The organism is Paenibacillus tritici (genome assembly GCF_018207515.1).
GTDB lineage: Bacteria > Bacillota > Bacilli > Paenibacillales > Paenibacillaceae > Paenibacillus_AQ > Paenibacillus_AQ tritici.
In genome coordinates, this window is record NZ_CP073365.1 from 1499135 (window position 1) to 1556805 (window position 57671).

A 57671-nucleotide genomic window follows, 5' to 3' on the forward strand; every position below is an offset into this window, starting at 1 on the left:
CGGTAGCCGAAGGAATCGTACCGGCCCCGGCCGATCCGCATCCGGATGCAAGGGACGGCCGAACGCTGCTGGTCGTCCTGTATCAGCAGGACGAGAGCCAGCGGGCGCAGTATTACGCTTTGTCTTTATAGGGAAGAGTGACCTGATCTCACCAGACACAGGCCACGTGCACGTGTAGATGAAAAACCGAACACATTCGGCGCTGCGGAGGCGTGTGTGCCAAATGTAAGCGAAAAACAGGCATGACAAGACAGAGGCCTTGTCACCCCCAGGAATGAAAATAAGTGGGTGGCATCCGTCGCATCCATTCTAAAAGATGCTGTAGTCGTCAACACTACATATACAAATCAAAGGGCGGACGCGGTTACTGGGATACACCCCGTGCGAAAAACCGTTCTATTGCGCTTTTCGAGCATCGCCTATTGTAACCCCCCAAAAAGTACGTGTATTAAATTACACTCACTCGAGCGCATGATTTGTAAGTTGACGATGGAGGATGGTTGGAATGGATGCTGTACGTATGTGTTGCGCGGGTCTAGACGTGCACCAGGAAACCGTTGTGGCCTGCGTGTTGAAAGGACCGATCGAACAGAAACCACAATCTCACCTGAAAACCTTTGGGACGACAACCAAAGAATTGCTAGGCCTACAAGATTGGCTGAATGAACACGGCTGCCTTGAAGTGGTGATGGAGAGTACCGGCGTGTTTTGGAAACCGGTATGGAACATCTTAGAGGGCAGTTGTGATCTTGTCTTGGCCAACGCCCAGCGGGTAAAGAATATGCCGGGTCGAAAAAGTGACATGCAAGATGCGCGCTGGTTAGCGCAATTGCACCGTTGCGGGCTCATTGAAGGCAGTATGGTGCCAGAACAGGACATCCGGGATTTGCGAGATTTGACCCGTTACCGGAGTAAGATGGTGCAGGCGGTGACGGCGGAGAAAAACCGCATTCACAAAATCCTGCAGGATGCCAACATCAAGCTAACCACCTTTATGTCCGATCTATATGGGGTTTCGGGACGGGGCCTGCTCCAGAAGATCATGGACGGCGAGGTCGTAGACGAAGTGACCGTTAAAAACCTGGTCAAAACCCGTTTAAAAAAGAAAGTTCCGCAGTTGCTAGACGCGCTCAATGGCAAGTTGCGCCGTCATCATCGGGAGATGATTCGAGACCATTGGGACCACTTGGTCTATTTGGAGAAACGGATCACTGAGCTGGAAGCTCGAATCGAGGCGAAGGCAGAACCCTACCTGGAGATGATCGAACAAATTGACTCCATTCCAGGAATTGAGCGGACGTCTGCCGTGACCATCTTTGCAGAAGTGGGGCCGCATGTCGCGGAAATGTTCCCGAGCGATGCGCAGTTTGCTTCATGGGCGGGGGTGTGTCCAGGGAACAACGAAAGCGCTGGAAAGCGAAAAAAGTCAAAAACGATGCAAGGGAACAAGCATTTGAAAGGGGCCTTGTGCCAGGCGGCTTGGGCGAACTCTCACTCATCGAACCGGATCGGCCAATTCTTTCGACGAATACGTAAGAGACGAGGAGATAAAAAAGCAAACGTCGCCACCGCACATTTGTTGATTCGAATCCTCCATGCCCTGATGCGGGAGAAAAGGTTATACCAAGAAATAGACGTCTCACTAGGCGATGAGACGTCCAAGAAAAACCCGTTGGATCGGTACGTGCAATATATCCAGCAGTTAGGGTATAGCGTGCAATTAAATCCTATCCAATAGTCTCCCCTTTTTCAAAAAAAACGAAACGTTATTTTGGGGCGGTGGGTCTTTTTTTGTCAAAATCCAGTCTGCGGCGCATTTTCCGATACTTTTATTTTCGTATTAAACCGAATACATTGACAGTTGGCCGACTACAGTGACATCACTGGGGGCCAGGCTTGCCTTGAATGGAGAATGGCAGCTTTATGCTCCATTTGGTCTGGAGGATTTGTTTCAACATTACCGGACATGGGATGGCTATCCGAACCCTGATAGGAGAAGCTGCAGAAACACCGCATGCTTCAATTAGCGAGTATACTAAAACTGAGAGTCCTCTGAAATCTAAGCTATTCTCAACAGTACATCATTGAGATTTACCTCTATTCAGTGTTAAAATCACTAATGAGATGCCAATAAAGGAGCATATACCTTATCATGTGGATTACTCTGTAAGGATTACTTAACCGGAAGAATGCCAGATCAGCAATAGTGGAGATCACTATGCTATTAGGCATGACTTTCTTTAATCTTACAGGGTATGCAGGGTAGGTTTGCTTCATAGACCGACACTTCTGCGGATACCTTCGGGTATCCTTTTTTGTTGCCGGGATACCGCATCTCTATGGCTTCTTGCCTGCTTAACCTCCTAAATAGTGAACGGGGGAACGAATATATGCAACCTAAATTAATCCTAATCGAGGGCTTACCCGGCTTCGGGAAATCCACAACGGCGCAACTGGTTTCTGACATTCTTACGGAGACGGGCATCCCGTCCCGGCTCTTCCTGGAGGGGGATTTAGATCATCCGGCGGATTATGAGGGCGTCGCTTGCCTTACCAAAGCCGAATACGATGAGCTATGGATGACCAGCGAGAATTCAAGGAATATATTAGCTTCGCGAACTACTTATCAGGCCAGCCATTACCTTGTGGAATACCGGAAAATCCTAAATGAACATGGGTCCCTTGTGCCAAAGGAATGGATGGATGTTTTTGCCCGGAATGATGTGTATGAATTGCCGCTCGCTCAGAACAGGGAACTGATTACGGCAAGATGGAGGCAGTTTGCGGAGCAGGCCTTGAAGGGGGCGGACACGTATGTGTTTGAGTGTTGTTTTATACAGAACCCTGTGACCATGGGGATGATCAAGTATGATGCAGCCAAGGAAGACACTATAAGCTACCCTCTGGAGCTGGAGGCCATTATAGCGGAATTGAATCCGCTTCTGATTTATGTTGAACAGGATAATCTGGAGCATTCTTTCCATAAAGCGGTCCGCGAGAGACCCCGGGAGTGGTCGGAAGGATTCGTCGAATATTACACCAAACAAGGGTATGGCTTAAGACGGGGTCACCTGGGCTTAGAAGGAACTTTGAAGGTTCTTGAGGCAAGAAGGGAGCTTGAGGAGATTATATATAACCGTTTAAATATTTCCAAGACCAAAGTTAATAATTCATCGTATGATCTTCCGGCGTATAAACAAGTTCTAGCAGGGAGACTTAAGCCTGGAAATCCTGCATGAATTGCAACAATCGGTGCTGCTAAGCTATCGGTATGCTGGAATCCTGCACAAAGTGCAACAACTGGTGTTGTTAGAGCTTTAATTTGTTGGAAATTATGCAAAAACTGCAACATTTGCTGCTGCTACGGTACCCATATGGCGGGAATCCTGCAAAAGGTGCAACAATGCCTATAATCGCTACTGCCGGATCGGCGGCAGACCTTGCGGTACTGTTAAGCTAGGGCTTACCGTCGAGCTTAGCTTGCTACGGCTAAGGATACCGAATAGCTTAGCTACTAGCTACAGCTAAATAAACCAAACAAGAGGCACTCCACCGCGGAGTGCCTCTTATGGTACCATCTATGCGGATCAACATGAATCAGCGCCATGAATCAGCATTGAGCTCCCACCTGCGCCATAGACTATTCCGCCGTAGGCTGAAACCGCATGGATTCTGCAGGCAGGTGGCGGGCGAGCCAATCGAGTACATCGGCAGTGACCTCGTCCCGGTTGACCTCGTTCAGCATCTCATGCCTGCCTCCGGGATATAGTTTGTATTCTACGTCCTGTACCCCTTGTTCCCTGTACAGCTCGGCCAGACGCTTCACCCCTTGACCGTTCATCCCAACAGGGTCCTTCTCTCCGGCGAACAGGTAGACCGGCTTGTCACTGCATAGGGTCCGCAGAGTGGACTTGGTGTGAAGCTCGCGCAGCATATGGAAGAAATCCCGGAAGAAACGGGTGGTACAGATCGCCCCGCAGTACGGATCTGCAATGAACTGGTCCACCTCCTTGGGATCGCTGCTGAGCCAGTCAAAAGCCGTCCGCACCGGAGAAAATGAACGGTTATAAGCGCCGAAGACAATTCCGTTCAGCAGTACGCTGCGATGGTGGTCTCCCTGCAGCCGCTGCTGCACGGCCGATAAGGATTCCGCCATCCGCAGCATACTACGGGGCCCATTGGTACCACTGAGGATGAAGCCGCTGTATATTTCATGGCCTTCTTCACACATCAGCTTTTGAGCGAGAAAGGAACCCATGCTGTGGGCGAACAGGTAGATAGGAGCTTGCTCATGCCGGGAGCGGGCAATGCCCCCAAGCTGCAGGAGATTGCGCCGCATCCAGTAGAAGCCGTTCTCCCCGCTGTCGCCGAGCAGATTAACCTTGCCTGCGGTAAGGCCATGGCCCCGGTGGTCATTGGCATACACCGCATAACCGGCTCCGGTGAGCGCTGACGCCAAGCGGGCATAACGAGCGGCCGTCTCACACATGCCGTGCGCAATCTGCACAATCCCCCGGATATCTGTTCCTGCTTCCGGCAGCCACTCGTAGACATGGATTTTGACGTCTAGTGGATCGGTCATTGTGAAGGTATTCTCTATCATCGCCTGTCCTCCTGAAAAGTTAAAGTTCAGCAATCCTAGCGTAAGAGTACTTCGTTGAAAATTTGATCCGTCCCCATATTCAAGTTACGAAGAGATACATTCGGCTGCTTAGGGCAGATAAGAGCGCAGCACGGTAGACTTCCCTTCGATGCTGTAAGCGCCCAGGCTTGAAGGGAGCAGGTAGCATTCGCCTGCTGCATAAGGCTGGGAACCGCCATCCCAGATCAGGTGGCCGCTGCCTTCGCAGATCACCAGAATGGTGAAGCTGTCGGTTGTTGTGGCCAGCTGCCATTCACCTGCAACGACACCTTTTTCCACAATGAAATAAGGGGAGGAGGCGATTTGCAGCCATTCACCGGCCACTGCGCCATCGGTCTTCATCGAAGTGGCTCCTGCGCCTTCATAGGCCGTAACATTCAGAGAATCCTCAATATGCAGCTCGCGCGGCTTGCCGTCCAGGCCCGGACGGTCATAATCGTAAATCCGGTATGTAGTGTCGGAATTCTGCTGGATTTCCGCTACAACCACTCCGGCGCACAAGGCATGAACAGTACCGGCGGGGATATAGAAGGAGTCTCCGGCAGATACAGTCACTTCCTGCAGGCTGTCCATCACGGTTCCGTTCTCCAGCGCTTCCTGCAGCATCTCGCGGGTTACGCCTTCCTTCAGGCCGTAGATGATTTTGGCGCCCGGTTTGGCATCCAGCACATACCACATTTCTGTTTTGCCCAGTTCGCCCTTCGGTAATCCGGCATAATCATCAGTAGGGTGTACCTGTACAGAGAGATTGTCATTGCAATCGAGCAGCTTGATCAGCAGCGGAAATCTTCCGCCATCCTCCGTAATGCCCTTGCTGCCGAACCACTCATGCCCGAACTGCTCACGGATGGCATCCAGACCTTGCCCGGCCAGCTCGCCGTTCACTACAGAAGAGGTGCCGTTTGGATGGTCAGCGATCATCCAGCCTTCGCCGATATGGCCTTCCGGCAGATTAAGGCCGAATTTCTCCAGCGCCCGTCCTCCCCAGACACGCTCTTTGAACTCCGGCTGAAATTTCAGAGGATATGGTTTCGTCATTACAACATCTTCCTTCCTGATAATAGAATAATCATTCGTTATATTGTGGCTGTACATCTCAACCTTATTCTGTCCGGGGAAGCGGAGAAAAGCAAGGCGCACTTCATCTTCCTGTGGACCTGCAATGCCGCGTTCAGTGAACGGCTCCCTTTTTCTTCTCCACAGCGATAACATAAGGGGCAGACTCGCGCTGAAGCTGCCGGTACACGATGGTCTGCGCCTCCGGCTGGGCCAGTCCGGCGGCCCAGGCTTCGACAGCGGCGGCTTCGCGGCCGCCGCCTTCGTGGCCGGGATACAGCACGGCCGTGATGATCCCGCCCGGGCGCAGCAGCAGGAGCGCCGCCTCCAGCGCGGCCAGCGTGCTCTGCGGCTCGGTGATGATACTCTTATCGGCATCGCCCGCAGGCAGATAGCCGAGGTTGAACATCACCGCCGAGACCGCCCCGCGCCAAGCGGGCGGAACGGCTTCAGCCATAGCTGCATGGCTCTGCTGCAGCAGCGTTACGGGAGCCAGCGCAGCAGGCGCTTCCTCCCGGGCCAGCCGCAGGCGCTCTCCGGCGAGAGCCAGCGCCGCGTGCTGGATGTCGAAGCCGTAGACCGCGCCGCGCGGCCCGGCCGCCCTGGCGAGGAACAGGGTGTCGGCACCTGCGCCCACGGTGGCGTCAATAGCCAGTCCGCCGGGAGACAGCCTCTCCCCGGTAAGTTTGTGGGCAAAGCTAAGCACGGACATGAAGCCCATTAGCCCTTCCTCCAATACTTACCCTGCCAGGTATCGCGGGCGGTCAGCTCATGATCAATGGCGTTGAGCACTTCCCATTTTTTGAGGCTCCACATCGGGCCGATCAGGGCCTCGCGCGGGGCATCGCCGGTCAGCCGGTGGACAATCATGTCCGGCGGCAGGATTTCCAGCGAATCGGCAATCAGCTTCACATATTCATCCTGCTCCAGAAACCGCAGCAGGCCGGCTTCATACTGCTTCACCATCGGCGTTTTGCGCATGAGGTGGAGCAGGTGAATTTTGATCCCCTGCACGCCCATATGGGCTACAGCCGATACGGTCTCCAGCATCATTTCATGCGTTTCCTGCGGGAGTCCGTGAATGATGTGGGTGCACACCCGGATGCCGTGACGGCGCAGCTTGGCAACAGCTTCCGTATAACAGGCCGTATCATGCGCCCGGTTGATCAGATCGGAAGTGGACTGGTGAATGGTCTGGAGCCCCATTTCAACCCATAGATAGGTGCGCTGGTTCAGCTCGGCCAGATACTCCACGACATCATCCGGGAGGCAGTCCGGGCGGGTGGCAATAGCCAGGCCGACAACCCCCGGCTGCTGCAGGATGACTTCATAATATTCCCTCAGCTCCTCTACCGGAGCATACGTATTGGTATAAGCCTGGAAATAGCCGATATACTTGGCGTTTGGCCACTTCAGATGCTGGCGGTCGCGGATATCATTGAATTGGGTGACCAGGTCATTCCGGCGGCTCCCGGCGAAATCGCCTGACCCTCTGGCGCTGCAGAAGGTACAGCCTCCTTTGGCAATGGAACCGTCACGGTTCGGACAGGTGAAGCCCGCATCGAGCATGACCTTGAACACCTTGGTATCCATCTGCTCGCGCATTTCATAGTTCCAGGTATGGAACCGTTTGTCCCCCCACAGCAGCGGAGAGGAGGTCTGTAGAAGATTAGACATGTGCAGCTCCTTTCATTAACCTTCCCATTGTATCAAAAATCCAGGATGAACGTAACAATCCCACCCGGAATTCCGCCGAAAATAAAGCTGAAAATAGGCTGCGGATCAACGGGAATTCGCTTGAAAATGCTTACATAATGTGTTATATTTAAAGAGTAAAAAAAGCCGCTGCAGCAACCACAATCACATGCTTGAATTCATAATTTCGTGTCGTCCGGTCCATAATAAACCTTAGAGGTGATAACGATGAATTCTCAAACGGTATATGCTGATAACAAAGGTTCGATTGATGTGCAGCTGACTCCCGACGAAGCTCTCGCCCTGACAGGCGTGGAATTTAACGGCAACCACAAGATCAAGACCGAAGCGCAGCGCAAGATCCGCAGTGCATTCGAGAAGACGTTTGAGTTCAATTCCCCGGCCAAATAGATAGGATACCGTGATAATAAGGCGGATCATATTTCAAAATACACCAATAAAGGGATTTCGTCCGGTCATTCAGACCGGCCGGGATCCCTTTTTTTCTTTTTGCGCGCGATGATCTGAACATGTCTGCCCACCTAATAAGGGCTTCCTGCTTAAACCTCTTTACTTTTGCCGGTAAGTTCGGCACAATATTGCAAGTGGCAGTTATCCTATTCACAGATAAGGCAATAAGAGATAAGCGGAGGAGTACCTATGCGTTTACGCGGAAGAAAAGGAATACGTGAAAGTCTTGAGGAGCAGACCGATCTGGTCATCCTGGAACCACGCAGCCTGAAGGGCCGGTGGTCCGAATTGTTCGGCAATGACCATCCGATTCATGTGGAATTCGGAATGGGCAAAGGGCAGTTTATCAGTCAAATGAGCTTCAAATATCCGGATATTAATTTTATCGGCGTTGATATGTACGATGAACTGGTGCGGCGTGCCGCCGAGAAGGCCAGAAATGTATGGGAGCCGGCAGGCGAAGAGACACCGCCGAACGTCAGAGTGGCGCTTGCCAATATTGATTATGCGGAGGAAGTGTTCGCTCCGGGCGAGCTGGAGCGGATCTATCTGAATTTCAGCGATCCTTGGCCGAAAAGCAAGCATGCCCGCCGCCGTCTGACCCATCCGCGTTTTCTCGACAAATACCGCGGTCTGCTCAGCCCGCTTGGCGAGACTCATTTGAAGACGGATTCCCGGAGCCTGTTCGAATTCTCGCTCAACGCGTTTGCCGACTATGGCCTGCAGATGAAGAACATCTCTCTGGACCTGCATGAGGGCGGCGTGATCAACGAAGAGCATGTGATGACGGAATACGAGACCAAATTCTATGGACGCGGCGTGAACATTCACCGCTGCGAAGCCATTGTCGGGGAAGAAGCGCTGAAGCAGTACCAGGCTACCCGTCTGGATAAATACCGTCTTTAAGCCAGCGGAAGGTTTCTGCCCCCAGACAACGGACAGATAAGGGATATCACAGTAAAAGGCAGTCCGGGGCTTGGCCCTGAACTGCCTTTTACGTCATTCCGGCTTATTCTCTGTTCAGCCTGCCGGACATACTCCGGGCACCTTGCAGCGTTGAATCCGTAGGCGCTGTAGCGGCTTCGCAATATTTGGCGTAAGAGTATAAAATAGGCGGTGCAGGGCAAGTGTGGTAAGACGATTGAATGCCCGGCATCATACCCACAGTGCAAGCGTACCGGCTGCGACACCTGAGCCGATGACCGCGCCTGCCAAGACGTCCGAAGGATAATGCAGTCCGAGATAGATCCGGGAGAAGCCGACCGTGCAGGCCAGCGGAAGCAGGATTGCGGTCAGGACAGGGTAGGCTATCATATAAGGAACCGTTGAGGCGAAGATAGCGGTCGTATGGCCTGAAGGAAAAGAATGGTCCTTAAGCGGATTACGAAAAGTATGGGTGTCCGGCAAGGTCAGATAAGGACGCATACGCGGGTACAGCTTTTTGGCGACGGCTACGGGCACATGGCTTACAGCCAGTGCGGTGAGCGCTTGCAGTCCTGTTGTTCTCCAAGGCTGCGGGCACAGTGCCCAGATCAGAACATTGATGCCAATGGCGCTTGTCGCACCTCCGAGATGAGTGAGGTAATAGAGCCAGAAGTTCAGAAAAGAATTGTGCATCCGTCCGTTGATCCATTGAAAAAGGCGCTGCTCCAAGAGATGCAGTTTCTTAAATAAAGGTCTCATATCTTGTCCCTCCGAATAGTCCGGCTAAAGAGATCTGGCGCAGCTTAAGCAGCAGGCTCTATGTCCTGAAGCTGTCTTTATCATACGTTTTTAAGGTTGTCCGTTCAAGAAAAAGCTCGGGTCCGCTCGAAAAATGTCTCTTTTGACTTCGGAGGCCCTTACGACTTACAATGATTCAAGCAGGAAGATCCCGTTTATAAGGTAACAGAGAAATAAGGAGCCGATCAGTCAGGCGGAATCCATATTCATATCTTCTGGAACGGGACATAACCCACTGGGAATCCTGCCCGATAAAGGGAACATTCTAGTCTACTGTAAGGGATGCAACAAAAGGGTCAGATAGAACGTTAACAAGCAGAGAGAGAGACAAAGAACATCTAGACTTGTAGACTCGGAAAAAGGGGGCATCAAAAGATCATGACAGACGCACTGTTTGTTACGCTCCAAGTGATCTTGGCAGCAATTGCAGTTTATCAGTTTGGATTTTCACTGTTTGGACTGCGCAAGAAGAAGAACAAGGTTAATCATGCGCCGCAAAAGTCATTTGCCGTACTGGTTGCCGCGCACAACGAAGAAGAAGTGGTCGGCGCACTGATGGAGAATCTCAAGCAGCTTAATTATCCCCAGGAACTGTACGATGTATTTGTTATCTGTGACAATTGTACAGACAGTACAGCTGCAATCGTACGGGAGCACGGCATGAATGCCTGTGTCCGTACCAATGCGAACCTGCGCGGTAAAGGCTATGCGATTGAGTGGATGCTGAAGGAGCTGTGGGCATTGCCGCGCCAATATGACGCTGTCGTAATGTTCGATGCCGATAACCTGGCACACACGGAATTCCTGACAGAGATGAACAATGATCTGTGTTCAGGCGGACGCGTCATTCAAGGGTATATTGATACCAAGAATCCGGAGGATTCCTGGATCACTGCTGCTTACGGCGTATCCTACTGGTATATCAACCGGCTCTGGCAGCTGTCTCGCCATAATCTGAAGATGGCCAATTTCCTCGGCGGAACCGGAATGTGCTTCGAGACGAACCTGCTCAAGGAAATGGGCTGGGGCGCAACCAGTCTGGTTGAGGATTTGGAATTCACAATGCGCAGCGCCTCTAAGGGCGTGTATCCAAGATTTAATTATGACGCCAAAGTGTTTGATGAGAAGCCGCTTACGTTCAAGGCTTCCTCCAGACAGCGTCTGCGCTGGATGCAGGGGCACTTCACCGTGGCCCGCCGTTACTTCTTCCCTTTGCTGTGGCAGGGGATCAAGGAACGCAGCCTGACCAAGTTCGACCTGGCGCTCTATGGGGCGAACGTATATATTGTGCTGCTTACGTTCCTGATGACTGCCGTAATGTTTGTAGACAACGTATTATTCGACGGTCCGAATATCGCCAATATTTATGGCCATCTGCCGCTCTGGCTGGGTTACCTTGCCGTCGGCGCCAATATTTTGACCTTCCTGCTGGCGATGGTGCTGGAGCGGGTGAAGTTCAAGAAGGTCTATCTGTACCTGCTGGTCTTCCCGGTCTACCTGCTCTCGTGGTATCCCATTACGTTCTACGCGTTCTTCACGCAGAACAACAAGCAGTGGAGCCATACCAAGCATACACGCGTAGTGCGGCTTGAAGAGGTGCAGAGCAAGCAGGTCTCGTAGGTTCGCGGGTAAATATAATTATGGCAGAAGGTGTTGACACCTTCTGCATGATGTTGTATAGTATTCAAGTATGCAAAACATAGGGATTGCAAGCAGAAGCACCGGCTTCTCACCTGAACGGCTAAATTGCCGTCTGGTTTTGATCTCAATGCTTTATGAATGGTTATAATTCATGAACGTTGATCAAACGGGGTGTCGGGGAATTACCGGCATCCCTTTTTTATGGAGAACCGCAATATATTTCCCAAAGAAATCCGGAGGTGGAGTATTATCAGTAAGGAACATATGATCAATGATGAAATTCGTGCCAAAGAGGTTCGGCTGGTCGGAGCAGAGGGTGAACAAATCGGGATCAAGCCGATCCGCGAGGCGTTACAGATGGCGATCGATCTTAATCTGGATTTAGTCAACGTAGCACCGCAGGCGAAGCCGCCGGTATGCCGCATCATGGATTACGGCAAGTTCCGTTATGAAACGCAGAAGAAAGAGAAGGAAGCCCGCAAGAACCAGAAGATCGTGGATCTCAAGGAAGTCTGGTTCCGTGCAAACATTGAGGAACATGATTATCAGACCAAGTTCCGCAATGTGATCAAGTTCCTGGGTGAAGGCGATAAAGTGAAGTGCTCCGTTCGTTTCCGCGGACGTGAGATTACCCACGCTAGTATCGGCCAGAAAATCCTGGAGCGCGTGAAGAACGAAGTGGAAGAAATTGCTGTTGTTGAGCGCCATCCCAAGCTGGAAGGCCGCAGCATGATTATGATTTTGGCTCCAAAAGCCCAATAATCCTGGAGTCATTTGCACAGCAATTTGGCGCCGCATAATATTCAAGGAGGAAACACCATGCCTAAAATGAAAACACATAGCAGCCTGAAAGGCCGCTTCAAGATCACTGGAACTGGTAAAGTATTGCGTTACAAAGCCCACAAGAACCACTTGCTGTCCCACAAATCGAAACGCGCAAAACGCGTATTGAACGGCAATCCGGTAATGGCCCCTGGGGATGTAAGACGTTTGAAACAAGGACTCGCTAACTTGAAATAGTTAATCACACATTTTTGGGAGGTTTATTAATATGGCAAGAGTTAAGGGCGGATTTGTAGTTCGTCGTAGACATAAAAAAGTATTGAAGCTGGCAAAGGGTTATTTCGGTTCCAAGCACCGCATTTTCAAAACAGCTAAAGAGCAAGTAATGAAGTCGATGGTTTACGCTTACCGTGACCGTCGTCAGACCAAACGTAACTTCCGCAGACTGTGGATCGTTCGTATCAATGCAGCAGCTCGTTTGAACGGTCTTTCTTATAGCAAGCTTGTATACGGCCTGAAACTCGCTGGTGTAGAAGTTAACCGTAAGATGCTGGCTGATCTGGCAGTAAACGATCTGAACGCATTCAACTCCCTGGCTGTTGTGGCCAAAGAGAAGATCAACGCGTAAGACGATAGAAATCGAAAAGCACCGCCTGCGGGAGTTTCCCGTGTGACGGTGCTTTTTTGCGCGGTGAGAATGGACGGGTATGTTGCACGTTGCCCTTCTGGAGCCAGTTGTGCTGGGGTTTGCTATTCCCAGTATTTTGTTGTTCCGAGCAGAGAAGCCAGCTTCTTGCTGCTGGCGCGCCGCAGCTTGCGCAGTGCTGAACGTTCGTCGGCGGACTGGCAGATCAGCTTCTCTTCATCCGTCTGGGCTACGACAGCCGGTACAGGACACGTAGAACCGTCTTCATTGACGGCGACGAAGGTCAGGAAGGATGTGGCGGCAACCGCGCGTTCGCCTGTGTACAGATTCTCTGAGATGATCTTAACGAATACCTCGATGCTGGTGCGTCCGGTCCAGGAGACGAAGGATTCGAAGCAGACGGAATCCGTTGGCCGGATCGGCAGCAGGAAGTCTACAGAGTCAGCGGAGGCGGTCACCACGTTGACACGGCAATGGCGCATAGCCGAGATGGAGGCCACTTCGTCAATCGTGCTCATCAATTTGCCGCCGAACAACGTTTTGTGATTGTTCACATCATTCGGGAAGACACGGCCGGTTTTGAATACGCGGGACTCATGACAGTATTTGAAGTCTGGTGCAGCTTGTGGTGTATGTTCTTGTTCCATTTTTCAGTAACTCCCTTTGCGTACAATATGTAATCATACATGATAATAGAAAAGCCGTCCCTGTGCAATAATAATGTTAATGCCTTGGAGCCAGGAGATACATTTTGAGGTTTTCTAACATTGAATGGACATAGAGATTACGCGACATGTCAAGGTAAGCGATTTCTTGTTGAAAAATGCAAATTATTATTGACCTGAGGTCATTAATAGACTGGATTTTAGCTTTTTTTGCAGGTATAATTTGTACTAATGGTATGTCCAAGCAGAACACAGAAGACATCCAATTTTCTAAGGGGGATCACTTTCGATGAAGAAGTTTTACCAACTATCTTTGGTTATGGTTATGGCCTTCACTGTCATTTTGGCAGGATGCGGTAACAATAACAGCGCTAACTCCGGTAACGCCGGAACAGCGACTACTGCACCATCTGACGCAGCGGCAACAGAAGCACCAGCAACAACTGAGGCTCCTAAGGCTGTCAAGCTAGGCCTCGTAACTGACGTAGGCGGTGTTAATGACAAATCCTTTAACCAATCCGCATGGGAAGCACTGGAGTCTCTTAAGAAAGATGCTGGAGCTGATATTAAATACCTGCAAAGTAAATCCAATGCAGATTATGAGCCTAACCTTAACCAATTCGTTAAAGGCGGCTATGATCTGACTTGGGGGATCGGTTTCGACCTTGGTGATGCTGTACTGAAGGTTGCCAAAGAGAACCCTAATGCTAACCTGGCGATCATCGACAGCGTAGTAGATGCTCCGAACGTTGAATCTGTAACCTTTGCTGAGAATGAAGGTTCCTTCCTGGTAGGTGTTGTTGCAGGCCTGACAACCAAAACCAACAAAGTCGGTTTCATCGGCGGTATGGAAAGCCCGGTTATCAAACGTTTCGAAGTGGGCTTCAAAGCCGGCGTAGAAGCTGTTAACCCTAAGGCAGAAGTGAAGATCACTTATGCAGGTGCTTATGACAAGCCGGATACTGGTAAATCATTGGCTGCTACTCTGTACGATGCCGGTAACGACATCATCTTCCCGGCTGCTGGCGCAACAGGCAACGGCGTATTCAATGAAGCTAAATCCCGCAACAAAGCCGGTGGTACTAAAGTATGGGTTATCGGCGTAGACAAAGACCAATCCCTGGAATTTGGCGATGACGTAACTCTGACTTCCATGATCAAGCGTGTAGACGAAGCAGTTAAGAAAGTCTCCCAGCAAGTGGTTGACGGAACCTTCAAGGGCGGTACTATCACTGTTCTTAGTCTGAAAGACAACGGTGTAGGCCTTCCTGAGACTTCCAAGGCTAACGTTAGTGCTGAGATTCTGGCGACGGTTGATGAGTACAGCAAGAAAATCGTTGATGGAACAATCGTTGTTCCTTCCAAATAATTCAATGCCTCACCTTTACTGGATCTAACATAACGCAGAAGCAGGGCCGGTCTATGTGCTGGCCTTGTTCCCTGTTACAACATCTGTTATAGACAATCACAGCTGTACCGTCCTGTTTGGGGCGGTACAGCCGTGTCTTTAAGGCGAAAATTATATATTCTGTGATGAGGGTGATTCCATGAGTGCTGCGGCTCCTGTCGTAGAGTTGAAGCAAATCACAAAACGCTTTCCCGGTATCGTTGCGAACGACTCTATTAGTCTGACGCTGGAAAAGGGGGAGATCCATGCGCTGCTGGGTGAGAACGGGGCAGGCAAATCAACCTTGATGAATATCGTATTCGGACTGTACCAGCCCGATGAAGGCAGCATCGAAATCGACGGGAAACCGGTTATTATTGATAACCCCAATAAAGCTATTGAGCTTGGCATTGGTATGGTTCACCAACATTTCAAGCTTGTAGATCCCTTTACGGTTACCGAGAACATTGTTCTGGGGATGGAGCCGAAAAAAGGTCTTAAAATCGACTATAAATCCGCTGCGGAGCAGGTTCGTAAGCTATCGGAGCAATACGGTCTTCAAGTCAATCCGAATGCCAAAATTCATGACATTTCGGTGGGCATGCAGCAACGGGTAGAAATTATGAAAACCCTGTACCGCGGAGCGGATATACTTATATTCGACGAGCCTACCGCTGTACTAACGCCGCAGGAAATTACAGAATTGATGGCGATTATGAAGCGGCTCGTTGCAGAAGGCAAGTCCATTATTCTTATCACACATAAGCTGAAGGAAATTATGCAGATTTCCGATCGTGTAACCATTATCCGGCGCGGTAAAGTGATTGATACGGTGAAGACCTCCGAGACCAATCCTAATGAGCTGGCGGAGAAAATGGTTGGACGCGGAGTCACGTTCAAAGTGGACAAGCAGCCGGCGCATATTGGCGATAGTATTCTGAAGCTGTCAGGTGTCCACAGCAAAAGTAAGGATGGCGTCTCTGTACTGAACGACCTGAGCTTTGAAGTGAAGGCAGGTGAGATTCTGGGGATTGCCGGAGTGGACGGGAACGGCCAGAGTGAGCTGATTCAGGCGATTACCGGGCTGCGTAAGATTGATTCCGGCTCGATCAAGGTCTCAGGCAAGGAGATTGCCAATCTGTCGCCGCGCAAGGTATCTGAAATGAATGTCTCCCATATTCCGGAGGACCGTCACAAGCATGGTCTGGTGCTGGACTTCACGGTCAGTGAGAATATGGTTCTGGAAACGTATTATATGAGCCCGTATAATCAGAACGGATTCCTGAACAAGGATGTGATTAACCGGCATGCAGAGGATCTGGTGAAGCAGTTCGATGTGCGTACACCATCCATTGAGAACAAGGCGCGTTCATTATCCGGCGGTAATCAACAAAAAGCGATTATTGCGCGGGAAATAGACAAGAACCCGACTCTGCTGATTGCTGCACAGCCTACCCGTGGTCTTGATGTCGGGGCGATAGAGTTTGTACAGAAGCAGCTGATTGCCCAGCGTGATCAAGGCAAAGCTGTATTGCTGATTTCTTTTGAGCTGGATGAAATTATGAATGTGTCCGACCGGATTGCTGTTATTTATGAAGGGCAGATTGTCGGAGAAGTATTCCCGCAGGATACGAATGACCAGGAACTGGGTCTGATGATGGCGGGCAGTCTGAAGCGGGGAGGTCATGCGGATGTCTAGAATCCGGAAAATATTCGCAACAGACAGCTATATTGTTCCGCTTGTAGCCATTCTGCTGGGCTTTCTTGTCGGGGCTGTTGTTATGCTCATTGGCGGTTATGACCCTATAGCGGCTTACTCCGCGCTCTTCAAGCGTGTGTTCGGCAGCCCGTATGATTTCGGTGAGGCTGTACGTGAGATGACTCCGCTGATGCTGACAGGTCTGGCCGTAGCCTTCGCCTTCCGTTCAGGAATGTTTAACATTGGTGCGGATGGGCAGGTAATGATCGGCATGACGGCTGCATCTGTTGTCGGTATCAAGCTTGGCGGGGTATTGCCAACCTTCCTGTTAGTCCCGCTAGCGGTGATTGCAGCTGGTGTATGCGGCGGACTGTGGGCCGGTATTGCCGGATATCTGAAGGCTAAGCGCGGCATTAATGAAGTTATTACAACGATCATGTTGAACTGGATTGCATTGTTCCTGTCGAACTATATTGTCCGGACGTTCCTGCTGTTAGAAGGGCAGAACCGGTCGGAGGATAATCCGGCTTCTCTCTCCATGACCTTCCTGTTCTCCACCTTTGATAATGCCCGGCTGCACTGGGGGACGGTGATTGCCCTTGCGGCTGCGACCTTCTTCTATGTCTATCTGTGGAAGACCAAGCAGGGCTACGAGATGCGGGCTGTGGGTCTGAACCCGCATGCTGCAGAATATGCAGGGATGAATGTCGGACGAAACGTGGTCAAAGCAATGTTCATCAGCGGCGTGTTCGCCGGACTCGCAGGCGCGGGCGAAGTACTGGGTGTATTCCATTATCAATCGGTATTTGCAGCTTCACCAGGCTATGGATTTGACGGTATCGCTGTTGCCCTGCTCGGACTGACCCACCCGCTGGGTGTTATTCTGGCAGCTATTCTATACGGTACACTGACGTATGGTTCTGCCGGAATGAGCTTTGGTGCGGATGTGCCTCCAGAGCTAATCCGTATCGTCATCGGTTCGATTATATTCTTCATTGCTGCGCAAGGCATTGTACGCTGGGTGCTCAAACCGTTTTACTTCAAGCGCAAGAAAGAGAAGGTGTTGTAGATGGAAATCTTAGGCCAATTGCTCAATACGACGCTCGTATTCTCCACGGCGCTAATATTTGCCGCCCTTGGCGGCATCTTCTCTGAACGATCCGGTGTCGTGAACATTGGACTTGAAGGCTTGATGATGTTTGGTGCCTTTGCGGCAGCAGTAGGCGGTTACTACGCCCAGGAAGCAGGAATGGGTGAATGGGCGCCATGGGTTGGCGTACTTAGTGCGATGGCTGTAGGGGTGATTGGTTCACTGATTCATGCGGTGGCTTCTATCACCTTCAAGGCGGATCAGACCATAAGTGGTACGGTTATTAACTTCCTTGCTGCAGGCAGTACACTCTACATGGTTAAGCTAATCTTCGAAGGATCCGGTGAGACCCCGCTGATTGACGGCTTCAGCAAGTTGCCCGTTCCCGGACTCTCCAAGATTCCGGTCATTGGAGAGGGGATATTCAACTCCTATCCGACGACGTACTTGGCGATTATATTGGTTATTGTCATTTATTTCGTCTTGTTCAAGACTCCATTCGGACTGCGTCTGCGTGCAGTCGGCGAACATCCGAGTGCGGCTGACACCCTGGGGGTCAATGTCAACAAGATGAGATATATCGGCGTAATGCTGAGCGGCCTGCTTGCAGGGATCGGCGGAGCCACGATTACTCTGACCACTACAGGTACGTTTGCACATAATACCATTTCCGGACAAGGCTTCATTGCCATTGCGGCGATGATCTTCGGTAAATGGAATCCGCTGGGTGCGTTCGGCGCTGCCGTATTCTTCGGCTTGTCCCAGGCGATCCGTAACTATGTGCAATTGTTTGAATGGTCCAAGAACATTCCTCAGGAATTCATCTTCATGATTCCTTATGTACTGACTATTATCGTACTGGTGAGCGCAGTGGGCCGTTCCTCGGCACCGAAGGCGCTCGGTGAACCGTACGACCCGAGCAAACGTTAGGATTAAGGCGTACCATCCATAGGAATGAATATTACAAGAGCGCATTTCCGTATTCAGGGAATGCGCTTTTTGACGTTTAGGGTAGCAGGTGCGGATTACATTGAAGTCCGGAGCCGGGCAGATGTACAGGCAAATACCGGGGGAGGCGCATAGACTGATTAAGAAACTTAAGGAGGAGAGATATTATGGCACAGCCGGTTACGAAAAAACAAGTGATTAAGCTAATCGGAAAAAATATCGTTGCAGTAAAAAAGGATGGTTCCAGGGTGACGGGGAAATTGGTCCGCATATCAGGAAACCGACTTATCCTGCAGCGTATCAGCGGTAAAAAAGTGCAAACCAAGGCACTGATTCCGCTTGTGTTGTTTGATTTACTGGCGGTTGGTACGGCTCCTTACGGTTATGGCGGAGGTTACGGATATGGAGGCGCCCCTTATGGAGGCGGTTATGGTTATGGTCCTGTTCCCCGTCCCGGTCCTTACGGGGGATATGGCTCCGGTTACGGTATTCCGCCTATCGGCTTCTTTTAAGCCCTGAAGCCTGAAGGCTTATTAGCGGAACTGTTTCTCAAGCTCATAACAGTAGTTTTGCGGTTGATAACGGGCTACGCTGTAGCCCAATTTTTCATAAAAGGCAAGAGCGGCGGTATTTCCCGTATCTACAGAGACTTTTGCTCTATGACATGCACGGGATAGTGCAAACCGCTCGGCTCTGTCCATAAGCATATTTCCGTAACGTTTACGCTTTGCAGCAGGTGTAATGGCCAGCATATCGATGTATAACAAATCACCATGCAGCATGAAGTGCACGAACCCCACCGGGTCGCTTTCGTAGTCTGGACAAGCAACCAGTGTGACTCCCTGTCCCAGGCGGCGGGGCAAATCCTTCCTGATCTGATTAATAATCGTCTGCGGAAGATGGGATAACGGGACAAGCTGTTTTTCAATCAAGTCATATATCACGGTGTCATCCTGCCTGGGTCTGCGGTAACGAATCATCATAAATGCCCCCTTTCCACGCATCGTCGTACATCATATGCCTGGCGGTGTGTGGGCGTTCCGGCAAAAATAGAACAACATTTTATGAAGAATTTAATGTATAACCTGCAGATGGGTATTGACTAACCGTGTGAGGAATCATATAATGTGTCTAAACATTTAACGAGCATACATGCATCGGCGATGATGAGGACGAAGTTTTAAGGGCTCTTTTGTTCAGAGAGTGAGAGGAACTGCTGCAACCTCCACCAGAATCCCTTATATACGAGCTCACCTCGGAGCTGTTTCCCTGAAAGGTCCATCAGCAAGAGCGGTGGAATTATTAGGGGGAATCGTTTGGTCCGCGTTACGGACTTCAGGTTACAAAGATTTGGGCCCTGCCTACATCGATGGATTTTTGTATCCTGATAAGGCGTTGCATCGTGAGATGTAATGCAAACTTGGGTGGTACCACGGAAGCTAAACCTTTCGTCCCTCACGCGCTTCTTCTGCGCGTGGGAGGCGAAAGGTTTTTTTGTTGAATAGGAAGGATTTACGGCCTGTTCGCTAATATTAATGGATGAATGTGAACGATCGAAGGGAGGAATACTGATGAGCGCGCAATTACCGGAAGAAGTGCGGTCGATAGAGCAGTTACGTGAGAAATGGAAAAATCCAGAGGTGGTTTCGGGTTCCGAAGTCCTCCTGCGCAGTCTTGTACTGGAAGGTGTAGATACTGTATTTGGATACCCCGGCGGTGCTGTGCTCTATATCTATGATGCTCTTTATGGATTCGACGATTTCAATCATATTCTGACACGCCATGAGCAGGGAGCGATCCATGCGGCTGACGGGTACGCCAGAGCGAGCGGTAAAGTGGGCGTATGTATTGCCACTTCAGGCCCGGGGGCAACCAATCTGGTGACAGGAATCGCTACAGCTTTTATGGATTCGGTTCCGCTGGTGGTCATTACCGGTAACGTATTCTCCAGCCTGATTGGCACAGATGCTTTTCAGGAAGCGGATATTACCGGGATAACGATGCCTATTACGAAGCACAGCTATCTGGTACGGGATGTTGAGGACCTGCCGCGCATTATTCATGAAGCCTTCCATATTGCGAATACGGGACGCAAGGGCCCGGTACTGATTGATATTCCGAAGGATGTATCGGCGGCGATGACATTGTTCACTCCTGCAGAACAGCAAGGGGTCAACCTTCGAGGTTACAATCCGCGCACGGTTCCGAATAAGCTGCAGCTGGATAAGCTGGTGAAGGCGATTGAGGCAGCGGAGCGTCCGATTATTATTGCAGGCGGCGGAGTTATCTACTCTGGAGCGCATGAGTCCATGTATGAATTCGTGAAGCGCACGGAGATTCCAATCACTACTACATTGCTGGGACTGGGATGTTACCCGAGCGGCGAAGACTTATGGATGGGAATGCCGGGAATGCATGGCACATACACTGCCAATAATGCCATTCAGCAATGCGATCTGCTGATTAACATTGGTGCCCGGTTCGATGACCGCGTAACCGGCAAGCTGGACGGCTTCGCTCCCAAAGCGAAGATCGTGCATATCGATATTGATCCGGCCGAGATTGGCAAGAATGTAGCAACTGATATTCCCATTGTGGGCGATGTTAAGACGGTTCTGGAGATGCTGAACCCTGATGTGAAGCGCGCTTCGAAGGCTGATGCCTGGAGAACACAGATTGCCCAGTGGAAGCTGGACCAGCCGTACCGGTACAAGGATTCGGAGACAGAGCTGAAGCCGCAATGGGTGATCCAGATGATTAATGACACCACCAATGGCGAAGCGATTGTGACTACAGACGTAGGCCAGCATCAGATGTGGGCTGCTCAATATTACAAGTTTAACCATCCGCGTTCATGGATTACTTCGGGCGGCCTTGGAACCATGGGCTTCGGATTCCCGTCGGCGATCGGGGCCCAAATGGCCCATCCGCAGCGGCTCGTAGTCTCCATTAATGGTGACGGCGGGATGCAGATGTGTTCCCAGGAGCTTGCCATCTGCGCGATCAATAAGATTCCGGTCAAAATTGTTGTAATCAACAATGAGGTGCTCGGAATGGTCCGTCAGTGGCAGAACCTGATCTATGAGAAGCGTTACAGCTATACCGATCTGGCCGGCAGCCCGGACTTTGTGAAGCTGGCTGAGGCTTACGGTGTGAAGGGCCTGCGGGCAACGAACAAGGAAGAAGCCAGCGCCGCCTGGAAAGAAGCCATGGAAACACCTGGACCCGTCCTGGTAGAATTCGTTGTCCCGAAAGACGAGAATGTCTACCCGATGGTAACCCAAGGGTCTACCATTGATCAAATGCTGATGGGGGATGAATAACAGTGATGAGACATACGATTGCTGTGCTTGTAAATGACCAGCCTGGCGTGCTGCAGCGGGTATCCGGATTATTCGGCCGCCGGGGGTTCAATATTGAGAGTATTACGGTTGGGCAATCCGAAGAGGTCGGATTGTCCCGGATGGTCATAGTAACATTAGGTGATCAGCATACTCTGGAGCAGATCGAGAAGCAGCTCTACAAGCTGATTGATGTAATCAAGGTGGTTGATCTGGGTTCCAAGCCTATGGTTGCCCGTGAGCTGGCGCTTATTAAGGTCAAGGCAGAGCCGTCCGAGCGGCCTGAGATTATGGGCGTAGTCGAGACCTTCCGTGCCTCGGTAGTAGATATCGGTACGGCAAGCCTGCTGGTGCAGGTAGTCGGAGAGACTACCAAAATCGATGCAATGATTGAGCTGCTGAAGCCTTATGGCATTAAGGAGCTGTCCCGGACAGGAGTAACGGCGATGATCCGCGGGAATGCCTGATCGTCACAATTTACAGCTTTAACGAATTACTGCTTGTGTGCATTAATTTAATTAAGATTAGGACAGACTTTGCCCGCTAAAGAGCGGGGGCTTGAGGAGCACGCTATAATAGAATAAGCCTAACAGGAGAGTGTTCTTGAAGCACCCGCTCTTTACGATGGGTCCCAAATTAAAGGAGGATTTTGACAATGGCAGTTACAACGTACTATGAACAGGATGCAGAACTTAGCGTTTTAAAAGGAAAGACAATTGCAGTAATCGGGTACGGTAGCCAAGGACATGCTCAGGCACAGAACCTGCGTGACAGCGGTCTTCAGGTTGTCATCGGTCTGCGTGAAGGCAAATCTTTTGAAACTGCCAAGAATGACGGTTTTGAAGTATTGTCTGTAGCCGAAGCAGTATCCCGTGCTGATGTGGTGCAAATCCTCATGCCGGACGAAACACAGGCATCCGTATATAAGAATGATATCGAACCGAACCTCAAGAATGGCGCGGCTCTGATGTTCTCTCACGGCTTCAATGTACATTTCGGACAGATTGTTGCTCCTAAGGATGCGGATGTGCTGTTGGTAGCACCTAAGTCCCCGGGACACATGGTCCGCCGTACTTATGTTGAAGGCTTCGGCGTTCCCGGCCTGATCGCTATTGAACAGGATGCAACCGGCAATGCTAAGGCTATTGGTCTGGCATATGCCAAAGGTATCGGCTGTACCCGCGCGGGAGTTATCGAAACTTCCTTCCGTGAAGAGACCGAAACGGATCTGTTCGGTGAACAGGCTGTACTTTGCGGCGGTGTGTCCGAACTGATCAAGGCTGGTTTCGAGACATTGACTGAAGCCGGATATGCGCCTGAGATGGCTTACTTCGAGTGCTTGCATGAGCTGAAGCTGATCGTTGATATGGTATATGAAGGCGGATTGTCCAGCATGCGCGATTCCATCAGTAACACTGCAGAATACGGTGACTATGTAACCGGACCACGCATCATTACAGCTGAAACTAAGAAAGCCATGAAAGAAGTGCTGGCTGACATTCAACAAGGTAAATTCGCCCGCGACTTTATCCTGGAGAACCAATCCGGCCGTGCCTTCCTGACCGCTACCCGCCGCAATGAAGCCGCTCATCCGGTAGAAGTGGTTGGCAGCCAGCTGCGCGAAATGATGCACTGGATCAAGAAATAAAATCATATACTTAAGAATACAAGTAACCATAGTGTGATTCTCAGATGCGGCCGTAATTTTGCGGGCCGCATTTGAGGGTTTATGGACAATCTTCAGGAGGTGCTCAGCATGCGGAAAATTTATGTGTTCGACACGACGCTGCGTGACGGGGAGCAGTCGCCGGGTGTGAACCTCAATACGCGTGAGAAGGTGGAAATTGCTTATCAGCTGGAGAAGCTGGGGATTGACCGGATGGAAGCAGGCTTCCCTGCGGCTTCGCCGGGAGATCTGGCTGCAGTTAACGCAGTAGCCAGAGCCGTCAAGAACGTTACGTTAATCGGTCTCTCCCGATCCAGAGAGAGTGATATTGATGCGGTTAAGGAAGCGCTGCAGGGGGCACAGGACCCTTGTATTCATATTTTCCTGGCTACATCACCGATACACCGGCAGCACAAGCTGCGCATGGATAAGTCACAGGTGCTGGAAACGGCGCAGTCGGCTATCCGCTATGCCAAGAAGTATTTTCCCAAGCTGGAGTTCTCGCTGGAGGACGCCGGTCGTACCGAGCGTGATTTCATGGCAGAAATGGTAGCTATGGCGATCCGTGAGGGTGCGAATGTAGTGAATATTCCAGATACGGTAGGGTACCTGAATCCTTCGGAGTACGGCGCTATCTTCAAATTCCTGAAGGACACTGTTCCGGATATCGAACGGGTTCAGCTTAGCGCCCATTGTCATAATGACCTCGGTATGGCCACTGCCAATACGCTGGCTGCGATTCAGAATGGTGCAGATCAGATTGAAGGCACGATCAACGGGATCGGGGAACGTGCAGGCAACACAGCGATTGAAGAGGTAGCATTGGCGCTGGAGACCCGGAGTGAATACTTCGGAGCCAGAACCTCTCTGGTCCTCTCGGAGATTTCCCGTACCAGCCGCTTGGTCAGCAAGCTAACCGGGATGGTAGTACCCGGGAACAAGGCCATCGTCGGCGCCAATGCCTTCGCCCATGAATCCGGGATTCATCAGGATGGTATGCTGAAGGAGAAGACCACCTACGAGATTATGACACCGGAGACCATTGGCCTCAAAGAAAGCAAGCTGGTGCTTGGCAAGCATTCCGGCCGTCATGCCTTCCGTGACAAGCTGAGTGATCTTGGCTATGAGGTCGCCGAGGAAGATCTGAATACTGCTTTTGCCAAGTTCAAGGATCTGGCGGACAAGAAAAAGGAAGTCTCGGATGAAGATATTCTGGCTCTCCTGGAAGAGAAGCTGATTGATACGCCTGAGACCTTCAGTCTGCAGACCATATATGTTACGTATGGTAATGAGGCTACGCCAACAGCCAAAGTTATTATTAACGGGCAGGACCCGCAGCCGATTGTCGCTGTGGCTGAAGGCAACGGATCGGTAGACGCGATCTATAATGCCATTGACCAGGCTACAGGGGAAGAAGTCACACTTGGGGATTATTCGATCAAAGCCGTCAGCCGGGGTAAGGATGCCCAAGGCGAGGTGCATGTCGTGCTCTCTCAAGGCGAGGTTGCTGCACAGGGCCGTGGACTCAGTACCGATATTCTGGAAGCAAGTGCCAGAGCCTATCTGGATGCACTGAACAAGCTGATTGAGAAGCGTAAGACATACACCAAGCGGGAACATGCAAACCTGTAATCGCTCAACAAACCTAAATGAAGCTTCACCGGACCAGCATGATTTCTCCGGGGACAGCTTCTTTTTTTTGTTCAACAATCTGTTGAAAATCTTTTTTTGGCGAGAATCCAGGCGGAGAATCCAGAATATCCTCTATTGAAACAAGTTTGAGCGGAAAAAGTTTGAACAAGATTAGTCTGAAAAATGAATTTTAATTCACAAATTTTTATGGATTCCTCATATTATGCATTTGAAACACCTTTTTTGTCGTAAAAGGTGTTTATTTTTGTTTTTATCTATGATGTATCTCATAATCTTGTTCAGAAAATGTTCAGTAGCAGCCTTTACAGTTACAGAAGTGCTTTATTAGCGAAATGGAAGGTCCACATACATATCTGGGATAGGGGGACGATCGGGGAGAGGGCAAGAGATAGCGGGGAAATAGCCGCAGAGAATAGTGAACGATTATAGCAAGAGAGAGAGGTAATAACTATATGAAGAAAAAGACAATTGGCGCTTGGATTATTGTAGTCATGCTATTTACACAGTTTGTCAACAGTTTTGGTTTCATCTCGCAGGTTAATGCGGGGGGGACAGAGATAACAGATCCACTTATTACAAGTGTCTCACTGGCTGTTTATACAGATAGTGATTATACGGAGACAGTTACTGGTAGTGTGTATCAACTGGATTCTTATGCGGAACTTAACTATACCTGGGAGCTTCAGGATAGCCATGGTTATTCAGCAGGTTCCACATACAGATTTAATCTTCCTTCCCAATTCGAGCTTTTCAATGATTTGGACGGTAAACTTGATTATGATGGCGAAACCGTTGCAAATTATACTGTGAACAAGGATACTAATGAGGTTGTATTCACGTTTAATGAATTTATTACTAATTATGACAAAGTAGGCGGGACATTTAAGGTTCAATCTCTGCTCAGCTCGAAAAAGATTACTGGCTCTACGAAGCAGATCTTGGAGTTCCCAGTAAAGGGCGGAAGTCAATTTATTGAGCTTAACTTTAAGCCTGAGGTTGGGAAGACTATAGAGAAGAGCGGTTTACCCAAACCACAGTTCTACAATCCGGAAAGTATCGAATGGACCATTGATGTAAATAAGGCGCTGGATAGTGTCGGCCATGCGGTGGTTACTGATAAACTGGCTGATGGATTATCACTTGATACAGGTTCAATTATTGTTCATGAGCTTGCAGTGGATGTTCACGGCAATGTAACAGAAGGTGGCCTTGTGAATAGCAGTCAATATGTAACAACAGACTCCACAGAGGATACCCTGAAGCTTAGCTTTGTGAGCAGTCCGATTACAAAGGCTTATCGGATTAGCTTTTCTACCACAATCAATGCTAATGGTGCGGATGAGACTAAGTATCTAAACACCGCAATCCTTACGGGAGATGGAATCTCCAAGGATCCAGAGGCGACTGCTACTGTTACGGTTGGACGCGGCAAACCTCTAGAGAAATTTACTACGGGTTATGATCCTGCCAGCCAAGTAATTTCATGGGCGGTCAATTATAATTATAATGTTAAGACCATTCCATCAGCAAAGGCTGTGCTGAAGGATTTCTTCAACAATTCTCAGGATCTGATCTTAAACTCCGTTAAGGTATATCCGGTTACTATTGATAATAGCGGTAATGGAGTAAAGGGTGCTGCAATTGATTCCAGTCAATATACAGTAACCCAGACCAATACTGCTTCCTTAAACGGATTTGAATTGAAATTCAATAACGAGATTAATACAGCATACCGAATTGAGTATCAAACTAAGGCAAACGGCCGCGTCTTTGACGATGGTAAAATCACTAACACAGTTACTTATGAAGGAGAATCGAAAGAAGCTACACGTGATGTGAGTCAACAGATTCTTCACAAATCGTACTCTAACGTAGATTACTCCAAAAAAACTGTGCAGTGGACAATTAATATTAATGATGACAGTAAGAAAATGAATAATCTTGTTGTAACAGATACATTTGGGAATGCAGGACTTAAGCTTGACCGGAGTACCCTGAAAATCACGCCCAAAAATGGTGGGACCCCTACGGTTCACTCGGTAGTTTATAATGAATCTAATCCACCTGCTGCAACGGACGGATTCGTGATTACATTTAACGGATCAATAAACGAACCTTATACTATTACGTATACTACAAGCTTTAATTATGATTGGCTGAATTCAGGCAAAGACAAATTTTTGAATACAGCAGCATTAAAATGGTATGAAGATGGGGACCTTGGTCTGAAAGAAAAAGAAGCTTCAGCTGTATTTAATCCAAGAGACGAAGTGAAGAATAATGGTCTGAAATCCGGGTCATACAATGCCATGACCAAGATAATCTCTTGGAAAGTTGGGGCAAACTATAACTTCAAAACGCTGAATGCCGCCGAACTCGTGGATACCATTACAGATGGACAAATCGTCGATTTGGCTTCTGTAAAAGTCAGCAAATTAGAGTATGGCCCGAACGGAAACCCTTCTGCTGCTGCCAGTGTGAGCGATGCTGATTATAAAGTCACCTTGGACGGTGATAAACTGAAGGTAACCTTTAACAAAAAGATTGATTACGCATTTTATGTTACCTTTAACACAACATTCGTAAATCAGGCGATTGACTTAACGAAAGTGAATAATACAGCTGTGCTGTATGACGGCCAGAATAAAGAATCGAAGGATTTAAATGCTTCAGTAAATATTCCCCAGGGTGGTGAATATGTAGATAAAGCTGGCGTGCAGGCTGGAAGCAAAATCAACTGGACAATTTCTATCAACCGCAACCAGTCACTTGTAAAAGAAGCTGTACTTACGGATACACCAAGTGAAAACCAGATTCTCTTGTCCAATACATTCCACCTGTATAAGACTACAGTCGCACAAAATGGAGAGGTAAAGGAAACAAACATAGAGCTGGTTAGAGATACGGACTATAAGCTGGAAATTACTGCAGACAGTGATGGTAAGGAAAGCTTTAAGCTAAGCTTCCTCAAGGATATTTCTGAAGCTTACATTCTGAAGTATCAATCTTTGATTACTGCAAAAAACAATGAGACAGTAAGCAATAAAGTCAGCTTTAACGGCAAAAATGTAAAAGAGATAACTAAAGAGAGCATTGAGAATATTACCGTTCAACTCTCCAGTGGCTCAGGCACCGGCAGCGGAATCAGAGGTACACTAACCTTAACAAAAACAGAAGAAGGCAAGAGCAGTCATTTGCTCGCTGGAGCAACCTTTGATCTATATCGTGTCGTTGATGAGGATCGGGTCTGGATTAAGGACGGAACTACTAATGCACAGGGGGTAATTGAGTTTACGAAACTGATCGGCGGGAACTACGTTTTAATCGAAAAAACGGCCCCTGAAGGTTTTGTGCTCGATCCAACACCACATGCAGTTCAAATTAATTCAACAATAGGATTTAGCCTGGCAGTCAGCAACAAACTGAAGCTTGTACCAGCAACACCGACACCAGTGCCGACAGCAACACCAACGCCGGTACCAACAGCAACACCAACGCCGGTGCCAACAGCAACACCAACGCCGGTACCAACATCAACACCGGTACCAACATCAACACCAGTACCAACATCAACACCGGTACCAACATCAACACCAGTACCAACATCAACACCAGTACCAACATCAACACCGGTACCAACATCAACACCGGTACCAACATCAACACCGGTACCAACATCAACACCGGTACCAACATCAACACCGGTACCAACATCAACACCAGTACCAACATCAACACCAGTACCAACATCAACACCAGTACCAACAGCAACACCAGTACCAACAGCAACACCAGTACCAACATCACCGCCGGTGTATTCCACACCGACGCCTGTAACATCAAGTGTGCCTGGAGTTGTCGGTACACCAACACCGGCACCATCTGCAACACCAGCGCCAACAGCTACTCCGGATGCTTCAAGCACGCCTGGAGCAACTGCAACACCGTTGGTGACGCCATCAGCTACACCAGTTCAGCCTGGAACGGTCAGCACACCGACACCGCAAGCTACACAGGTGACTACGATTGAGGATATCCCTATCGAAGGTGAGATTCCACTGGGCGGCATTCCTAGCATCGGCGAGGAGCCTGAGCATGGTAAGGTAACGATCACACCGGATGGCAAATGGATCTATACTCCTGATCCTGGTTACACTGGCAAGGATAAATTCACGATCGTAGTTACGGATGAGGATGGCAACGAGGAAGAGATTACGATTGAAGTTGGAGTCGATGAAGTGCCTAAGGGCACAGTTACAGAACCATCAGACAACGGCGGCAACGATGGACTTCCCGGCAAGCTTCCACAGACCGGAGAAGAAAGTCCTCTCCCGCTGTATCTGACTGGCGGCGGATTGATTCTTCTGGGAGTTCTGCTTTCTAGAAGATTCAATGCCCGTAAGAAAATGTAAGATATCTCTTAGTACGAGACAGCGACAAAGGGAATAGGGCAACATACAAAGACACCCGCAGAAGGCTGCGGGTGTCTTTGCTCTTTTATAAGAAAATTACATACTTCGGAGGTTAAGATGTCTCCATTCATCATACCAGCGCTTAATGTTGGCAGGCGGTTCTACGCTGAGTTCCCGGCTCAGAAGATCCGTCAGAATATGATACTGCTCCTCTACTGCCGAACGCTCACCAATGCTGCTATAGACCTTCATCAATCCCAAGTGGCCCTGTTCAAAATATGGCTGAAGCTGAACCACCCGCTGGTACACGGTTACCGCTTCCGCGATCCGGCCGCTGCTGATATAGAATTCAGCGATTCCCATGGCATGATGCAGCCAGATGGTCCGCAGCCGCTGCCGTTCACCTTCGGCCCATAAATAATCGTAATCGTTCAGATAGTCACCGGAATAAAAATCAAACAACCGCTGATGTTCCTCGAAGTTGTCCTTATTTATGGCATCCTGGGTAAGAATACCCTTTTCCCATTCATAGCTGTCGATCAGCAGGCTGCCCGTTTCCAGAGTGTAACCTTCACCCCCGCTGACATTGCTGATCTGCAGATCAATCTCTGCCTGCTTGAGGCATTGCCGAACCTGATATATCGTTGTATAAAGATGAGTAGAGGCCTTCTTGGCATTGAAATCCGGCCATAGCAGATCGGTTAAGGTATCTTTGCTGACAAAACGGTTGCGGTTATGAAATAAATAAGCGAATAATTCCTGTGCTTTGGAAGTACGCCAGCGAACATTGGGCAGCGGCTGGCCGTTTCGTTCAAACCGTAAAGACTGGAAGCTGCGGATCATTACCGTCTCAATAGGCTTGCGGGAATCCTGTTGTGTATTGCTCATACGTTGCTCCAGCCGTTCGATGGTCTTCAGCAGACGGCCCCGCTGTACCGGCTTCAGAACATAGTCGAGCGCATACAGCTCAAACGCCTCGATGGCGTAGCTGTTATGCGCAGTAACAAAAACAATGCTTGCCTGTGGACATAATCTTTGCATCGCCTCGGCAGCCTGAACCCCGTTCATCTCCGGCATATCAATATCGAGGAAAATAACATCAGGGCTGAGCTGTGAAGCCGCACGGACTGCCTCGGAAGGATCAGTATAAGCAGCGATTACATTTATGGTAGTCAGTTCCTCCAGCATCATTTTCAGCTTCATGAGAGCAAGCCGTTCATCATCTACCAGCAGGGCTTGAATCATTTCTATCCCACCACTTCATTAAGGAATGTTGTCTTCTCATAGGTTGATAAGGTGTATTCTACCGCATTACGTCGCAGATTGGACAGAATTTGGAAAATTATTTTCTAATCGGATAGATTGAGCGGGTACAACCTATAATGTTAGCATAATTCGACAAGGATGCGGGTTTTCCTCCCTTGGAATCTGCTGCAGACGTTGATTTTTAACCGGGATGTAGCTTTTATAAAAATAATTCAAAAACCCTGCAGGGGAACCCTGGGCTCCGGCGTCTAACGTTATGTAACTGAAGGAGGGGAGAACGACCTTGGAAGAGACGGAGTGGATTACTGCTGTGCTTAGCGGAGAGCATCAGGCTTTTGGGAATCTGGTGACGCGTTATCAAGGCATGGTGTATAGTGTATGCATCAAAATTACAGGAGAAACCGAGTCCGCCAAGGATATGGCTCAGGAAGTCTTCATCAAAGCCTATAAGGCCCTCCCCTCCTTCAGAGGACAGTCTTCCTTCTCCACCTGGTTGTACCGGATTGCTTACCGTACCTGTCTGGACTGGAAACGGGCCAACGACCGGGAATGGCGGCACCGGAGTGCAGCGGATTACACAGAGAATGACTGGGTGACTTCACAGACACCAGAGCAGGCAGCGCTTCGCAAAGAAGCCTCCCGGGAGCTGGGTGAGAACCTGAATAGTCTGGCGGAACCGTACCGGTCGGTTGTGCAGCTGTACTATTTTCAGCGTCACTCGTATCAGGAGATTGCCGAGCAAAAAGGAATTTCGGTCAAAACGGTTGAATCGCAGCTCTATCGGGCCAGACAGATGATGCGCAAAAGCGGGGAGGAATGGCGATGAATTGTGCAACAGTAAAGGAATGGATGCCGCATTATATTGATGGACAGCTGTCACCTGAGGCGCAGCATACGATCCGCCTGCATGTAGAGTCCTGTCCCGGCTGCGCGGAATGGCTTGAGGAAGCGCGGGGGCTTGCATTGATGTGGAGCGAGATGGAAGCCGGACTGGATAGCACCGGAAAGGAACCCGTGATACCGTTTGAATTCCCTGATTTTACTGCCGGGGTTATGGCTCAGATTAGCCAGCTGGAGAATGGACGCAGAGAACGGGTGATCAAATCCACGATGTCCAGACGGCGTACAGGAACCTCCTGGATGCATTACGGCGTAGCGGTCGGCCTGACGTTTCTCCTGCTGCAGCTTGGCGTGTTTGAGAATTTTGCCTACGGCATCACTGAGATTAACGGCCATATGTCCACTTCGGTCAGCTCCTGGTTTGGCCCGCAAAGCAACAATCAGTAGATCAACAGCGGCTTTGCCGGCAATTCCATGCGGAAGAAGCACGTTTAGGATACAAGGGCACACTGCTGCCCTGATGTTCCATAATACTTTTGGGAGGGTAACATATGATTAAGAAAAGACGCTGGCTCACCTTTCTTCTGGCCATGGTTCCGGGACTGGGCCACATGTATCTGGGCTTTAAAAAAATGGGCCTGGAGTATATGATTGGAGCATCACTGTGTATTATATTTATTCCATCCATGCCCACAGTGTTTCCATTCGCGCTGGCAGCCCTCTGGTTCTACCAGTTATTCGATGCGCTGCAAAAAGCGGCCTGGATGAAGGTTACCGCTGCCGAGCATGAACGGATGATGTTCCACCCGGACAGCTTTGGAGCCCCGTGGACCATGGGCATTACGCCCCCTCCGGTGTATCCGCATGATGATGTGAACCCGGTGTGGGTCGGCATCGGCTGCGTCATAGCAGGGATTCTGTTAATGCTCATTACGGCATTTCCAACCCTCTGGAGAATACTGAACGATATGAACATCGGGGCGGTCCTGTTATCGCTTGCATTGATCGGTTATGGACTTAGAATGCTGAAGAACAATTCAAAAGTATAGTGAAATGGGGAAATGAATGATGGGGAGATGGAAAATCGGCAGCTTCACCGCCGCAATAGGCTGCATTGTAGTGGGGGTTATTGTAGTACTTGCCCAGTATGGTGTTATCACTTATGAGGTGCTGGGTTATATCTGGCCAGTACTGCTTATCCTGTTCGGCCTGGAGATGCTGCTTCGGCTCTTCATTAAATCGGATGTCAAAAATCGTGTGAGCGGCTGGGCAATTGTACTGATTCTCGTGCTTGTTGCTGCAAGCGGGGCGCAGACCGTCCTGGCCGGCGGTTCACTGAGCAGTATCTTTGGCAATACCAAGCTGGTGCCGGTGGACGGCAAGGTGGAAGTGCAGCAGGAAATCAAGACGGTAAGAATTGAATTGCCCCAGGGCAAGGTTAAGCTGGAGGGCGTGCAAGGGAACGCAGTGGAGTACGAAGGGAAGCTGGAGCTGCCGGGCAATACTGACAATGAAGCGGCAAGCGCGCTGGAGCGTAAGTGGAAAGTCACCACCGAAGGCGACACGCTTGTCATGGAGCTGGAGGGTGAATCAGGCTGGCTCTCCAATATTCAGATCGGATTCAATAACAATGCTCCTTATCTGAATGTCAGCGTTCCGCAGAATTTGGCTATTGAGGTGGAGACCAGTGACGGGTCCATCGAAGCCGGTGGACTGGCGGCAGGGGTCAATGTGGATACGAGCAACGGTACTATGGATATTCATGACGTTTCCGGAGGGGTGAAGGCCCATACCAGCAACGGCACATTGACCGTACAGAATATACAAGGGGATGTAGAGCTGGTTAGCTCCAACGGAGCGATTACGCTTGGTAACATTGACGGTGCCTTGTCTGCCAAGAGCAGCAACGGCAAGATTACGGTTAACTCTGCTGTCACAGGCAGATGGGAGCTGAAGTCGAGCAACGGCAAGATTATGGTTGGCCTTCCGGCTGCAACGGATGCCAAGATCACTGCGGACACCAGCAATGGGTCGCTTAAGGGAAATGTAACCTGGGACGGCGAGGACGAGGATCATGGCACGGCTGTACTTGGCAAAGGAACACATGAGGTATCCTTATCTACCAGCAATGGTTCGGTAACGGTGGATACGGCACAATAATGAATGGAACAAAGGGGCTGTCCCAAAAGTAGATTTTCTACGGCGGAAGACCGTTCTCTTCATTCTTAATGCTACAAAAAGTGAGCAGAGCAGCGATTCTCCCGTTATTGGAGGATCGCTGCTCTGCGTTTTTGGTCATTGGCGGCTTGCTTCAGCAGATTATGTGCAAGGGAAAGCCACCCGACCTCAAGCGTCACTTTCTCCATGCCGCGAAGCAGAAATCGCCGGAACCCCCGGTTGTTCTTCAGTTGTCCGAATACACTTTCCGGCTCCGTCATTCGGCGTACGGCCAAGGCGTAGCCCTCTTCACTCCGTAGAATTTTCCGTGCCTGGTTCTGGTATCGCAGCCGTTCCAGACTGACGACCACCTCCCGATTTCCTGCCGCTTTCGTGCAACGCTCCTTTAGGGGGCAGCCTTCACAGGAGCTGCTTCGGTAATGCCGTCTGCGAATTTCATAGCCGCTTTCTAGGGTCTCCTTGCTTTCCCTGTGGAAACGCAGCATGTTCCCAGCTGGGCATACCCAGTGATCCTCGCCTGTATCGTATGTCCAGTTTTCGATTTTACCAACATTCGCTTTCCAGGCTTTAGTTTTTTCCTTGTGGTAACTGCCGTACTTCACCACCGCCTGTATCCCTCTATTTTCCAGATAGGCGTAGTTTTCTTCGCTGCCGTAGCCTGCATCCGCAATGACTGTCTTTGGCCATTTCCCGAGGATCTGCTGGGCTTTTTCCAGATGCGGCTCTAAACAGCGGGTGTCGGTTGGTCTTTGATGTATACTGTAGGTTAAAATAAATTGGTTTTCGGTCCCGATTTGCACATTGTATCCCGGTTTCAGTTGGCCATTTCGCATGTGATCTTCTTTCATCCGCATAAACGTTGCCTCTGGATCGGTCTTGCTAAAACTGTTCCGGTCCCCAAGCAGCTTTTGATATTGTTCGTACTTCTGCAGTCGGGGGAGCAAATCCTTACGCAACTTCCGAACGGCTTTTTTCAGGGGCTTGTCTTTGGGTTTTTCGAGCAGTTGTGACTCCAGCGCCTGAGTCATTTGTTCGAGTTTCTCACTGCTGATCTCAGCGGACTCGCCAAGTTCGCTCAGGTCCTGGCCGCGGTGTTCCTGTTCTTCTTGTTTCTCTGCAGCCTCAATGCCCTCAAACAAAGCCTGTACCTTTTCTTGCAGCTTGGACTTATGTTTACTAACGGCTTTGCCCCATACGAAGGTATAGCGATTGGCGTTGGCCTCAATCTTGGTTCCGTCCACAAAGTAATGCTCCAGGGAAACGTATTTTTCGTCAGCCAAAAACTGAAGCACGGCGGTAAATACCGTTTCAAGGACATTCTTCATCCGCTGGGAACGGAAGCGATTCAGCGTACGAAAGTCAGGTCGCTGCCGTCCGGCTAGCCACATGAAGGGGATGCTCTCACGCACCGCTTTGGCGATTTGACGAGAGGAATAGATGCGTTGGGTGTAGGCGTAGATCATGACTTTAGTAAGCATTTTGGGATGGTAGCTGTCGCGGCCGCCCCCAGGATACGCAGCGTCAAAGATGGAGTCGTCCAGCCGATTCACAGCTGTGTTAACGACACGAGCGAGGTGGTTCGAAGGAATATCTTCTTCGAGATCCATTGGCAAGCAAAGTTGGTCCATGGTATATTGAATGTACAAAGAAACCCCTCCTTTGAAATGGTTGTGTGGTAACTCCATTTTACCAAAAGAGAGGTTTCTTTTTTGCGTTTTTATAAATATTGTCGTCCATTTTCCACTTAAACAGCGGAGAGAACGGAACGATTGTGGAAAAGCGGCAGCGTTCGCCTTGGTCTCCGGATTTTCACCGCTAAGGGGAATGAAAAAAATCTGGAGAGCACAGCGATTGGAATAACGGTCCGTTCGCGCAGCGTCCACCCAAGTGCTCACGTTGATCTTACTCCAAAACAAAGGGCCGTCCCAAGCAGCCATTTCATGGCTTTTGGGACAGCCCCTTATTGTTAAAATATAAGGATTTATATGTTGCACACGATAACTTATCCTTCTAATACTCGCTGTAACGAATGCCGTCCTTAACAGGACAGCAAGGCCGTTTCCACTTGGGAAGAGGCGAAGGTAGAGACTGCTTCTTACCAGGCGTAGGCCTTAGGTGCTGCACCGCCCGGTCCGGGGAAAATCTCGTCCAGACGTTTCAGCACGGACTCGTCCAGGACGACCTCCAGACTGCGCAGCGCGCTCTCGAACTGCTCCAGCGTACGCGGCCCGATAATAGGAGCCGTCACGGCCGGGTTCGCCAGCAGCCAGGCCAGGGCGATATTATCCTGCGGCTCGCCGAGCTCCAGGCTCAGTTCGGCAAAGGCCTCCAGCTGCTTCTTGTACTGCTCCACACGTTCGGCGTTGCCGCCGCTGCGGCTGCCCTCAATCTTCTTCAGCGCATTGCGGCCGAGCAGCCCTCCGTCCAGCGGACTCCAGGGAATAATTCCAAGTCCCAGATGCTGCGCGGCAGGCAGGACCTCAAGCTCGGGCAGGCGGCAGGTGAGGCTGTATTTATGCTGCTCTGACACCAGACCCAGGAAGCCCCGGGCCTTCGCTTCCTGCTGGGCAACGGCAATATCCCATCCGGCGAAGTTACTGGAGCCGACGTAACCGATCTTGCCTTGGCTTACGGCAAGCTCAAAGGCGCCCCACAGCTCGTCCCACGACACGTTGCGGTCGACATGGTGCATCTGGTAGAGTTCAACATGATCGGTCTGCAGACGCTGCAGAGAGGCTTCAAGGTGCCTGCGGATAATATAAGCGGAGAGGCCGCCCTCATCGTTCGGGCCATCCAGCTTATCGCTCATTGCGCCATAGACTTTAGTGGCCAGCACAACCTTCTCCCGGCGTCCGCCGCCCTGTTTGAACCAGCGTCCGATGATCGTTTCGGTAAGGCCAGAATTCTCGCCCCATCCATACACGTTAGCGGTATCAAAAAAGTTGACTCCGGCGTCCAGCGCCGCATCCATGATGCGGAAGGCCTCCTTCTCATCGGTAATCGGGCCGAAATTCATCGTTCCCAGACAGAGGCGGCTAACCTTCATGCCGGATTTGCCAAGCTTTGCGTAATGCATCTTCATCTCACTCCCTCTTCAATGTGAATAGGTATCCGGGAAGTACAACTGCCCATTAATTGTAATTCATTGCAGGAATGAGGGCAAATCAGTCTATCCGGATCACTTATAGGCTCTATCTATGAACGTGATAGAATCTATATCTTTGTCCTTTCCCCTCCGTTATGATACAACAATATACAGAAGAACTATGTCTGCGAGCAGCAGGACTACCTAAGGAGTGACAGGAATGAGCGAGGTCAAAAAAATCGCCGTAATTGCCGGGGACGGTATCGGACCTGAAGTTGTGGCTGAAGCAGAGAAAGTATTGAAAAGAACGGAAGAGCTGTTTGGTTATACTTTTGAAACGGAGCATGCCTTGTTCGGCGGAATTGCCATTGATGAACGCGGAACTCCGCTGCCGGAGGATACGCTTGCAATCTGCCGCAGCGCGGATGCTGTACTGCTCGGAGCTGTAGGCGGACCGAAATGGGACAACAATCCGAAGGAACTGCGTCCGGAGACCGGACTGCTGGGCATCCGCAAAGCGCTGGGGTTATTCTCCAACCTGCGTCCCGCTGTAGTCTTCGATTGTCTGAAGGATGCTTCGACGCTGAAGCCGGAAGTGCTGGAAGGTACGGACCTGATGGTGGTGCGCGAACTGACAGGCGGGATCTACTTCGGGGAGAAGCTGCGCCGTCAGGGTGAGCATGGGGAAGAAGCCGTGGATACTTGTGTCTACAACGTAACGGAAGTGGAGCGGATTGTCCGGCAGGCGTTCGAGATTGCCGGCAAGCGCCGTAATAAGCTGGCGAGTGTCGACAAAGCCAATGTTCTGGAGACCTCCCGTCTGTGGCGTGAAGTGGTGAACAGACTGGCACCGGAATATCCGCAGGTAGAGCTCGAGCATGTGCTGGTGGATAACTGTGCGATGCAGCTGCTTCGCCGTCCTTCGAGCTTCGATGTCATTGTGACGGAGAATATGTTCGGGGATATCCTTAGTGATGAAGCAGCAATGCTGACCGGTTCCATTGGAATGCTGGCCTCCGCTTCGCTGGGAGAAGGCAGCTACGGCCTGTATGAGCCGGTCCACGGCTCTGCGCCTGATATTGCCGGACAAGGACTGGCGAACCCGATCGCAACGATCCTGTCGCTTGCGCTGATGTTCCGCATGACCTTCGGCTACGAGAATGCAGCCGCTGCCATCGAAGCCGCTGTCGCTGAAGTGCTGGATGCCGGTCACCGGACCAGCGATATCGCAGTGGATAAGAGCAAAGCGATCAGTACTACAGAGATGGGAGACCTGATCGTAGCCGCTATCCGCAAAGCCTAAGTTCTACCACATATATCCCTTTTGACGCAGAACGAAGAAAAACTTCACAAAATGTTGCTTATTTATAATTATTATAAAAAAGTAATCAATGTAATATTGACTTTGATTTTGTACGATGATAACATTTGGTTTGTACCCTTTAGAAGGTAACCATTCATCAAAATCAAGAAAAGCATATTACATCCGGCTACGTCCGGCAGTTGTTTTTCTTACATATTCAAAGGAGGATTTAAGCAATGGCAGAACGTTTGGTAGGTAAACCCGCCCCTGACTTCTTCATGGAGACAGTAACAGGCGACGGTAAGGATTTCGGTAAGGTTAGCTTGTCCGACTATCGCGGCAAATGGCTTGTATTCTTCTTCTATCCGCTTGATTTCACTTTCGTATGTCCGACTGAAATCACAGCCTTGAGTGATGCTGCTGCTGATTTCGCAGAGCTTGATACAGAAATTCTCGGTGTGAGCATTGACTCTATCCATAGCCACAAGGCTTGGTTGTCTACACCTAAGGATATGAACGGTCTTGGCCAGATCAACTTCCCGCTGGCTTCTGACATCACGAAGAAGGTTGCCAGCGATTACGGCGTCCTGATCGAAGAAGAAGGTATTGCTCTGCGCGGATTGTTCATCATTGATCCTGAGGGCGAACTGAAATATCAAGTCGTTAACCACAATGATGTGGGCCGCAGTGTAGAAGAGACATTGCGTGTTCTGCAGGCTCTCCAATCCGGCGGACTGTGCGCTATGAACTGGAAGCCAGGCGACAAGAACCTGTAAGCTCCGCGCTTCATAAACTGCGACCTTTGAGATACTAAGAGGACCTCCTTCCCGGGAATATTTTCCCGGTGGGGAGGTTTTTTGCACCAAAGACCTGTACCGTCCGGGTAAGCGTTTGAAAATGGGCGTAAAGGTTAATATATAGCTTGTAAGGGGAGGAATCTCCCCCGCCACTTTGTAATATACTAATAGGAAATCGACGTTAACACTCAAGGAGGGTGAACAAAAATGAGCTTTTGCTGTGGAGCGAGTATGGTTGGAACAAAGGGAACCCTAAAGCATTATCGCACGCAAGTCCATAATGTTCCCCTGCTTTTTTGTCCGGTATGCCACCGGGTAGAGGTCCATTACAAGGTCGAAAATGAATATGAGATTCTGGCAGAATATGCCCATGGCGACGGTGTTACCGATGTTGATTTCCAGGATTATGTGATGGAGGACGAGGAAGCGATCTTCGAGAACGTCATCAACGTGGAGACCGAGGACCCGCTCGCTATCGTACGCAGCCAGATCGACATGTCGCTTGACCTGCTGGCCGTAGCCAAGCAGATTGGCGACTCCAAGTGGGAACGTGAGCTGAAGAAGCGTCTGGCTGTAATGAGCCAGCGGCGTCACCGGCTGCAGCAGAAGGCTTGAGTCTCATGCGCATACCATGCTTCAATTAGGTCATAAATAAGCGAGCCTCCGCCATTTGCGGGGGCTCTTTTCAATGTATTTGCAGGAAACGTAACATTCTCACAATATTAAATGTGTCTTAAGAATCATTTTAAGGATATTTTCGTCATTCGACAGATTCTCTGATTGCGTTGTCTTCTTCTCTTGGATATGATTGGAATATAGTTGAAACGGTTGGATAATATAATACGATTTCCGAATGTTCTGGCGGCTTCGTCATATACTCATATACATAGTAATTTGATGTCGCTTAAGCGTCTTCGTCAATTGCAGTAAAAGGGGGAACTTCGTATCGTGATAAGCCAATATCAGGAAAGCTTGCTGTTGCCGGCAAGAACGTTTCAATCTGGTGCAATGGATACTACTTTTGAGGATGTGCTGGAGCACATCGACAGCGGAATTCTGCTTTTTGATGATGAGGGGGTTCTGACCTTCGTCAATAAGCAGATGTACGGTATTCTGGAGCTTACTCGTCATTCTCTTCTGGGCTGCACAATGCATCATCTGTTATCCCATATTCAGCTGAGCCGCTTCAAGAAGAAGCAGGTCTTGCGCAGTTATCGTGAAATGGTGCTCAAAGGTAAGCCAAGCTATGAATTTGTTGATGAATATGGACGATACTGGCGTGCTTCTCTCGTCAGCGGAGAGCAAATGAAGGGAAGCTACCTGTTCACGCTCAAAGAGATCTCCGATTACAAGCTCATCGAGCAGACGGCCTACCAGAATGACAGCCTGGCGATGCTGGGCCGGTTATCGGCCTCGATTGCCCATGAGATCCGCAATCCGCTGACCGCTATCCGGGGGTTCATACAACTGCTGCATCCTCATCTCCACTTGCTGGGCAAAGAGGAATATGCGAAGATTATATTAGCTGAGATTGACCGCGCCAATGACATTATTCATGAATTTCTGACCTCCTCTAAGCCTTCTGTACCGCAGGTTGGCTTGATTCCTGTCTCCGCCCTGCTGAAGGAAGTGGTCCTGCTCACAGAGAGCGAAGCCTTGATGAAGGGCTGCCAGATTAATCTGCAGGTGCTTCAAGAGGACCTGTTCATCTCGGGGGATGTTAAGCAGATGAAGCAGGTTGTACTTAACATGATCAGGAATGCTATGGAAGCCATCTCCGAACTGGAGGATGATTCCATGGGCAGAATAGAGGTCGGTGCCCGCAAAGAAGGGACAGAGGTGCGCATCTTCATCTCTGATAACGGCAAGGGGATGGATATCTGCACGCTCGACAGACTGTTCAATCCGTTCTTCACCACGAAGGAGAATGGAACGGGACTTGGACTCTCCGTCAGTGACCGGATCATCAAGAATCATGGCGGCTGCATTTCGGTCAGCAGTCAGTTGAATGAAGGAACCCGGTTCGTCATTTCCCTTCCGCTGATTCACTAATGATTACAATAAACCCGGCACTTTCTAAGCATCCGGGTTATCATCTATATTCAAGGGCTGATTCCTGCAATGCACGTTCAAGTGCGGGAGATCAGCCTTATCTGCGTTATTAGCGTGAGACAACCAGCATACGGGGGGATGAAGCTTGATCTTGGAATGGAGCAGTAATGCGGATATGACCCCGCTGCAAGGGGAGGTTGTATGTCTCATATTCTCAGAGACACAGGTGCTGGGAGAGGGACTGCCGGCGGAATGGGCCGAGAGAGTCCGCTTATTATCCGGAGCAGGGCTCTTTAGCGGTAAGCAGGGTCAAATATATATCCTGCCCGCCATGGACCGCCCGGAGCAGCCGGTAGTCATTCTGGCCGGAAGCGGGAAGGGCCGGCCGGGGGTTCACGAGCTGCGGCAGCTGATGGCGCAGACTGCCAGGGCTGCGTACAGACTGAAGGCCGCTTGCCTTGTTGTGCAGATACCGGATGAGCTGAACCGGCTGCCTGAGTCGCTGAAGGCGGAGCAGGCCGGTCAGGCCATCGCGGAAGGGCTGGTCCTGGGGGCGTACCGCAGAAGACAATATAAGCTGGAGCAGCCGGCATACGCTGGTCTTGAGACTGTACGTCTGCATATGGAGCGCTCCTGTGAGGCTATGGAGGAGGAGGCCTGGAAGCAAGGAGTCAAGCGGGGGCAGGCCTTCGGGGAGGCGGCCAATCTTGCCCGTGATCTGACCAATCTGCCGGGGAATCTGCTGACTCCGTCAGGTCTTGCGGTGGCAGCTATTGAAATTGCTGAGCGGCACGGACTTCCGGCTGAAGTGCTGGATGAACGTGAGATGGAGCTTAAGGGAATGGGCGGATTGCTCGCCGTCGGTAACGGCAGCGTGAATCCGCCCCGAATGATTGTCATCCGCTATCAGGGGACTAATCAGTGGGAGAATGCCGTGGGGATTGTGGGCAAAGGCATCACCTTCGACACCGGAGGCATCTCGCTGAAGCGGGCAGCAGGCATGGAGAGCATGTTCAGTGATATGGGCGGTGCAGCAGCGGTCCTTGGGGTTATGGACGCGCTGGGGCATTTACGTCCCCAGGTCAATGTAGTCATGCTTATTCCGGCGGCAGAGAATATGCCGGCAGGGAATGCTTTTAAGCCGGGGGATCTGATCACTTCCTTCAGCGGAAGAACGATAGAAATCATTAATACCGATGCAGAAGGCCGGGTCATCCTGGCAGATGCCCTTACGTATGCAAGGGAGTGGGGAGCGGAGCGGATCATTGATGTAGCCACGCTGACAGGGGCTGTGTTGTCCATTCTGGGCGATGTGGCTACAGGTGCAGTAACCAATGACCAAGCCTTCCTGGAAGAGATTCTGGAGGCCTCCAGACGGTCTGGGGAGCCGATCTGGGAATTGCCAGCCTATCCTGAGTTCAGGGAGATGCTGAAGAGCGAGGTGGCTGATCTGCGCAATGCTGCCGGAAGATATGGAGGTGCCAGCACGGCGGGACTGTTCATTGGAGAATTTGCCGAGGGGCTGCCCTGGGTGCATCTTGATATTGCCGGGACGGCCTTTCTGTCGTCAGAACGGGGAGTGAATCCCAAGGGAGCCACGGGTGTGATGGTCCGCACGTTGCTGGAATATCTGCTGCACGCAGCTTCTGACCCGGGATTTCATCCCGGCCAGTGATAATACAAACAGCCGCAAGTCTTCAGTTTCCTGAGGACCTGCGGCTGTTTGCTGATTGGAGCCGTGTTCCGTTTCGCCTAAGGGATGGCAGCCTATTTACGGGCCTTCATCTGGGCCGTTAAGGATTGGACACCGTTCATAATCTTGTCCCGCGTATTCTTATTCTTCAGCAAGTAGGCTGCTCCCAATGCTACCGTGGTAAACAATGTTTTTTTGGTGTTCATGGTAATTCCTCCTTGGTAAGAATCTGGTTGTAAAAGCTTATAACTAACATACCCGCATGCCAGGGTTTCTAAACGAAAGAATACCAATCCCTGTCCGCAAACGCTATGTGCTAGTGTTTGCCGGACAGGGTATTTCCGCTGCAGGACAGAGGGGAATCCATGGATGCTGCGGGGCAGGTTTTACCTTTGTCACAGCCGGCGCAGGCGCCTTCCTTGCCCTTTTGGGTATGGCGGTAGATCATCCAGCCGGAGTACCCGAAGACAAGCGTGATAATCAGGATATTTATGATCATAGCTGCTGTCGCTTCCTCTCACTATAACTTGGACTTGCTGCTGTTACGACCATCCTAACAAACGGCCGCCCTGATAAATCACCAGCGACACCGCATAGGCCAGGACCAGGGAATATCCCATGGAGAAAAGGGTCCATTTCCAGGACGCGGTCTCCTTCTTGATGACGCCGACAGTGGCCAGGCAAGGAATATAGAGCAGGATAAAGGCCATGAAGCTGATCGAGCTAAGCGGTGTAAAGACTGATGCAATCTGGCCTTCCAGCCCCGCTGCATCGGGAGCATGGTAGATGATGTTCATGGTGGAGACCACAACCTCTTTGGCGAGGAAGCCGGGCACCAGCGTAGAGCCGGCCTGCCAGGTTCCGAAGCCAAGCGGCTCCAGGAGCGGAGCAATGAATCCGCCGAATTTGGCCAGGAAAGAGTGATCCATGTCCACATTGACTCCGGCAGGACCGGCGTAAGACATCAGCCAGATCAGGACCGAACCGGCAAGGATGATGGTCCCCGCTTTGCGCAGGAAGCCTTTGCCCTTCTCCCAGGTACTCCGTCCCAGCGTCTTCAGCTGCGGCATCCGGTAAGGAGGCAGCTCGATAATGAAGAGGGAGGATTCATTCTTGAACAGATACCTGGAGAACAATTTGCACAGAATCAGGGCGAAGACTACGCCCATAACATACATCGCCAGCACGGCAGTTGCCTGCCGGGCCGGGAAGAAGACTGCGGCAAACAGCAGATATACCGGCAGCCGGGCTGAACAGGACATCAGCGGCAGCAGGAGTGTGGTCAGCATCCGTTCTTTGGGCTGCTCAATACTTCGGGCAGCCATTATTGCCGGCACGTTGCAGCCGAAGCCGATAATGAAGGGAATGAAGGCTTTGCCATTCAGCCCCATCCGTTCCATAGTGCTGTCCATCAACAGGCAGACACGGGCCATATATCCCGAATCCTCCAGGAAGGAGATCATCAAGAAGAGGATGAAGATCTGTGGAACGAATACGATGACGCCGCCGACACCGCCGATAATCCCGTCAACGATCAGGGCGTGCGTGAATTCCGAAGCCCCGATCGCCTGCAGCAGCGAGTTCGTCCAATCGCTGAGCGGACCGCCAAGGAAGCCGTCTACCACATCCGATAAAGGCCCACCTGCCCAGTCAAAGGTAGTTTTGAACATCGCGTACATAAAGAGGATGAACAAGGGAAGTCCGAGAAAACGGTGAGTGAGGATGGAATCCAGCCGTTCGGTCAGATTATGCGGTTTTTGCATAGTGGCATCAATAGCGGCTGCGCATACCACGCGGATGTAGTCCATACGGACGGAGCGAATCCACTGCGGAAGGGTGAGTGCCAGCTTCTGCTTCTGCAGCCTGGTCTGACAATCGTCGCAGAGAAGCATCAGGCCGGAAATATCGATCCGTTTCTTGAGCAGCTCGAGGACTACCGGGTTCTGCTCCATGAATTGCAGGGCAACCCAGCGGAGATTAGGCAATCCCGGGAGCTGCTGTAGTTGACTAATCATAGATGCAAGCGTTCCTTCAACGATCCCGCCATAATCCAGATGGAAATTTGCAGCCGGGATATTCGCCGGCTCAGCCACCGCGCTGAGTACCTGGCTGCTGCCTTTGCCTGTTCTGGCAATCAGCGGCAGCACGGGAACACCCAGCTTGGCCTGCAGGGCTTCAGGGTTCACCTGAATGCCGCGTGCCTTGGCAACATCGGTCATATTCAGTCCAAGTATGGTCGGCTTGCCGTATTCCAGCAGCTGCAGCGTAAGCAGCAGATTCCGTTCCAATTGCGAAGCATCGACAATATTGATCAGCGCTTCGGGTGTCTCTTCGATCAGATATTGGGCGGCAACTCCCTCATCGCGGGAGAGGGGATGGAGAGAATAGATTCCGGGCAAGTCGATCAGCTTCCCGGCCCCGTTTTTCAGACTGCCGATCTTTTTCTCCACCGTAACGCCTGCCCAGTTCCCTACGTATTCATACGAAGAAGTTAGGGTGTTGAACAGCGAGGTTTTTCCGGTGTTGGGATTGCCCACAAGTGCGATAGAACTCATGAGACCTTCACCTCTATCATAGATGCTTCTTTCCGGCGGATAGCAAATAGCTGACCGTTGCACTCAAGAGTAACCGGCCCCATAAAAGGCCCTTTGCCCTTCAGACGGATCATTACACCCTCAGAGACTCCCAGATCAGTCAGCCGGCGCCGCAAGATAGGGTCCATACCTTCTATTTTTTGAATGGAGCCGGTAGAGCCCGGTTGTAAACGTAGTAAGGAGCAGGATGATAAAGCCATTGTTATCCCTCCAAAAGAGACTGATAATCAATCTCAATGATTTCTTGTAATGTAGCATTTTTTTGACATATTATCTGTGATTAATATCATTGTTTCATTCTGCGGAAATGGATATGGGAATTGCTGAAATTTTCTTTACAATATATTCTTCATTAAAGTATGATTGAACGATAATGTAAGCATAGTATGAAAATGATACCCCGAAGGGAGAACAGATTGTGAAGACGAATCAGAGTAAAATTGTCGATTGTACCATCCGCGATGGGGGACTGGTGAATAACTGGGATTTCAGTATTGAATTTGTTCAGAAATTATATGCCGGTCTGAATGAAGCCGGTGTTGATTATATGGAAATCGGATATAAAAACTCGCCGAAGCTGCTGAAAGGGGCAGAGGGTGCAGGACCATGGCGTTTTTTGGATGATGACTTCCTGCGCAAGGTGATTCCGCAAAAGGGGCACACCAAGCTGTCGGCTCTGGTCGATATCGGCCGTGTGGACGAGAATGATATTCTGCCCCGCAGTGAGAGCATGCTCGATCTGATCCGCGTGGCCTGCTACAGCAAGGATGTGGACAAGGCCCTCCAGCTGGTGCAGACCTTCCACGACCTGGGGTATGAGACAACAATTAATATCATGGCCCTGTCCAATGTGATGGAGAATGAGCTGCTTGAAGCCTTTGAGCAGATCCGCGACAGCGTTGTGGATGTGGTGTATATCGTCGATTCTTACGGCAGCCTGGATCATAATGACTTCCATTACCTGGTGGAGAAGTTCAAGACGCATCTGCCGGAGAAACGCCTGGGTGTACATACTCATAACAACCTCCAGCTGGCCTTCTCCAATACGCTGATTGCAGCCGAGAAGGGGGTAGAGCTGCTGGATGCTTCCTGTTATGGAATGGGCCGTGCCGCAGGCAATTGCCCTACCGAGCTGCTGGTTACCCATTTGAAGAATACGAATTATACCCTCCGTCCCGTTCTGGATATTGTTGAGAATCTGATGATTCCTCTGCGTGAAAAGGAAGAGTGGGGATATATTATTCCGTATATGATTACAGGAACATTAGATGAGCATCCACGCTCAGCAATGGCGCTGCGATCTTCTGCCGATAAAGACAAAGCGGTTGACTTCTATGACAAGCTCACAACACCTGAGGTTAATTTCGGGGATAAATAACCGTCTGGAAGGAGAAAGCACTGGCCTCTATTGTAGGCAGGTGCTTTTTTTCTGCCAAAGCTGCTCCGTTTCAATATTGTAGGTGGCTAATGTAACTTTACGGAGCCATCCGGCCGATATTTATACATAGGACAACATATACATCTACCTGTTATTATAGATATCATTTTAGACGCGAGGGACTTATGAGACAAGAAGAGAGAAAGACGATTCATGCGGCTATTCTAGGAGCTGTGCTATTCCTCCTGATCCAGATTTTTCGTACACCGCTGGGCCATATTGAGGATAAAGATTTATTTATGGCGTTTTATCTCATTTTAGGCTGCTGTACGGTGGCGTTTGGTTTTGCGGTTTTTGCCCAGGGCTGGCTGCTGTTCGCCAATAGATTATCCAGAGCAAGGCTGTATACCTCTGCATTATTTCTGGGCGTGTGCATCTTTGATTTCCTGCATGTCCTCGGGTTTGTAGGCATTCCCGGAATCACCTCTTATATCAGCCCCGCGCAGTCCTTATGGCTCTTGACGTTCTCCCGGCTGGCCAGTGCGCTGGGCATTATGCTTATATTCAGCAGGGCAGATCAGCCGGTTGGAACAGGCGGCAAGGGAAAAGTGTTCCGGAATTCATTTGTGGTCATTCTGCTGTCCCTGGTTGTGTTCAGCGTTGGCAACCTGATTGTCTCCGGGCTGGCGGACGAGCCTTGGGTCGAAACCACCAGAAACCTGATGAATATGGCGGTACTGTTTGTTTATTTGCTTGGCGCAGCCTTTATTATCTATCCCGGCCAAAGGGAGAAGTCGGCCTCTCTGCTGATTATTATCCGTTCCCTGGTATTCTTCTCGCTGGGCCAGGTGTTCTTCATGAATCTGTTCAGTGTTGGAGATATAGACTATCTCTTCGGAATGCTAAGCAGTGCGGCGGCTTATTATCTGCTGCTTACCGGGGTCTACCGATTGACGATTGAGGAGCCGTTTCAGGAGAATCAGCAGGCGGAGGCGCGGATTAATTATCTGGCATATCACGATGAGCTGACCGGTCTTCCGAACAGACGCCGCCTGATGCAGCGTATGGAAGAGGTGGTTCGCCAGAGCGAGCAGGACAAGAGCCGCGGCTTCTCCGGGCTTGTCATCATGAATATCAACCATTTCAAGAATATCAATGACTCGCTCGGACATTATGCCGGAGATCTTCTGCTGCAGCTGGTCTCCCGGCGGATTGCGGATGAGGCCAGAGCCAATGAAGAGCTCTACAGTATGGGGGCGGACGAGTTTGCTTTTCTGATGACGGAACGGACGGGTCTGGAGAATTGTCTGGTCCGGGCGAATGAGCTGCTGCGGCTGTTCGAGACACCAGTGGGTCTGGAGTCGGGAGAATACCATATCTCGCTTAGTCTGGGAATGAGCATCTATCCAGGGGACGGAGACACGGCTGAGCAATTGATACAGAATGCGGATACGGCTGTCCACAACGCCAAGGAGCAGGGGGTAGAGATCCGCCGCTATATTCCGGCTATGCAGATGAAGGCGAAGGAACGGCTCAAGCTGGAGAACGACCTGCGCCGGGCGCTGGAGCGGGACGAGTTCTATCTGGTCTATCAGCCCCAGGTGTTGCTTGAGACGGAGGAGATTGTCGGGATGGAGGCGCTGCTGCGCTGGAACCACCCCAAACGCGGCTTGGTCTCCCCGGTAGATTTCATTCCTATCGCTGAAGAGAGCGGGCTGATTGTTCCCATTGGGGAGTGGGTGCTTAAGACGGCTTGCCAGCAGAATAAAACGTGGCAGAATGCAGGCTATCAGCCGATTTGTGTGTCCATTAACCTGTCTATGCGCCAGTTCCTGCAGCCGAATCTAGCCGGCAAAATTGATGCCATCCTGAAGGATATCGGCCTCGATCCCAGCTATGTGGATTTGGAGATTACGGAGAGTATGACGCTGGACAAGGAGACGGCCTTCGACCAGTTGAACCGTCTGAAAAGACTTGGCGTATGTATCAGCATTGATGATTTCGGGACAGGCTACAGCTCCCTGCATTATCTGAAGAATATGCCGATTGACCGCTTGAAGATCGACCGTTCCTTTGTGTCTGATGTGATGGAGGACAGCAACAATGCGGCCATTGTCTCTACGATTACCTCTATGGCCCACCACTTGAAGCTCAAGGTAACCGCCGAAGGCGTGGAGAACAAGGAGCAGCTGCACTTTCTGCGCCAGCAGCATTGCCATGAGGCGCAGGGATATCTGTTCAGCAAGCCGGTGAAGGCGGCGGAATTTGAACTGTCTTTTTTGAAGCCCCTGCTGGAAATGCCATCATAACCTCTCAAAATCCGCTTCTAACAGGGTTGCAATTTATTCCAAGTGATGCTACAATGTTTCTTGTACTCAATTTGAGTTGCGGGTGTAGTTCAATGGTAGAACTTCAGCCTTCCAAGCTGATAGCGTGGGTTCGATTCCCATCACCCGCTCCATATTTTAAGCCAAAACCTTTGTATATCAAGGGTTTTTTTGTTGTTTTGGAGTGGTTGTAGGGGATTAGAGTGTGGATAAGGCTTTATCGGAAATATAGGAGTCGCACTAGATCCGCTAAAAGTAGGTGCGGCTTCATTCAAGGGGATAAGTCCCACTGATTCGGACTGAATTGGGCGATAGGTAGAAATCAGAGGGATAAATCCCACTGATGCAACTGAAAGTCGGCTACATGGGAAAATCAGAGGGATAAATCCCACTGATGCAGCCAAAAGTCGGCTATTCGGGAAAATCAGAGGGATAAATCCATCTGATTCCGCCAGCTGTTGGAGATACGGGAAATTAGGCGGGCTGGATTGGAAAGGTGAGCAGTAGTACAAAGACTGCATAAGCCCCAGCATATCCAACTCCGCCGAAAGTCAGCGGTAAGAGGAAATGAGGCGCAGAACTGCACCTGAATCGGCTGAAAGTCGGCGGTAAGCAGAAATGAGGAGCAGAAGTGCACCTGAATTCACCAAAAGTCGGCGGGAAGCGGAAATGAGGAGCACAAGTGCACCTAAATTGGCCAAAAGTCGGCGGTAAGCAGGAATGAGGAGCATTAGTGCACCTGAATTAGCCGGACGAAATTTTAGAGTTAAAAAAGGCAGGCCCCCGATTCTCCGGGGGCCTGCCTTTGCTGATAAATCTGTCCCATTAACAGGTAAAGCCTGCCCTGGACGTTAAACGGTCTTCAGGAACTCGACCAGGGTCAGCAGGCCTTTGTCGAAGTTCTCGAGATTGAAATGCTCGTCCGGAGCGTGGAGGTTCTCGTCATCGAGTCCGAAGCCCATCAGGACCACCGGAGCCTTAAGGATGCGGGAGAAGCTCTCCATGATCGGGATGGAGCCGCCGTCTTTGGTGAAGAGGGCACGGGTGCCGTATACCTTGCCGTAAGCATCAGCAGCGGTCTGCAGGATCGGGTGCGAAGGATCAATATTGAAGGCGCGTGCTTTCTCCATCTGCTTCACCTGAACCTTGGCGCCCTTCTGGATATTGGCCGTCAGATGGGCTTCAACGGCATCGAGAATATGCTGCGGGTCCTGGTCGCCGACCAGGCGGCAGGTGATTTTGGCATGGGCTTCCTTAGGGATAACCGTCTTGCTGCCTTCACCCTGGAATCCTCCGTATACGCCGTTCAGCTCCAGCGTCGGACGCGCGCCGACACGTTCCACGAAGGTGTAGCCTTCCTCGCCGTATAATTGCTCCAGGCCAAGCGCTGTCCGGATCTTATCCTCATCCACGCCCTGCTTGGCGAACTCTTCGCGCAGCAGCGGGGATAGGGCAGGTACGCCTTCGTAGAAGCCATCTACCGACACGAGGCCTTTGTCATCGTGAAGGGTGCTGAGCAGCGAGACCAAGGCATGCAGCGCATTGGGAACACCACCGCCGTACGAGCCGGAGTGCAGATCGGTCAAGGCGGTGCTTACAGTGACCTCCAGTGAACATAATCCGCGAAGTCCGGTGCAGATGGCTGGACGTCCGCGTTCCAGCAGGGAGGTATCCGAGACGAGGACGGCATCTGCTGCAAGCTTGTCCTGATTGGCTTCCAGGAATGGCGGCAGGTTGACGCTGCCGATCTCTTCTTCGCCTTCGATGCAGAGCTTAATGTTCACAGGCAGCGTACCTTCCTGCTTCAGAATAGCCTCGATAGCCTTGATATGCATAAACACCTGGCCTTTGTCATCCGTAGCTCCACGCGCATACAGCTTACCGTCGCGGATCTCGGGTTCGAATGGAGGGGTGGTCCACAGGTTCAGCGGGTCAACCGGCTGTACATCATAATGTCCGTATACCAGAATGGTCGGCTTGCCGGGTGCGTGAAGGTAATCTGCATAGACCACCGGGTGTCCGGCTGTAGGGTGCAGCTCGATGTTCTCAAGGCCAGCACGCTTCAGGGTCTCTACCAGCCAGCCGGCAGCGGTGTTGATATCCTCCTTATGGATGGAGAGGGCTGAAATGCTGGGAATAGCCAGCCATTGCTTGAGTTCGTTCAACTGGGCTTCGCGCTCAGCCTGAAAATAAGTTTCGTAAGACATAGTAGTTATGTACCTCCTTGGAATTCGCTGCTTAATACCGCAGGTACCCGTAATATGCGAAGCATAACGGCAGGCCTCTGCGGCTCAGGTTCGGCAGTGTAATGCATCCATTATACTGGAGATAGTCCTATGGATCAAAAAGGAGTGTTCAAACCGCTGGCCGGCAGGATGGCGGATGGTATTTTCACGGATAACCAGTTCCGTTCAGGTCGTTGATTACTAACAGTAACCATGATAGACTTAGTTAGCTTAAGCGGCAAAAAGGCACGATTAACTGCTTGGGTTACATGGAGGTAACTGCCTTGAACAATCAAGTGAATGAACGGCAAGAGCGGCAGCAGGAGCTTACGGTGCTTGAAAATAGTACAGTTACCCGGCAGATCCTGGACCGTGTTGGCGATAAATGGAGTATGCTGATTATTGTGAACCTTGGCGTGCAGTCTTTGCGGTTCAAGGAACTGCAGCGCCGTTCCAGCGGCATCTCGCAGCGGATGCTTACCCAGACGCTCCGCCATCTGGAACGGGACGGTCTGGTGTGGCGCAAAGCCACGCCCACTGTTCCGTTAACGGTGGAATACGGCCTTACGGAGCTGGGTGAATCTTTGCTTGCCCCGCTGACGTCACTGGTAGAATGGGTGAACGGCAACCGTGGTGAAATTGTCCGGGCCAGAACCGACTACGACAAGAGTCATGGGGATACAGATACAGAAATAGAATCAGAATCAGCATCGCCTGAAACGGCGGGAACGATAGGAGCGGAATAACAGTGTCAGCGAATGTACCGGCAAGTGTTCAAGAGCAAGCAGAAGATACTATACAGAAGAACGGGAACCCGTCTTACATATATACCTATGCCCATTCACCGGACGAGACTTCCCTATGCGGGATGGAGCTTCGCTGCCTGTTCGGCCGCGAGATTCCTGTGGCGATATTTGCCAGCGGGGTCCAGGTGGATGTCAGCCGCAGCCCTTTTATTAAAGAGCGGATTGATGTCATGTACGAAGGGGATACCCTTCCGGAGATTTACAAGCAGACCGAGCAGGTGGAGGTGGGAGAGCGGACCTTCAAGGTTATTTTTGTGAAGACGAATGATTTGACGCCTGAGCATAAGATTGAATATGATGAGCGTAGAGCGATTGAGCGGGAAATCGGGATGCGCATCGAGGGAGAAGCGGATGTGAATCAGCCGGAGCTGGTGTACGGGATTGTAACGCTGGGCGGACGCTGGTACTTCGGCGCTTATCACAAGAACAAGGCAACCTGGTTCCGGCAGATGAAAAAACCCCGCAGCTACTCCATAGCGCTCAGCACACGGGTGGCCCGGGCAGCGGTGAATATGGCGGTTCCCCGCATAACCGGAGTGAAGATGATAGATCCTTGCTGCGGAATTGGCACGGTTATGGTGGAGGCGCTGTCGATGGGGATCGACATTGTCGGCCGTGATATCAACCCGCTCATAGCTGCCGGTGCCCGGACGAATATCGCCCATTTCGGCTTCGAGAGTGAAGTGACGCTCGGGGATATCGCAGACATAGAGGAGCATTATGATGTGGCTATTGTGGATATGCCGTATAACCTGTATTCCCGGATTACCCCCGAAGAGCAATTTGCGATTCTGACGAATACCCGCCGGATTGCGGACAGGGTGGTTATTGTGGCGATTGAGGCCGTAGACGAGATGATTGCCGCTGCCGGATTTACAATTATAGACCGCTGTGTGGCGCGAAAAGGTGCGTTCTCCCGTCATTTGATGCTGTGTGAGTAGAGTGAGTGGAATGAATTGAATGAATGCTGCGGAGGTTGCCGCAGTATTCCAATCTCCATATATCTGAGTAAAGGCGGTGTGCTTGTGGAACAGAAATGGTTATCCTGGGCCAAAGAAATTCAAGGGATTGCCCAGACGGGACTGACCTATGCCAAGGATGTATATGATATCGAGCGTTATCAGGCTTTGCGGGAGCTGAGTGTAGATATTTTGGCGAATTATACTTATGAGAGTAAGGAACGCATCCGGCTCTCCTTCGCTGAAGAGGGCGGATACAGCACGCCTAAGGTGGATATTCGCGGAGTGATTTTCCAGGATCATAAAATTCTGCTCGTACGCGAGAAGCTCGACGGAAAATGGGCGCTGCCCGGAGGGTGGGCGGACATCGGCCTGTCTCCGAGCGAAGTGGCTGTTAAGGAGATTGCCGAGGAATCCGGTTACCAGGCCGAAGCCGTCCGTCTGCTCGCAGTACTCGATAAGAAGTTCCATCAGCATCCGCCGGAGCCTTACCATGTCTACAAAATGTTCATACTCTGCAGAATTACCGGCGGTGTAGCGGCAGGCGGGGTGGAGACAAGCGCTGCGGGATTTTTTGCCGAAGAGGAGTTGCCTGAATTGTCTGAAGAACGCAATACGGCCGAACAGCTGCATACCCTATTCCAATATTTACATGATCCCGAAAAGGCAGTAATATTGGACTAAAGCACTGCATATGATAAATGACCAAGGGTATATATAAGTTTAAAGGATACATTTTTTGGTTAATATTATTTATGTAAGCCTTTCCAATTATATTCCGCTGAGCCTTTATATCTAAAAAATTCTCGGAAACCTATCTTTTTGGGTCAAGCGGTCTACATTTTTTCCTCTGCTTTGACGATAGATATTTGTAGGAGGGGATCGCATGGAACAAGAAGAGTTAAGACTTCCGCTTACGCAGGAGGGTATAACAAGACCTGCAGAAGGCAATATCGCCACCGGCCTGGTATGGGGTGTCCTGATTAGTATTCCCTTATGGATCTCGGTGATTGGCTGGGTTATGGGCATCTGGAAATTCTAAGACCTGTTCGCAGCAGTAGCTATATACCTATACTAACTTGCAAATATACAATGAAGGCTGCCTCTTCTAAGCGAAGAAGCAGCCTTTTTATAGATATAAGGAGTTACAGGTTGTGGTTGGTATGCACCAGCCGGAAGGTCTCGCAGATGACCCGCATATTAGGGTCAAAGGACTTATCTTCGCGCTGGAGTTCCCGGGTGAAGAACACTTCATGCTCGTGGCGCCAGGATTCGAGGCTGCGGTCATCCTCGCCTTCGGAATAAGCAAATTCCGCTGTGACCTCAGCGAACGGGACAATCTCAGCCTTCGTAGTCTCAATGATCCCGCGCGGCTGTCCTGTGCTGTCCAGCAAGATGGACAATCCGCCTGTAAAGGGCAGAGGGAGTCCCTGCGCTTCCAGCAGATCGTAATTCTGCGCCGTTCCGGTCTTGATTCCCCTCAGGACCAGATCAAGTAATTCATCTGCCAGCCGGGGGTTGTCGCCAAATGCCCAGGCGCTGTCGAATTTGTCGGCCGCCTCTGGATGTTGAACAAGATAAGTCTCCCAGTATTTCGCAATTTCCGGGGTTAGTGTCATTACGGTCACCTCTGTCTTCGGATTTATATAAGACGCACTTAAGATTTGAACTTGAAGCTTCGTCGTCACTGCGGTGAACATTTGGACTTCCGGCCGCTGTTGTCCCCAGATTTCTTCATATATCCCGCTCCTAGCGGTAGAAATCCGGTGACTGCTGATGCTTCCGAAGCGAGCTTTCCTGCGGAAAGCTTTCAGGCGGTCGCTACCACTCCTACAGTTCCAAATTTCCCCTCCGCTTCTTTTGCTTTTTGTTAATTTCTATAGTGCGTCTTATATAGTTGCTTTTTGTATAAATATTACTCTGTCGCTTCGTTTAACCAGCTGCTGTACAAGTCATCCAGCTCCTGTTGGACGGCATCGCGTGTGCCTTGCAGCTCGGCCAGTCTCTGCGCATCGCTGGCCAGCTCCGGGTCCAGCATCTCGGCATCGATCCGGGCAAGGCGGGACTCTACAGCGGCGATGTCCTGCTCCCAGGAAGCCGCCGGACGCGGCTTGCGGTTGGGGCCGGCAGATGCAGCTTCGCCGGAGGGCTTCCCGCCATTGTTCCGGCGGCGTGCAGCAGCATCCGTACCTGCTGAGGCGGGGGCGGTTTGTGCTGCCGTCCCGGCTGCAGCGCGGGGCTTGATGCCGCCAGCTGCAGAAGGTTCAGACGCTACGGCTTTCCGCTGGGCAGCGGCGGCTTGCTCGGCTTGCTTCTCCTTGTAATACTCGTAATTCCCGGAGAAGGAGGAGAACTGTCCGCTATGAATACTCCAGAGCTTGCCGAAGCAGCGGTTGATGAAATAACGGTCATGCGATACGGCCAGCACGGTACCGGGGAACTCCTCGAGCGCTTCTTCCAGGGCTTCGCGGGAGTCAATATCCAGATGGTTGGTCGGCTCATCGAGAATGAGCAGATTCGGCCTGCGGTGCATCAGTACCGCGAAGCGCAGCCGGGTCCATTCACCGCCCGAGAGATTGGTGATGTTCTTGAAGACATCGCTGCCGTAGAACAGGAAGCGGGCCAGCTGCCCGCGGGCTTCTCCTTCTTCCAGGCCGGCTTCCTCGCGGAAATACCGCAGCACAGACTGCCCGTTCTCCTCCGGTACGGCTTCCTGGGCGAGGTAACCGACAACAGCTCTGGAAGCAAGTGTACAGCTGCCGCTGTCCGGTTCCTCCTGGCCGAGAATCATCCGCAGCAGGGTGCTTTTGCCCGCGCCGTTGCCGCCGATCAGTGCCGTGGTCTCTCCGTATCTCAGGATATCGCTGGCAGCCGAGAAGAGCTTACGCTCTCCGAAGGCCTTGCTAATTTGGTCAAGGATTACAACCTGATTGCCGGTCCGGTCGTCCTGCTGGAGCTGCAGATCCATGGACTTGCGCTCCAGAACCGGACGTTTGACTCTGACTATCCGGTCCAGTGCCTTCTGCATGGAAGCTGCCCGGCGGGGGAATGAAACGTTCTGCGGATTCAGCTTTCCCCATTCAATCAGCCGCTTGATGCTCTCCTGCATCTGCTTGATCTTCTTCTGCTGCTCCTGATAATCGGCGAACTGCTGAAGGAGTCTGGCTTCCTTCTCTACCTGATAGCCGCTGTAATTCGTATGGAAGGTGAAGGCCTCCCCGTCTTCAATCTCAATAACCTTCTTCACGACGGCATCGAGGAAATAACGGTCATGGGAGATGGCCAGCACGGTGCCGTCATAGCTCTGGAGGAATTGCTCCAGCCATTCGATAGCATCCATATCGAGGTGGTTGGTCGGCTCATCCAGCAGCAGAATATCGGGACGGCGCAGCAGCAGCTCGGCGAGGCCAACCTTGGTCTTCTCCCCGCCGGAGAGGGAGGAGAAGCGGCGTTCGTATTGGCGGGTCCCAATCCCTAGCCCGGCGGCAATGCGCTGGATGGAGGACTCGATTTCATATCCGCCAGCGGCTTCGAATTTGTCCTGGAGGTTGCCGTATTCTTTAAGCAGCCGGTTCCAGGCCTGTTCATCGTCACTCGCACCGGAAACGGACATTGTCTGCTCTAGCTCCCGCAGGCGGCGCTGCCACTGAAGAGGCTCAGCGAAGCTGCGCTGAAGGACGGCATAGACGGTTTCATTGTCACCCACCTCCTGAATCTGGGCGAGCAGGCCAATGACACTGCCCCGGCGGACCGAGATCTGCCCTTGATCCGGGCGTTCTTCGCCGCTCAGCAGGTGGAAGAGGGTGGTTTTGCCGCAGCCGTTGCGGCCGATCAGACCGATTTTTTCGCCTTGGCGGATATCGAAGGTGACATCGCTCAGGACGAGCTGGGCACCGTGGTATTTTTGGACATTTTGACATGAGATGATCATTATTATTCTCCTTTATAGGAATGCCCTGGCTACTACAAAACAACATAAAAAGGCCGCAGGGAAATTTCCCTGCGGCCTAAAAATTCTTCGGGTTAAACGATCCGTTGAAGTGTAGGCGAGAAAGGCATTTCACAATGTTGTAGTGTTATTAAGTTCTTGTAAATGGACAGACTTCTCCCGTTGTCCGGATTTACATGAACGATGCCCGCCATAATATTAATCAGCCGGCTGCTAACACTGTTGGTCCGATTGTGATCCATTCTCCTACACCTCCTTTTTTGTAAATTTAGAATTAGTGTAACCAAAATGACAGGAATAAGCAAGGGGGAATTATGCCCGCCCAGGTATAAATGCATAGATCCACAAGTAGTATGGAGTGTGGCGGAGAGGGGCTGCCCTCAGAACAGCTGCGGGAAAAGAGGAGAAATATGGCGATTTTTAACGGATTACTAGGCAATGCGTCCCAGGTTGAGCTAGGTGCAGTACAGCGGGAATATGCGCAGATTCTGGCTCCGCAGGAGAAGATTGAACGCGCTTATAAGCTGATCCGAGATATGTTTATTTTTACGGACAAACGGCTGATCCTTGTAGACAAGCAGGGCATGACCGGCAAGAAAACAGAATATCATTCGGTTCCTTACAAAAGCATCAGCCATTACTCTGTGGAGACCGCCGGGCATTTCGATCTGGACGCAGAGCTGTGCCTGTATATCTCGGGAG

The 57671-nt window shown here is 50.9% G+C and carries 53 protein-coding genes and 1 tRNA gene (2 of these 54 running past the window's edge); 37 read left to right on the top strand and 17 right to left on the bottom strand.

Features of this window, described 5'->3' with window-relative positions; genetic code table 11:
- The 4 genes from KDC22_RS06445 to KDC22_RS06460 form a co-directional block, all read left to right on the top strand.
- A protein-coding gene (locus KDC22_RS06445; protein ID WP_211722447.1) for a B12-binding domain-containing radical SAM protein crosses the window boundary here: on the top strand, positions 1-131 show its 3' end. The gene continues 1888 nt to the left of window position 1, outside the view; only the last 131 of its 2019 coding nucleotides appear in the window; the start codon falls outside the window, past its left edge; its stop codon occupies positions 129-131.
- 374 nt (positions 132-505) lie between these two features.
- A complete protein-coding gene (locus KDC22_RS06450) occupies positions 506-1738 on the top strand; it encodes an IS110 family RNA-guided transposase (protein WP_211720254.1) in 1233 nt (410 codons plus the stop codon).
- 115 nt (positions 1739-1853) lie between these two features.
- Positions 1854-2027 carry a nucleotidyltransferase family protein gene (locus tag KDC22_RS06455; RefSeq protein ID WP_281425108.1) on the top strand — a complete coding sequence of 58 codons (174 nt, stop codon included), beginning with the start codon at positions 1854-1856 and terminating at the stop codon, positions 2025-2027.
- 363 nt (positions 2028-2390) lie between these two features.
- Positions 2391-3239, top strand: a complete 849-nt coding sequence (locus KDC22_RS06460) for a P-loop NTPase family protein (RefSeq protein ID WP_211722448.1) — start codon at positions 2391-2393, stop codon at positions 3237-3239.
- A 401-nt stretch (positions 3240-3640) separates the two neighbouring features.
- Here the strand turns inward: KDC22_RS06460 and KDC22_RS06465 are convergent, their stop codons facing one another.
- The 4 genes from KDC22_RS06465 to mnmL all read right to left on the bottom strand — a co-directional run bounded on the left by KDC22_RS06465 (position 3641) and on the right by mnmL (position 7375).
- The gene (locus tag KDC22_RS06465; RefSeq protein ID WP_211722449.1) at positions 3641-4603 is read right to left on the bottom strand and encodes an alpha/beta fold hydrolase; all 963 of its coding nucleotides are present in this window, start codon (positions 4601-4603) and stop codon (positions 3641-3643) included.
- A 108-nt stretch (positions 4604-4711) separates the two neighbouring features.
- On the bottom strand, positions 4712-5680 hold the full coding sequence (locus KDC22_RS06470) for a type I phosphomannose isomerase catalytic subunit (RefSeq protein ID WP_211722450.1): 969 nt from the start codon (positions 5678-5680) through the stop codon (positions 4712-4714).
- A gap of 133 nt (positions 5681-5813) precedes the next feature.
- Positions 5814-6419: a tRNA 5-(aminomethyl)-2-thiouridylate-methyltransferase MnmM gene (mnmM, locus tag KDC22_RS06475; protein WP_173130410.1), complete on the bottom strand. Its 606-nt coding sequence runs from the start codon at positions 6417-6419 to the stop codon at positions 5814-5816.
- Positions 6419-7375 (bottom strand): tRNA modification radical SAM protein MnmL/YtqA, encoded by a 957-nt coding sequence (gene mnmL, locus KDC22_RS06480; RefSeq protein WP_211722451.1) that lies wholly within the window; start codon positions 7373-7375, stop codon positions 6419-6421. The genes mnmM and mnmL overlap by 1 nt, the downstream gene beginning before the upstream one ends.
- A gap of 246 nt (positions 7376-7621) precedes the next feature.
- Here mnmL and KDC22_RS06485 point away from each other — a divergent pair, with 246 nt between their 5' ends.
- Positions 7622-7804: a hypothetical protein gene (locus tag KDC22_RS06485; protein WP_173130416.1), complete on the top strand. Its 183-nt coding sequence runs from the start codon at positions 7622-7624 to the stop codon at positions 7802-7804.
- A gap of 249 nt (positions 7805-8053) precedes the next feature.
- Positions 8054-8770, top strand: coding sequence for a tRNA (guanosine(46)-N7)-methyltransferase TrmB (gene trmB / locus KDC22_RS06490; RefSeq protein WP_211722452.1), 717 nt, complete (start codon positions 8054-8056; stop codon positions 8768-8770).
- A 249-nt stretch (positions 8771-9019) separates the two neighbouring features.
- On the opposite strand, the gene KDC22_RS06495 is transcribed toward trmB, so the two are convergent.
- Complete coding sequence (locus KDC22_RS06495) at positions 9020-9547, bottom strand: phosphatase PAP2 family protein (RefSeq protein ID WP_173130422.1); 528 nt, start codon at positions 9545-9547, stop codon at positions 9020-9022.
- 417 nt (positions 9548-9964) lie between these two features.
- Between KDC22_RS06495 and KDC22_RS06500 the strand changes: the two genes are divergently transcribed.
- The 4 genes from KDC22_RS06500 (at position 9965) to rplT (ending at position 12638) form a co-directional block, all read left to right on the top strand.
- On the top strand, positions 9965-11206 hold the full coding sequence (locus KDC22_RS06500) for a glycosyltransferase family 2 protein (RefSeq protein WP_173130425.1): 1242 nt from the start codon (positions 9965-9967) through the stop codon (positions 11204-11206).
- Positions 11207-11491: 285 nt separating this feature from the next.
- Positions 11492-11989 carry a translation initiation factor IF-3 gene (infC, locus tag KDC22_RS06505; protein WP_173130428.1) on the top strand — a complete coding sequence of 166 codons (498 nt, stop codon included), beginning with the start codon at positions 11492-11494 and terminating at the stop codon, positions 11987-11989.
- Between the two features lie 57 nt (positions 11990-12046).
- Positions 12047-12247: a 50S ribosomal protein L35 gene (gene rpmI, locus KDC22_RS06510; RefSeq protein ID WP_036696104.1), complete on the top strand. Its 201-nt coding sequence runs from the start codon at positions 12047-12049 to the stop codon at positions 12245-12247.
- 31 nt (positions 12248-12278) lie between these two features.
- Entirely contained in the window at positions 12279-12638 is a 360-nt protein-coding gene (gene rplT, locus KDC22_RS06515) for a 50S ribosomal protein L20 (RefSeq protein ID WP_036649386.1), read from the top strand.
- A gap of 122 nt (positions 12639-12760) precedes the next feature.
- On the opposite strand, the gene KDC22_RS06520 is transcribed toward rplT, so the two are convergent.
- Positions 12761-13303 (bottom strand): acyl-CoA thioesterase, encoded by a 543-nt coding sequence (locus KDC22_RS06520; protein WP_173130431.1) that lies wholly within the window; start codon positions 13301-13303, stop codon positions 12761-12763.
- A 307-nt stretch (positions 13304-13610) separates the two neighbouring features.
- Here KDC22_RS06520 and KDC22_RS06525 point away from each other — a divergent pair, with 307 nt between their 5' ends.
- The 5 genes from KDC22_RS06525 to KDC22_RS06545 all read left to right on the top strand — a co-directional run bounded on the left by KDC22_RS06525 (position 13611) and on the right by KDC22_RS06545 (position 18957).
- Entirely contained in the window at positions 13611-14690 is a 1080-nt protein-coding gene (locus KDC22_RS06525; protein ID WP_211722453.1) for a BMP family lipoprotein, read from the top strand.
- Between the two features lie 178 nt (positions 14691-14868).
- Positions 14869-16407, top strand: coding sequence for an ABC transporter ATP-binding protein (locus KDC22_RS06530; RefSeq protein WP_173130435.1), 1539 nt, complete (start codon positions 14869-14871; stop codon positions 16405-16407).
- Positions 16400-17476, top strand: a complete 1077-nt coding sequence (locus KDC22_RS06535; protein ID WP_173130437.1) for an ABC transporter permease — start codon at positions 16400-16402, stop codon at positions 17474-17476. Before KDC22_RS06530 ends, KDC22_RS06535 begins: the two co-directional genes overlap by 8 nt.
- Entirely contained in the window at positions 17477-18427 is a 951-nt protein-coding gene (locus KDC22_RS06540) for an ABC transporter permease (protein WP_173130439.1), read from the top strand.
- A gap of 185 nt (positions 18428-18612) precedes the next feature.
- Positions 18613-18957 carry a hypothetical protein gene (locus KDC22_RS06545; protein WP_211722454.1) on the top strand — a complete coding sequence of 115 codons (345 nt, stop codon included), beginning with the start codon at positions 18613-18615 and terminating at the stop codon, positions 18955-18957.
- Positions 18958-18978: 21 nt separating this feature from the next.
- Here the strand turns inward: KDC22_RS06545 and KDC22_RS06550 are convergent, their stop codons facing one another.
- Positions 18979-19425 carry a GNAT family N-acetyltransferase gene (locus KDC22_RS06550; protein WP_173131364.1) on the bottom strand — a complete coding sequence of 149 codons (447 nt, stop codon included), beginning with the start codon at positions 19423-19425 and terminating at the stop codon, positions 18979-18981.
- A gap of 591 nt (positions 19426-20016) precedes the next feature.
- Between KDC22_RS06550 and ilvB the strand changes: the two genes are divergently transcribed.
- The 5 genes from ilvB (at position 20017) to KDC22_RS06575 (ending at position 29517) form a co-directional block, all read left to right on the top strand.
- Positions 20017-21768 (top strand): biosynthetic-type acetolactate synthase large subunit, encoded by a 1752-nt coding sequence (gene ilvB / locus KDC22_RS06555; protein ID WP_211722455.1) that lies wholly within the window; start codon positions 20017-20019, stop codon positions 21766-21768.
- A gap of 5 nt (positions 21769-21773) precedes the next feature.
- Positions 21774-22253 (top strand): acetolactate synthase small subunit, encoded by a 480-nt coding sequence (gene ilvN, locus KDC22_RS06560; protein WP_036727931.1) that lies wholly within the window; start codon positions 21774-21776, stop codon positions 22251-22253.
- 188 nt (positions 22254-22441) lie between these two features.
- Positions 22442-23434 (top strand): ketol-acid reductoisomerase, encoded by a 993-nt coding sequence (gene ilvC / locus KDC22_RS06565; protein WP_173130445.1) that lies wholly within the window; start codon positions 22442-22444, stop codon positions 23432-23434.
- A gap of 108 nt (positions 23435-23542) precedes the next feature.
- On the top strand, positions 23543-25084 hold the full coding sequence (locus KDC22_RS06570; RefSeq protein ID WP_173130447.1) for a 2-isopropylmalate synthase: 1542 nt from the start codon (positions 23543-23545) through the stop codon (positions 25082-25084).
- Between the two features lie 473 nt (positions 25085-25557).
- Entirely contained in the window at positions 25558-29517 is a 3960-nt protein-coding gene (locus KDC22_RS06575; RefSeq protein ID WP_211722456.1) for a collagen binding domain-containing protein, read from the top strand.
- A 96-nt stretch (positions 29518-29613) separates the two neighbouring features.
- Here KDC22_RS06575 and KDC22_RS06580 read toward each other — a convergent pair whose 3' ends face one another.
- On the bottom strand, positions 29614-30762 hold the full coding sequence (locus KDC22_RS06580) for a response regulator (protein WP_173130451.1): 1149 nt from the start codon (positions 30760-30762) through the stop codon (positions 29614-29616).
- Between the two features lie 304 nt (positions 30763-31066).
- Here KDC22_RS06580 and KDC22_RS06585 point away from each other — a divergent pair, with 304 nt between their 5' ends.
- From KDC22_RS06585 to KDC22_RS06600, 4 genes are all read left to right on the top strand, one after another.
- Positions 31067-31609: an RNA polymerase sigma factor gene (locus tag KDC22_RS06585; protein ID WP_173130453.1), complete on the top strand. Its 543-nt coding sequence runs from the start codon at positions 31067-31069 to the stop codon at positions 31607-31609.
- Entirely contained in the window at positions 31606-32070 is a 465-nt protein-coding gene (locus KDC22_RS06590; RefSeq protein WP_211722457.1) for a zf-HC2 domain-containing protein, read from the top strand. Before KDC22_RS06585 ends, KDC22_RS06590 begins: the two co-directional genes overlap by 4 nt.
- A 104-nt stretch (positions 32071-32174) precedes the next feature.
- Positions 32175-32672: a hypothetical protein gene (locus tag KDC22_RS06595; protein WP_173130457.1), complete on the top strand. Its 498-nt coding sequence runs from the start codon at positions 32175-32177 to the stop codon at positions 32670-32672.
- A 16-nt stretch (positions 32673-32688) separates the two neighbouring features.
- Positions 32689-33783, top strand: coding sequence for a DUF4097 family beta strand repeat-containing protein (locus tag KDC22_RS06600; protein ID WP_211722458.1), 1095 nt, complete (start codon positions 32689-32691; stop codon positions 33781-33783).
- Positions 33784-33887: 104 nt separating this feature from the next.
- Here KDC22_RS06600 and KDC22_RS06605 read toward each other — a convergent pair whose 3' ends face one another.
- Both KDC22_RS06605 and KDC22_RS06610 read right to left on the bottom strand, forming a co-directional pair.
- Positions 33888-35447: an IS1182 family transposase gene (locus KDC22_RS06605; RefSeq protein ID WP_211723914.1), complete on the bottom strand. Its 1560-nt coding sequence runs from the start codon at positions 35445-35447 to the stop codon at positions 33888-33890.
- 449 nt (positions 35448-35896) lie between these two features.
- A complete protein-coding gene (locus KDC22_RS06610) occupies positions 35897-36877 on the bottom strand; it encodes an aldo/keto reductase (protein ID WP_211723915.1) in 981 nt (326 codons plus the stop codon).
- A 229-nt stretch (positions 36878-37106) separates the two neighbouring features.
- On the opposite strand from KDC22_RS06610, the gene leuB reads away from it, so the two are divergent.
- The 5 genes from leuB to KDC22_RS06635 all read left to right on the top strand — a co-directional run bounded on the left by leuB (position 37107) and on the right by KDC22_RS06635 (position 42713).
- The gene (gene leuB, locus KDC22_RS06615) at positions 37107-38189 is read left to right on the top strand and encodes a 3-isopropylmalate dehydrogenase (RefSeq protein ID WP_173130460.1); all 1083 of its coding nucleotides are present in this window, start codon (positions 37107-37109) and stop codon (positions 38187-38189) included.
- Positions 38190-38425: 236 nt separating this feature from the next.
- Entirely contained in the window at positions 38426-38965 is a 540-nt protein-coding gene (locus tag KDC22_RS06620; protein WP_036727686.1) for a peroxiredoxin, read from the top strand.
- 228 nt (positions 38966-39193) lie between these two features.
- A complete protein-coding gene (locus KDC22_RS06625) occupies positions 39194-39601 on the top strand; it encodes a hypothetical protein (RefSeq protein ID WP_173130464.1) in 408 nt (135 codons plus the stop codon).
- A 333-nt stretch (positions 39602-39934) separates the two neighbouring features.
- Positions 39935-41038: an ATP-binding protein gene (locus KDC22_RS06630; protein ID WP_173130467.1), complete on the top strand. Its 1104-nt coding sequence runs from the start codon at positions 39935-39937 to the stop codon at positions 41036-41038.
- Between the two features lie 145 nt (positions 41039-41183).
- Positions 41184-42713 carry a leucyl aminopeptidase gene (locus KDC22_RS06635; protein WP_246553333.1) on the top strand — a complete coding sequence of 510 codons (1530 nt, stop codon included), beginning with the start codon at positions 41184-41186 and terminating at the stop codon, positions 42711-42713.
- 92 nt (positions 42714-42805) lie between these two features.
- On the opposite strand, the gene KDC22_RS33740 is transcribed toward KDC22_RS06635, so the two are convergent.
- From KDC22_RS33740 to KDC22_RS06650, 4 genes are all read right to left on the bottom strand, one after another.
- On the bottom strand, positions 42806-42937 hold the full coding sequence (locus KDC22_RS33740) for a hypothetical protein (RefSeq protein ID WP_256707444.1): 132 nt from the start codon (positions 42935-42937) through the stop codon (positions 42806-42808).
- 110 nt (positions 42938-43047) lie between these two features.
- A complete protein-coding gene (locus KDC22_RS06640; RefSeq protein WP_211722459.1) occupies positions 43048-43230 on the bottom strand; it encodes a FeoB-associated Cys-rich membrane protein in 183 nt (60 codons plus the stop codon).
- Positions 43231-43273: 43 nt separating this feature from the next.
- On the bottom strand, positions 43274-45286 hold the full coding sequence (feoB, locus tag KDC22_RS06645) for a ferrous iron transport protein B (RefSeq protein ID WP_211722460.1): 2013 nt from the start codon (positions 45284-45286) through the stop codon (positions 43274-43276).
- Complete coding sequence (locus KDC22_RS06650; RefSeq protein ID WP_211722461.1) at positions 45283-45525, bottom strand: FeoA family protein; 243 nt, start codon at positions 45523-45525, stop codon at positions 45283-45285. Before KDC22_RS06650 ends, feoB begins: the two co-directional genes overlap by 4 nt.
- A 218-nt stretch (positions 45526-45743) precedes the next feature.
- Here KDC22_RS06650 and KDC22_RS06655 point away from each other — a divergent pair, with 218 nt between their 5' ends.
- From KDC22_RS06655 to KDC22_RS06665, 3 genes are all read left to right on the top strand, one after another.
- The gene (locus KDC22_RS06655) at positions 45744-46703 is read left to right on the top strand and encodes an aldolase catalytic domain-containing protein (protein ID WP_173130480.1); all 960 of its coding nucleotides are present in this window, start codon (positions 45744-45746) and stop codon (positions 46701-46703) included.
- A gap of 185 nt (positions 46704-46888) precedes the next feature.
- A complete protein-coding gene (locus tag KDC22_RS06660) occupies positions 46889-49012 on the top strand; it encodes a putative bifunctional diguanylate cyclase/phosphodiesterase (RefSeq protein ID WP_211722462.1) in 2124 nt (707 codons plus the stop codon).
- 78 nt (positions 49013-49090) lie between these two features.
- Positions 49091-49164 (top strand) — tRNA-Gly (locus tag KDC22_RS06665).
- 717 nt (positions 49165-49881) lie between these two features.
- On the opposite strand, the gene KDC22_RS06670 is transcribed toward KDC22_RS06665, so the two are convergent.
- Complete coding sequence (locus tag KDC22_RS06670; RefSeq protein ID WP_211722463.1) at positions 49882-51237, bottom strand: dipeptidase; 1356 nt, start codon at positions 51235-51237, stop codon at positions 49882-49884.
- Between the two features lie 302 nt (positions 51238-51539).
- On the opposite strand from KDC22_RS06670, the gene KDC22_RS06675 reads away from it, so the two are divergent.
- The 4 genes from KDC22_RS06675 (at position 51540) to KDC22_RS06690 (ending at position 54062) form a co-directional block, all read left to right on the top strand.
- On the top strand, positions 51540-52001 hold the full coding sequence (locus KDC22_RS06675) for a winged helix-turn-helix transcriptional regulator (protein ID WP_211722464.1): 462 nt from the start codon (positions 51540-51542) through the stop codon (positions 51999-52001).
- 50 nt (positions 52002-52051) lie between these two features.
- Positions 52052-53002, top strand: a complete 951-nt coding sequence (locus KDC22_RS06680) for a TRM11 family SAM-dependent methyltransferase (RefSeq protein WP_246553666.1) — start codon at positions 52052-52054, stop codon at positions 53000-53002.
- Positions 53003-53086: 84 nt separating this feature from the next.
- Positions 53087-53704, top strand: coding sequence for an NUDIX hydrolase (locus KDC22_RS06685; RefSeq protein WP_211722465.1), 618 nt, complete (start codon positions 53087-53089; stop codon positions 53702-53704).
- A 202-nt stretch (positions 53705-53906) separates the two neighbouring features.
- Positions 53907-54062 carry a hypothetical protein gene (locus KDC22_RS06690; protein WP_173130660.1) on the top strand — a complete coding sequence of 52 codons (156 nt, stop codon included), beginning with the start codon at positions 53907-53909 and terminating at the stop codon, positions 54060-54062.
- Positions 54063-54165: 103 nt separating this feature from the next.
- Here the strand turns inward: KDC22_RS06690 and KDC22_RS06695 are convergent, their stop codons facing one another.
- Together KDC22_RS06695 and abc-f are read right to left on the bottom strand one after the other, a co-directional pair.
- On the bottom strand, positions 54166-54720 hold the full coding sequence (locus KDC22_RS06695; RefSeq protein WP_246553335.1) for an ASCH domain-containing protein: 555 nt from the start codon (positions 54718-54720) through the stop codon (positions 54166-54168).
- Between the two features lie 215 nt (positions 54721-54935).
- Positions 54936-56951, bottom strand: coding sequence for a ribosomal protection-like ABC-F family protein (abc-f, locus tag KDC22_RS06700; RefSeq protein WP_211722466.1), 2016 nt, complete (start codon positions 56949-56951; stop codon positions 54936-54938).
- 428 nt (positions 56952-57379) lie between these two features.
- Here abc-f and KDC22_RS06705 point away from each other — a divergent pair, with 428 nt between their 5' ends.
- On the top strand, positions 57380-57671 hold the 5' portion of the coding sequence (locus KDC22_RS06705) for a PH domain-containing protein (protein ID WP_173130666.1). 86 nt of this gene lie beyond the right edge of the window; 292 of the gene's 378 nt are visible here — the first part of the coding sequence; the start codon lies at positions 57380-57382; its stop codon lies beyond the right edge, outside the window.

Excerpts from the sequence above, each read along its gene's own strand:
- KDC22_RS06450 (WP_211720254.1), top strand. The coding sequence starts at position 506 with ATGGATGCTGTACGTATGTGTTGCGCGGGTCTAGACGTGCACCAGGAA.
- KDC22_RS06460 (WP_211722448.1), top strand. The coding sequence starts at position 2,391 with ATGCAACCTAAATTAATCCTAATCGAGGGCTTACCCGGCTTCGGGAAA.
- KDC22_RS06465 (WP_211722449.1), bottom strand. The coding sequence starts at position 4,603 with ATGATAGAGAATACCTTCACAATGACCGATCCACTAGACGTCAAAATC.
- KDC22_RS06470 (WP_211722450.1), bottom strand. The coding sequence starts at position 5,680 with ATGACGAAACCATATCCTCTGAAATTTCAGCCGGAGTTCAAAGAGCGT.
- mnmM (WP_173130410.1), bottom strand. The coding sequence starts at position 6,419 with ATGGGCTTCATGTCCGTGCTTAGCTTTGCCCACAAACTTACCGGGGAG.
- mnmL (WP_211722451.1), bottom strand. The coding sequence starts at position 7,375 with ATGTCTAATCTTCTACAGACCTCCTCTCCGCTGCTGTGGGGGGACAAA.
- KDC22_RS06485 (WP_173130416.1), top strand. The coding sequence starts at position 7,622 with ATGAATTCTCAAACGGTATATGCTGATAACAAAGGTTCGATTGATGTG.
- trmB (WP_211722452.1), top strand. The coding sequence starts at position 8,054 with ATGCGTTTACGCGGAAGAAAAGGAATACGTGAAAGTCTTGAGGAGCAG.
- KDC22_RS06495 (WP_173130422.1), bottom strand. The coding sequence starts at position 9,547 with ATGAGACCTTTATTTAAGAAACTGCATCTCTTGGAGCAGCGCCTTTTT.
- KDC22_RS06500 (WP_173130425.1), top strand. The coding sequence starts at position 9,965 with ATGACAGACGCACTGTTTGTTACGCTCCAAGTGATCTTGGCAGCAATT.
- infC (WP_173130428.1), top strand. The coding sequence starts at position 11,492 with ATGATCAATGATGAAATTCGTGCCAAAGAGGTTCGGCTGGTCGGAGCA.
- rpmI (WP_036696104.1), top strand. The coding sequence starts at position 12,047 with ATGCCTAAAATGAAAACACATAGCAGCCTGAAAGGCCGCTTCAAGATC.
- rplT (WP_036649386.1), top strand. The coding sequence starts at position 12,279 with ATGGCAAGAGTTAAGGGCGGATTTGTAGTTCGTCGTAGACATAAAAAA.
- KDC22_RS06520 (WP_173130431.1), bottom strand. The coding sequence starts at position 13,303 with ATGGAACAAGAACATACACCACAAGCTGCACCAGACTTCAAATACTGT.
- KDC22_RS06525 (WP_211722453.1), top strand. The coding sequence starts at position 13,611 with ATGAAGAAGTTTTACCAACTATCTTTGGTTATGGTTATGGCCTTCACT.
- KDC22_RS06530 (WP_173130435.1), top strand. The coding sequence starts at position 14,869 with ATGAGTGCTGCGGCTCCTGTCGTAGAGTTGAAGCAAATCACAAAACGC.
- KDC22_RS06535 (WP_173130437.1), top strand. The coding sequence starts at position 16,400 with ATGTCTAGAATCCGGAAAATATTCGCAACAGACAGCTATATTGTTCCG.
- KDC22_RS06540 (WP_173130439.1), top strand. The coding sequence starts at position 17,477 with ATGGAAATCTTAGGCCAATTGCTCAATACGACGCTCGTATTCTCCACG.
- KDC22_RS06545 (WP_211722454.1), top strand. The coding sequence starts at position 18,613 with ATGGCACAGCCGGTTACGAAAAAACAAGTGATTAAGCTAATCGGAAAA.
- KDC22_RS06550 (WP_173131364.1), bottom strand. The coding sequence starts at position 19,425 with ATGATTCGTTACCGCAGACCCAGGCAGGATGACACCGTGATATATGAC.
- ilvB (WP_211722455.1), top strand. The coding sequence starts at position 20,017 with ATGAGCGCGCAATTACCGGAAGAAGTGCGGTCGATAGAGCAGTTACGT.
- ilvN (WP_036727931.1), top strand. The coding sequence starts at position 21,774 with ATGAGACATACGATTGCTGTGCTTGTAAATGACCAGCCTGGCGTGCTG.
- ilvC (WP_173130445.1), top strand. The coding sequence starts at position 22,442 with ATGGCAGTTACAACGTACTATGAACAGGATGCAGAACTTAGCGTTTTA.
- KDC22_RS06570 (WP_173130447.1), top strand. The coding sequence starts at position 23,543 with ATGCGGAAAATTTATGTGTTCGACACGACGCTGCGTGACGGGGAGCAG.
- KDC22_RS06575 (WP_211722456.1), top strand. The coding sequence starts at position 25,558 with ATGAAGAAAAAGACAATTGGCGCTTGGATTATTGTAGTCATGCTATTT.
- KDC22_RS06580 (WP_173130451.1), bottom strand. The coding sequence starts at position 30,762 with ATGATTCAAGCCCTGCTGGTAGATGATGAACGGCTTGCTCTCATGAAG.
- KDC22_RS06590 (WP_211722457.1), top strand. The coding sequence starts at position 31,606 with ATGAATTGTGCAACAGTAAAGGAATGGATGCCGCATTATATTGATGGA.
- KDC22_RS06595 (WP_173130457.1), top strand. The coding sequence starts at position 32,175 with ATGATTAAGAAAAGACGCTGGCTCACCTTTCTTCTGGCCATGGTTCCG.
- KDC22_RS06600 (WP_211722458.1), top strand. The coding sequence starts at position 32,689 with ATGATGGGGAGATGGAAAATCGGCAGCTTCACCGCCGCAATAGGCTGC.
- KDC22_RS06610 (WP_211723915.1), bottom strand. The coding sequence starts at position 36,877 with ATGCATTACGCAAAGCTTGGCAAATCCGGCATGAAGGTTAGCCGCCTC.
- leuB (WP_173130460.1), top strand. The coding sequence starts at position 37,107 with ATGAGCGAGGTCAAAAAAATCGCCGTAATTGCCGGGGACGGTATCGGA.
- KDC22_RS06620 (WP_036727686.1), top strand. The coding sequence starts at position 38,426 with ATGGCAGAACGTTTGGTAGGTAAACCCGCCCCTGACTTCTTCATGGAG.
- KDC22_RS06625 (WP_173130464.1), top strand. The coding sequence starts at position 39,194 with ATGAGCTTTTGCTGTGGAGCGAGTATGGTTGGAACAAAGGGAACCCTA.
- KDC22_RS33740 (WP_256707444.1), bottom strand. The coding sequence starts at position 42,937 with ATGAACACCAAAAAAACATTGTTTACCACGGTAGCATTGGGAGCAGCC.
- KDC22_RS06640 (WP_211722459.1), bottom strand. The coding sequence starts at position 43,230 with ATGATCATAAATATCCTGATTATCACGCTTGTCTTCGGGTACTCCGGC.
- feoB (WP_211722460.1), bottom strand. The coding sequence starts at position 45,286 with ATGAGTTCTATCGCACTTGTGGGCAATCCCAACACCGGAAAAACCTCG.
- KDC22_RS06650 (WP_211722461.1), bottom strand. The coding sequence starts at position 45,525 with ATGGCTTTATCATCCTGCTCCTTACTACGTTTACAACCGGGCTCTACC.
- KDC22_RS06660 (WP_211722462.1), top strand. The coding sequence starts at position 46,889 with ATGAGACAAGAAGAGAGAAAGACGATTCATGCGGCTATTCTAGGAGCT.
- KDC22_RS06670 (WP_211722463.1), bottom strand. The coding sequence starts at position 51,237 with ATGTCTTACGAAACTTATTTTCAGGCTGAGCGCGAAGCCCAGTTGAAC.
- KDC22_RS06690 (WP_173130660.1), top strand. The coding sequence starts at position 53,907 with ATGGAACAAGAAGAGTTAAGACTTCCGCTTACGCAGGAGGGTATAACA.
- KDC22_RS06695 (WP_246553335.1), bottom strand. The coding sequence starts at position 54,720 with ATGTTCACCGCAGTGACGACGAAGCTTCAAGTTCAAATCTTAAGTGCG.
- abc-f (WP_211722466.1), bottom strand. The coding sequence starts at position 56,951 with ATGATCATCTCATGTCAAAATGTCCAAAAATACCACGGTGCCCAGCTC.